The 57,671-nt window shown below is 33.3% G+C and carries 46 protein-coding genes (2 of these 46 running past the window's edge); 29 read left to right on the plus strand and 17 right to left on the minus strand.

The genetic code is table 11. The features are described 5' to 3' along the window. Both V1468_RS08295 and bshA read left to right on the plus strand, forming a co-directional pair. Positions 1-1,721: the 3' portion of a glycoside hydrolase family 3 N-terminal domain-containing protein gene (locus V1468_RS08295; RefSeq protein ID WP_331809772.1), read on the plus strand. The gene continues 1,237 nt to the left of window position 1, outside the view; 1,721 of the gene's 2,958 nt are visible here — the last part of the coding sequence; its start codon lies off the left edge, out of view; it ends in the stop codon at positions 1,719-1,721. A 138-nt stretch (positions 1,722-1,859) separates the two neighbouring features. Next, positions 1,860-2,999 (plus strand): N-acetyl-alpha-D-glucosaminyl L-malate synthase BshA, encoded by a 1,140-nt coding sequence (bshA, locus tag V1468_RS08300; protein ID WP_331809773.1) that lies wholly within the window; start codon positions 1,860-1,862, stop codon positions 2,997-2,999. Here bshA and V1468_RS08305 read toward each other — a convergent pair. The 3 genes from V1468_RS08305 to V1468_RS08315 form a co-directional block, all read right to left on the minus strand. Further along, complete coding sequence (locus V1468_RS08305) at positions 2,992-3,342, minus strand: ribose-5-phosphate isomerase (RefSeq protein ID WP_331809774.1); 351 nt, start codon at positions 3,340-3,342, stop codon at positions 2,992-2,994. The two genes, bshA and V1468_RS08305, sit on opposite strands and share 8 nt — an antisense overlap. Positions 3,343-3,359: 17 nt before the next feature. Next, positions 3,360-3,731, minus strand: coding sequence for a DUF2200 domain-containing protein (locus tag V1468_RS08310; RefSeq protein WP_331809775.1), 372 nt, complete (start codon positions 3,729-3,731; stop codon positions 3,360-3,362). A gap of 178 nt (positions 3,732-3,909) precedes the next feature. Next, entirely contained in the window at positions 3,910-4,587 is a 678-nt protein-coding gene (locus tag V1468_RS08315) for a DUF6090 family protein (RefSeq protein ID WP_331809776.1), read from the minus strand. Positions 4,588-4,794: 207 nt separating this feature from the next. Here V1468_RS08315 and V1468_RS08320 point away from each other — a divergent pair, with 207 nt between their 5' ends. Next, positions 4,795-6,174: an alanine/glycine:cation symporter family protein gene (locus V1468_RS08320; protein ID WP_331809777.1), complete on the plus strand. Its 1,380-nt coding sequence runs from the start codon at positions 4,795-4,797 to the stop codon at positions 6,172-6,174. Here the strand turns inward: V1468_RS08320 and V1468_RS08325 are convergent. Continuing rightward, positions 6,164-7,084: an AraC family transcriptional regulator gene (locus V1468_RS08325; protein WP_331809778.1), complete on the minus strand. Its 921-nt coding sequence runs from the start codon at positions 7,082-7,084 to the stop codon at positions 6,164-6,166. The two genes, V1468_RS08320 and V1468_RS08325, sit on opposite strands and share 11 nt — an antisense overlap. A gap of 172 nt (positions 7,085-7,256) precedes the next feature. On the opposite strand from V1468_RS08325, the gene V1468_RS08330 reads away from it, so the two are divergent. The 12 genes from V1468_RS08330 (at position 7,257) to V1468_RS08385 (ending at position 21,572) form a co-directional block, all read left to right on the plus strand. Then, positions 7,257-8,753, plus strand: a complete 1,497-nt coding sequence (locus V1468_RS08330; protein WP_331809779.1) for an aldehyde dehydrogenase family protein — start codon at positions 7,257-7,259, stop codon at positions 8,751-8,753. Between the two features lie 68 nt (positions 8,754-8,821). Then, positions 8,822-9,184, plus strand: coding sequence for a DUF779 domain-containing protein (locus tag V1468_RS08335; RefSeq protein ID WP_331809780.1), 363 nt, complete (start codon positions 8,822-8,824; stop codon positions 9,182-9,184). A gap of 191 nt (positions 9,185-9,375) precedes the next feature. Further along, positions 9,376-9,795, plus strand: coding sequence for an IS1/IS1595 family N-terminal zinc-binding domain-containing protein (locus V1468_RS08340; RefSeq protein WP_331809781.1), 420 nt, complete (start codon positions 9,376-9,378; stop codon positions 9,793-9,795). Positions 9,796-9,905: 110 nt separating this feature from the next. Continuing rightward, positions 9,906-11,129: a hypothetical protein gene (locus V1468_RS08345; RefSeq protein ID WP_331809782.1), complete on the plus strand. Its 1,224-nt coding sequence runs from the start codon at positions 9,906-9,908 to the stop codon at positions 11,127-11,129. A gap of 39 nt (positions 11,130-11,168) precedes the next feature. Beyond that, a complete protein-coding gene (locus V1468_RS08350; protein WP_331809783.1) occupies positions 11,169-11,429 on the plus strand; it encodes a DUF4212 domain-containing protein in 261 nt (86 codons plus the stop codon). 29 nt (positions 11,430-11,458) lie between these two features. Next, entirely contained in the window at positions 11,459-13,249 is a 1,791-nt protein-coding gene (locus V1468_RS08355) for a sodium:solute symporter family protein (protein WP_331809784.1), read from the plus strand. A 257-nt stretch (positions 13,250-13,506) separates the two neighbouring features. Continuing rightward, on the plus strand, positions 13,507-16,197 hold the full coding sequence (locus tag V1468_RS08360; RefSeq protein ID WP_331809785.1) for a sensor histidine kinase: 2,691 nt from the start codon (positions 13,507-13,509) through the stop codon (positions 16,195-16,197). Positions 16,198-16,217: 20 nt separating this feature from the next. After that, the gene (locus tag V1468_RS08365) at positions 16,218-16,580 is read left to right on the plus strand and encodes a response regulator transcription factor (protein WP_331809786.1); all 363 of its coding nucleotides are present in this window, start codon (positions 16,218-16,220) and stop codon (positions 16,578-16,580) included. Between the two features lie 68 nt (positions 16,581-16,648). Further along, positions 16,649-16,870 carry a hypothetical protein gene (locus V1468_RS08370; protein WP_331809787.1) on the plus strand — a complete coding sequence of 74 codons (222 nt, stop codon included), beginning with the start codon at positions 16,649-16,651 and terminating at the stop codon, positions 16,868-16,870. A 2-nt stretch (positions 16,871-16,872) separates the two neighbouring features. Continuing rightward, complete coding sequence (locus tag V1468_RS08375; protein ID WP_331809788.1) at positions 16,873-18,765, plus strand: acetate--CoA ligase; 1,893 nt, start codon at positions 16,873-16,875, stop codon at positions 18,763-18,765. Positions 18,766-18,907: 142 nt separating this feature from the next. Further along, complete coding sequence (acs, locus tag V1468_RS08380) at positions 18,908-20,815, plus strand: acetate--CoA ligase (RefSeq protein WP_331809789.1); 1,908 nt, start codon at positions 18,908-18,910, stop codon at positions 20,813-20,815. A gap of 103 nt (positions 20,816-20,918) precedes the next feature. Next, complete coding sequence (locus V1468_RS08385) at positions 20,919-21,572, plus strand: HAD family hydrolase (RefSeq protein ID WP_331809790.1); 654 nt, start codon at positions 20,919-20,921, stop codon at positions 21,570-21,572. A gap of 1 nt (position 21,573) precedes the next feature. Here the strand turns inward: V1468_RS08385 and V1468_RS08390 are convergent, their stop codons facing one another. Further along, entirely contained in the window at positions 21,574-23,052 is a 1,479-nt protein-coding gene (locus tag V1468_RS08390; RefSeq protein WP_331809791.1) for a helix-turn-helix domain-containing protein, read from the minus strand. Between the two features lie 119 nt (positions 23,053-23,171). Between V1468_RS08390 and aceB the strand changes: the two genes are divergently transcribed. The 4 genes from aceB (at position 23,172) to V1468_RS08410 (ending at position 30,568) form a co-directional block, all read left to right on the plus strand. Next, the gene (gene aceB / locus V1468_RS08395) at positions 23,172-24,770 is read left to right on the plus strand and encodes a malate synthase A (protein WP_331809792.1); all 1,599 of its coding nucleotides are present in this window, start codon (positions 23,172-23,174) and stop codon (positions 24,768-24,770) included. A 147-nt stretch (positions 24,771-24,917) separates the two neighbouring features. Then, positions 24,918-26,549, plus strand: a complete 1,632-nt coding sequence (locus tag V1468_RS08400) for an isocitrate lyase (RefSeq protein ID WP_331809793.1) — start codon at positions 24,918-24,920, stop codon at positions 26,547-26,549. A 281-nt stretch (positions 26,550-26,830) separates the two neighbouring features. After that, the gene (locus V1468_RS08405; RefSeq protein WP_331809794.1) at positions 26,831-27,634 is read left to right on the plus strand and encodes a tetratricopeptide repeat protein; all 804 of its coding nucleotides are present in this window, start codon (positions 26,831-26,833) and stop codon (positions 27,632-27,634) included. A gap of 6 nt (positions 27,635-27,640) precedes the next feature. Then, positions 27,641-30,568, plus strand: coding sequence for a fibronectin type III domain-containing protein (locus V1468_RS08410; RefSeq protein WP_331809795.1), 2,928 nt, complete (start codon positions 27,641-27,643; stop codon positions 30,566-30,568). Between the two features lie 68 nt (positions 30,569-30,636). On the opposite strand, the gene V1468_RS08415 is transcribed toward V1468_RS08410, so the two are convergent. The 7 genes from V1468_RS08415 to V1468_RS08445 form a co-directional block, all read right to left on the minus strand. Then, on the minus strand, positions 30,637-31,299 hold the full coding sequence (locus V1468_RS08415; RefSeq protein ID WP_331809796.1) for a 3'-5' exonuclease: 663 nt from the start codon (positions 31,297-31,299) through the stop codon (positions 30,637-30,639). 1 nt (position 31,300) lies between these two features. After that, complete coding sequence (locus V1468_RS08420) at positions 31,301-33,190, minus strand: DUF294 nucleotidyltransferase-like domain-containing protein (protein WP_331809797.1); 1,890 nt, start codon at positions 33,188-33,190, stop codon at positions 31,301-31,303. 77 nt (positions 33,191-33,267) lie between these two features. Further along, complete coding sequence (locus V1468_RS08425; protein WP_331809798.1) at positions 33,268-35,793, minus strand: outer membrane beta-barrel family protein; 2,526 nt, start codon at positions 35,791-35,793, stop codon at positions 33,268-33,270. A 127-nt stretch (positions 35,794-35,920) separates the two neighbouring features. Next, a complete protein-coding gene (locus V1468_RS08430; protein ID WP_331809799.1) occupies positions 35,921-36,382 on the minus strand; it encodes a hypothetical protein in 462 nt (153 codons plus the stop codon). A gap of 3 nt (positions 36,383-36,385) precedes the next feature. After that, on the minus strand, positions 36,386-36,727 hold the full coding sequence (gene arsC, locus V1468_RS08435; protein WP_331809800.1) for an arsenate reductase (glutaredoxin): 342 nt from the start codon (positions 36,725-36,727) through the stop codon (positions 36,386-36,388). A gap of 45 nt (positions 36,728-36,772) precedes the next feature. Beyond that, a protein-coding gene (gene prfB, locus V1468_RS08440) for a peptide chain release factor 2 (RefSeq protein WP_331809801.1) occupies positions 36,773-37,871 on the minus strand; the annotation gives its coding sequence in 2 pieces (ribosomal slippage) (positions 36,773-37,807 and positions 37,809-37,871; 1,098 coding nt in all). A gap of 145 nt (positions 37,872-38,016) precedes the next feature. After that, positions 38,017-39,210 (minus strand): hypothetical protein, encoded by a 1,194-nt coding sequence (locus V1468_RS08445; protein WP_331809802.1) that lies wholly within the window; start codon positions 39,208-39,210, stop codon positions 38,017-38,019. A 281-nt stretch (positions 39,211-39,491) separates the two neighbouring features. On the opposite strand from V1468_RS08445, the gene V1468_RS08450 reads away from it, so the two are divergent. Next, entirely contained in the window at positions 39,492-40,664 is a 1,173-nt protein-coding gene (locus V1468_RS08450; protein ID WP_331809803.1) for an ATP-grasp domain-containing protein, read from the plus strand. Between the two features lie 31 nt (positions 40,665-40,695). Continuing rightward, positions 40,696-41,715 carry a threonine aldolase family protein gene (locus V1468_RS08455; RefSeq protein WP_331809804.1) on the plus strand — a complete coding sequence of 340 codons (1,020 nt, stop codon included), beginning with the start codon at positions 40,696-40,698 and terminating at the stop codon, positions 41,713-41,715. 3 nt (positions 41,716-41,718) lie between these two features. Here V1468_RS08455 and V1468_RS08460 read toward each other — a convergent pair whose 3' ends face one another. Continuing rightward, the gene (locus V1468_RS08460; protein ID WP_331809805.1) at positions 41,719-42,042 is read right to left on the minus strand and encodes a YbaB/EbfC family nucleoid-associated protein; all 324 of its coding nucleotides are present in this window, start codon (positions 42,040-42,042) and stop codon (positions 41,719-41,721) included. Between the two features lie 78 nt (positions 42,043-42,120). On the opposite strand from V1468_RS08460, the gene V1468_RS08465 reads away from it, so the two are divergent. From V1468_RS08465 to V1468_RS08475, 3 genes are all read left to right on the plus strand, one after another. After that, entirely contained in the window at positions 42,121-44,184 is a 2,064-nt protein-coding gene (locus V1468_RS08465) for a S9 family peptidase (protein ID WP_331809806.1), read from the plus strand. Between the two features lie 68 nt (positions 44,185-44,252). Further along, the gene (locus V1468_RS08470; RefSeq protein WP_331809807.1) at positions 44,253-45,290 is read left to right on the plus strand and encodes a PLP-dependent cysteine synthase family protein; all 1,038 of its coding nucleotides are present in this window, start codon (positions 44,253-44,255) and stop codon (positions 45,288-45,290) included. A 202-nt stretch (positions 45,291-45,492) separates the two neighbouring features. Then, entirely contained in the window at positions 45,493-46,752 is a 1,260-nt protein-coding gene (locus V1468_RS08475) for an aminotransferase class I/II-fold pyridoxal phosphate-dependent enzyme (protein ID WP_331809808.1), read from the plus strand. Positions 46,753-46,806: 54 nt separating this feature from the next. Here the strand turns inward: V1468_RS08475 and V1468_RS08480 are convergent, their stop codons facing one another. Together V1468_RS08480 and V1468_RS08485 are read right to left on the minus strand one after the other, a co-directional pair. Beyond that, positions 46,807-47,925 (minus strand): GTP cyclohydrolase, encoded by a 1,119-nt coding sequence (locus V1468_RS08480; protein WP_331809809.1) that lies wholly within the window; start codon positions 47,923-47,925, stop codon positions 46,807-46,809. 8 nt (positions 47,926-47,933) lie between these two features. After that, a complete protein-coding gene (locus V1468_RS08485) occupies positions 47,934-48,902 on the minus strand; it encodes a transporter (RefSeq protein ID WP_331809810.1) in 969 nt (322 codons plus the stop codon). 104 nt (positions 48,903-49,006) lie between these two features. On the opposite strand from V1468_RS08485, the gene V1468_RS08490 reads away from it, so the two are divergent. The 4 genes from V1468_RS08490 to V1468_RS08505 all read left to right on the plus strand — a co-directional run bounded on the left by V1468_RS08490 (position 49,007) and on the right by V1468_RS08505 (position 54,637). Further along, positions 49,007-49,300 carry a DUF4834 family protein gene (locus tag V1468_RS08490; RefSeq protein WP_331809811.1) on the plus strand — a complete coding sequence of 98 codons (294 nt, stop codon included), beginning with the start codon at positions 49,007-49,009 and terminating at the stop codon, positions 49,298-49,300. A 75-nt stretch (positions 49,301-49,375) separates the two neighbouring features. After that, complete coding sequence (locus V1468_RS08495) at positions 49,376-51,841, plus strand: YfhO family protein (RefSeq protein ID WP_331809812.1); 2,466 nt, start codon at positions 49,376-49,378, stop codon at positions 51,839-51,841. Positions 51,842-51,853: 12 nt separating this feature from the next. Further along, a complete protein-coding gene (locus V1468_RS08500; protein ID WP_331809813.1) occupies positions 51,854-53,143 on the plus strand; it encodes a glycosyltransferase family protein in 1,290 nt (429 codons plus the stop codon). Between the two features lie 36 nt (positions 53,144-53,179). After that, on the plus strand, positions 53,180-54,637 hold the full coding sequence (locus V1468_RS08505; RefSeq protein ID WP_331809814.1) for an oligosaccharide flippase family protein: 1,458 nt from the start codon (positions 53,180-53,182) through the stop codon (positions 54,635-54,637). Positions 54,638-54,732: 95 nt separating this feature from the next. On the opposite strand, the gene V1468_RS08510 is transcribed toward V1468_RS08505, so the two are convergent. Beyond that, positions 54,733-56,004: a hypothetical protein gene (locus V1468_RS08510; RefSeq protein ID WP_331809815.1), complete on the minus strand. Its 1,272-nt coding sequence runs from the start codon at positions 56,002-56,004 to the stop codon at positions 54,733-54,735. A gap of 159 nt (positions 56,005-56,163) precedes the next feature. Then, positions 56,164-56,820 carry a hypothetical protein gene (locus V1468_RS08515; RefSeq protein ID WP_331809816.1) on the minus strand — a complete coding sequence of 219 codons (657 nt, stop codon included), beginning with the start codon at positions 56,818-56,820 and terminating at the stop codon, positions 56,164-56,166. Between the two features lie 213 nt (positions 56,821-57,033). On the opposite strand from V1468_RS08515, the gene V1468_RS08520 reads away from it, so the two are divergent. Next, positions 57,034-57,671 carry the 5' portion of a DUF3667 domain-containing protein gene (locus V1468_RS08520; RefSeq protein ID WP_331809817.1) on the plus strand. Its footprint extends 433 nt past the window's final position, so the window shows 638 of its 1,071 coding nt (coding positions 1-638); the start codon lies at positions 57,034-57,036; the stop codon falls past the right edge of the window.

The raw sequence follows: 57,671 nt of genomic DNA on the forward strand, positions 1-57,671 counted from the left end.
CTATAACAATAGTGCAAAACAAAGATGAAATACTACCTCTAAGAAATCTACAGACCAAAAATATTGCTTATGTAGAATTAGGTGATGATAGTGGTTCAACGTTTTATAATGAATTAAAAAAGTACACCAAGGTCCATCATATTAAAGGTGAAAAGCTAGATGAAATAATTACCAAATTACAGAATTATAATACAGTAGTAGTTGGTTTTCATAAATCTAATGACAACCCTTGGAAAGCTTATGAATTTTCACAAAAAGAGCTAGCATGGCTTTATGAAATAGCAAGAAACACTACAGTGATTTTAGATGTGTTTGCACGACCTTATGCGCTTAATGATTTGCGTTCAGTAGAAAACATTGAGGCCATTGTTATGAGTTATCAAAACAGTGAAATAGCCCAGAAAAAGTCGGCTCAGCTCATCTTTGGAGGTATTGACGCAAAAGGAAAGTTACCAGTCAGTGCTGGTGCGTTTTTTCCTGTAGGTACAGGTATTACATACAATTCACTTTTAAGCCTTAGCTACGGTTTGCCAGAACGTGTTGGTATGGACTCAGAGCGTTTAAGTAGAATAGACTCTGTAGCCAACTATGCTGTTAATAATAGAATGACGCCTGGTATTCAACTTTTGGTAGCCAGACGTGGAAAGGTGATTTACAATAAGAATTTTGGATATCATACCTATTCTAAAAAGAATAAAGTAGATTTTGACGATGTGTATGATGTAGCATCTTTAACTAAAATATTAGCTACACTTCCTGTCCTTATGGAATTAGAGCAACAAGGCTCAGTATCTTTAGAGTCTAAATTAGGAGATTTGCTTCCGGAATACAAAAATTCGAATAAGAAAAACATCACCTTAAAAAAGATGTTATCACATTATGCGCAGTTAAAGCCATGGATTCCTTTTTATTATGCAACACTAGATTCAGTAACTAAAAAACCAGATCCAAAGTATTATAAAACAAAGCCTTCTGGCGATTTTAATGTTGAAGTTACCAATACGCTTTACATGCGTAGTGACTATCAAGATTCAATTCAAAAAATAATAAAAGAAAGTGATTTGTTATCAAGGTTGCGTTACCGTTACAGTGATTTGCCATATTATATTTTGAAGAATTATCTTGAAGGTTTCTATGATAAATCTCTGCACGAAATCACTCAAGATCGTTTTTACAAATCACTTGGAGCAAATTATACCACATATAACCCAAGGCAAACATTTAGCCTAAAGGATATTGTACCTACTGAAGTTGATAACTATTACAGGTACAAAAAAGTGCATGGTTATGTGCACGACATGGGAGCTGCGATGCAAGGAGGTATTGGTGGCCATGCCGGAATTTTTAGTAATGCCAATGATGTTGCCAAAATTATGCAGATGTATCTACAAAAAGGATTTTATGGAGGTAAACGCTACTTTAAATCCGAAACCATAGATAAGTTTAACACTTGTTATTATTGCGAAAGTGATAATAGGAGAGGTATAGGTTTCGATAAGCCACAACTTGGCGAAGAAGGACCAACTTGTGGATGCATTTCTATGACCAGTTTTGGACATTCAGGATTTACAGGTACTTATGCTTGGGCAGATCCGGAAGAAGAAATTGTTTATGTATTTTTAGCTAACAGAACATATCCAGAGGCTGGTAAAAACCTTTTACTCAGAGAAAATATAAGAACAGAGATACAGCGACTGATCTATGAAGCAATTATAGACTAATGTTATAAGTTAAAAAGTGCTAAAAGTTAGGGTGCTCAACTTCAAATCTGCTAACTTTAACACATGTAATAAAGTTGTAAGGTTTTAGATTAACTAGAGACTTTATAGTTGTTAACTCTAATCATTCAAAAGTTTTAGATGAAAATAGGAATCGTTTGTTACCCAACATTTGGAGGTAGTGGAGTAGTAGCCACAGAATTAGGTTTAGAACTTTCTAAGCGAGGACACGAAATACACTTCATAACCTACAGCCAACCAGTACGTTTAGAATTGTTGAGTAACAATGTGCATTTTCACGAAGTACATGTGCCTGAGTATCCTTTATTTCATTATCAACCGTATGAATTAGCATTGTCTAGTAAGTTGGTAGATATGGTACAGCTTTATGGTATAGAGCTTTTACACGTACATTACGCAATTCCTCATGCTTATGCAGCTTACATGGCGCAGCAAATGCTGTTAGAAAAGGGAATTCTAATACCAATTGTTACTACGCTGCATGGTACCGATATTACTTTAGTTGGTAGTCATCCGTTTTATAAGCCAGCAGTAACTTTTAGTATTAATAAATCTGATGCAGTGACTTCTGTTTCAGAAAGTTTAAAGAAAGATACCATGCGTCTTTTTGATATTAAAAAAGACATTCATGTAGTTCCTAATTTCATTGATTTAAATAAGCATGTTAATGAGTTTACCGATTGTCAGCGAGGTATGATGGCTGGTGACGATGAGTCTATTATTACACACATTAGTAACATGCGCGAGGTAAAACAAATACCAGATGTTGTAAAGATTTTTTATAATATCCAGAAGGAATTACCAGCAAAACTCATGATGGTCGGAGAAGGACCTGAAAAAGAGGTTGCTGAAAATTTAGTTGAGGAATTAGGTATTAGCGACAAAGTTATTTTCTTCGGAAATAGTAATGAAATAGATCGTATTCTATGTTTTAGTGACTTGTTTTTACTACCATCACAAACTGAAAGTTTTGGTTTAGCTGCACTGGAAGCCATGGCAAGCGGAGTGCCAGTAATATCTACCAATACAGGTGGATTGCCAGAAGTAAATATCGATGGTTATTCAGGCTACCTAAGTGATGTTAATGCCGTTGCAGATATGTCAGCCAATGCGATTAAGATCTTAAAGGATACAGAAACATTAAAGACATTTAAAGCGAATGCGAAGTCGCAGTCCAAAAAGTTTGATATTCATAATATAGTACCTCAGTACGAAGCCATCTACGAAGAAACTTTGGATAAGTTGTTAGTATCTAATTAAACCAAACAGCATAGCGTTCTCTGCGTAACTCTAGAGCGATTTCTTTTTCTGCAATAAGGGCTTCTTTTCTTGTTAAAAAAGGATCTATATGATTGTAAAGACTTGGTCTAAGATACAAGCCGTATTTTTCTACAATATTAGACGATAGTTTATGACCTTTTTTATTCCTGTAACCTGTTTTATGCTGTTCAAAGCGCTCTTTAGGACTTTTACTCGTCATACCAACATACAAACACTCTAACACACCATTGTATTGTGGATTAGCATTTCTGAATTTTGCATTTTCAGTAAACACACGTTTAGAAAGTTCTACAACATAAATGCGATATAGCGTTTTAGACATGTTTTAAAACGGAAAATTTAAGGTTGACGCAGAATTTTTTCCATTTTTCTACCTTTTGCTAATTCATCTACTAGTTTGTCTAAATATCTACATTGACGGGTAGTGTCGTTGGTGATTTCTTCAACTCTGTAGCCACATATAACACCTTTTATAAGATGTGCATTTTCATTAAGGTTAGCACTTTCAAAAAAGTCTTTAAAATTAACTTTCTGCTCAATGAGTTCATTGAGTTTGTTTTCATCATAGCCAGTAAGCCATTCAATGACTTGGTGCAATTCTTCTTTGGTTCTGCCTTTCTTTTCTACTTTGGTGACGTAATGAGGATATACAGAAGCAAAACTCATATTAGCGATACGCTCATCGTGGTGGCTGGTGTCAGATTTACTCATTTTAATTTTATTTGTAAAAAAAGGTAGTTTTATAGAAGTTACGCTTATCGGTCTCGGCTATGAGTAGTTGCGTGGTTTAGCACTTAACTTTGCAAGTACACACCAAACTGAAAATCCGCAAGGATTTTCAGAGGTAGACGAGAACAAGCAATTACTTATAGCCATTGTTGTGCTTTCGTTATTCTTTCAATGTTTTTTCCAAAATCTTTTCTAGTTTATCAATACTATTGATTGCTGTAATCACTCGGTTTAAACCTCCTCTATAATTGTCTTTATTCAATGTTAAAATATTTCTAGCAGTTGATGGTTGACTAAAAATTTTTGGGTCAGATACAATTACGTAATCTTGAAATTTGAAATCAACTATAATTTCTTTCATAATAGGTATCCAATCGTTATTAAAAGAATACTCAACATCTCCAACTGATTTTATGACGTGATTAATTTCATCATCATAATAAGCTCCTAGTAACATTCGTAGTTCTTTATTCGAAACTTTGTCAAGTCCTTTTGATTTTAATGTTTCATACGAATTAGTAATTGGTTGGAATCTCTCAAATTGAATAATATCGGCAAGCCAATATTTTAAACTATCTAAATTTTCCTCCGACCTTTTAAGTTCCAATATTTTATTAGAAGAAGAAATTGCATTATTAAAAATGATTTTTATGTTATTTAATGCTTTCTTATCGTTTGCTAAATTTTCTTGAATTTGAGCGAGCATTTCATTCTCAAAATCATTATCCTTTTTCTTTTCATTCCAATTATTAATGCTCAACGCAATCAAAATTCCAATTACCACAAGTATAATTTCCCCAATAGCGTATTTAAAATACTTTCCAGTTTTATTTTCCATAAGCAAGTTTTGCCGAATTTTTCTAAAGAATTTTATCATTGGTTAGGTTGATTTTAATGAAGCACAACGTTAAGATATAGTTCCGTTTCAATGAACTATATCGATTGATAAGCGAAGTTAGCTTTTTAATTTTTGAAAATCAATGGTTTAGATTTTATACTTTCAGTTTGTTATTAACACAACTAAGGATTCCTTATTTTTAGCCTCATGAAAACTCTAGAAGATTTTACAGCAGTATTTTCGTCCTTTGCTTGGGGATTACCACTACTTATTCTGTTAGTTGGTGGAGGATTGTATTTATTAATACGTTCTCAATTTCTACCATTTAGGTATTTAGGGCATGCGATTAGTGTGTTGAGAGGTAAGTATGATAATCCGGATGATGAAGGTGAGATTTCTCACTTTAAAGCCTTAACCACAGCCTTATCTTCTACAATTGGCATGGGCAACATTGCAGGTGTAGCTTTAGCAATTTCAGTTGGTGGTCCAGGTGCTATGTTTTGGATGTGGGTAAGTGCCATTGTTGGGATGAGTACCAAATACTTTACATCGACATTGGCTATTTTATACAGAGGGAAAGACAGTGATGGAAATATACAAGGTGGACCAATGTATTTTATTACAGAAGGTCTTGGTAAAAACTGGAAATTCTTAGCGGTTTTGTTTAGCGCGTTTGGGATGTTGGGAGCATTACCAGTGGTAAATGTTAATCAGTTAAAACAAGCCGTTAACGATATTATTCTAATACCAAATGGAGTAGAAGTATCCTTTGGTAGCAATCTAATTATTGCTATTGTTTTGGTCATCGTAACAAGTTTTGTAATTCTTGGTGGTATACAACGCATTAGTCGTTGGGCTTCTAAAATGGTGCCTACTATGGTAGTGCTATACTTTGTGTTGGTATTGATTATTCTAGGTGTTTACATAGAAGAAGTACCAAAATATTTATCCTTGATTGTTACAGATGCTTTTGCAGCAGATTATTTCCCTGAAGACAAGCCTTTTTTAGGTGGTGTTTTAGGAGCGTTAATATTACACGGTATAAAGCGAGGAGCATTTTCTAATGAGGCTGGTTTGGGTACAGCACCAATGGCACATGGAGCAGCAAAAACTGACGAGCCAGTTAGAGAAGGTTTAGTGGCAATGTTGGGGCCTGTAATAGATACTTTAATTGTTTGTACACTAACAGCGCTAGCAATTTTGGTAACAGGTGTTTGGCAAACCACAACGGATAATGGTGTTAGTCTTACAGCTTCTGCCTTTGAGCAAGCCTTGCCTTATGGTCAGTATTTATTAATGATTTGCGTGTTTTTTTTTAGCGTGTCCTCCTTGTTTAGTTATTCGTATTATGGCACCAAATGCTTGTCTTTTTTAATAGGTGCAGACAAAAAGCACTATTACAACTATTTTTATATTCTGAGTATTATTCTTGCTGCAACGACGTCTTTTGATGCCATGATTAACTTCATAGATGGTGTGTTTGCGTTTATGGCATTTCCAACTATGATTGCCACAATTCTATTAGCACCAAAAGTGCTTAAGGAATCTAAACGTTACTTTACGAGTTTAAAGAAGTCTAAGAATTAGCAATGGAAGATTTAAATTGAGCAGGAGTCATCATTTCCATTTTTTTGAATTGTCTGTTAAAGTAACTCGTATTATTAAAGCCAGATTTAAAAGCAATCTCGGACATTCTCACATCTTTAGATTCTTTAATCAGCTTCTTTGCGAATTTTATTTTTTCAGAATTGATATAATCAATAGGAGACACACCAAGCGTGTTTTTAAATTGCTTATGAAAGTGAGAGGTGCTCATATAAGCCTTCTTCGCTAACTGATCTACAGTAATATCCTTATTGGTTAGATTGTCTTTAATGAATTTTATAACTGTGCCAATACGTGTATCGTTAAAGATATTGTTGGTGTCATTAATTATTAATGATTTTGCTTTAGTTTGTAGTAATCGCACAATCAATTCCTGAATCATTAAATCTAATAAGACATCCTTAGACTTATTGTTGTTGGTAAATGTGTAAGTTAGACGTTCAATGAGGTGGTTAACATCTAAATTATTAATAAGGTGTGACGCTGTATGGTCTAAATCCCAATTGTTGTTTTCGTTTTCAATAGCCACATTTTGATTGAATTTTTGAACTACTTCTTCAATCTTAAAAGCATCAATACCCAAAGCTAAGCATTGTGTTGGTTTTTCCTCAGTAGCAAGAGGGAAGTCTATGACCATTTCTTTATTAGTTGGCATTACAACAGATTCACCAGGAAAAAAATCAAAAGATTCAAAACCGTCAATGTGCATTATTTTCTTTCCGGTCAGCATGCTTGCAATAATAGGAAACCCAAAAGTTAGTGAGACTTTTTCTGCATAAGCATGTGTTTCATAGATGTTTAGTTCAGCATATTCGGCATTATAAGTGGTTCTGTTCTCTACCAAAGTAGTGAGTTTTCTGTTGCTTCTATGTTGATTTAATAAAGATGTCATACTCAATAATACAAAAAATATATGCTAAAAAATCTTAATAAGAGATATGTTCAAAAATATGATAAATATGTTCAATTATTTTAGAATATGACAAAATAACTTAGCAAAAAGTAAAAAATAGTCAATTTTTTGACTAAAAAAATCAAGAACTAATAAATAATCTAAATTTAAGATGAGTTATTCTAAACCACAATTTAAAGCATCCTATGACAATTTTATCAATGGTAAGTTTGTCGCACCAATAGGAGGTGAGTATTTTGAAAATACATCGCCAATAGACAAATCATTAATTGCAAAATACCCAAGATCACAAAAAGAAGATGTAGAGTTAGCCCTAGATGCGGCAAATGCAGCTAAAGAATCCTGGGAAAATACTTCGGCAACAGAACGAGCAAATTTACTTAATAAAGTAGCAGATATCATTGAAGCTAACTTAGAAGAGTTCGCTTTGGTAGAAACATGCGACAACGGAAAACCAATCCGTGAAACATTAAATGCGGATGTACCATTATCGGTAGATCACTGGAGATACTTCGCATCTTGTATTAGAGCAGAGGAAGGTAGCGCAACAGAATTGGATGCCAATACCTTATCAATGAATATTAAAGAACCACTTGGTGTGGTTGGGCAAATTATTCCATGGAACTTTCCATTATTAATGTTGTCTTGGAAATTACCACCAGCTTTAGCAACAGGAAACTGTGTGGTGTTAAAACCAGCTGAGCAAACACCTTCTTCAGCAACCTTATTAATGGAAAAGATTGCTGATGTTTTTCCTCCAGGAGTTATTAATATAATACATGGTTTCGGACCAGAAGCAGGTAAACCTTTGGCGTCGAGCTCTCGTGTAGATAAAGTAGCATTTACAGGGGAAACTACAACAGGGCAGTTAATTATGCAATATGCATCAAAGAATCTAAATCCTGTAACTATGGAATTGGGTGGTAAGTCGCCAAATATTTTCTTTAATTCTGTTATGGATGAAGATGATGCGTTTTTAGATAAAGCTATAGAAGGAGCAGTATTATTTGCCTTTAATCAAGGTGAAGTATGTACGTGTCCATCTCGTATTTTGGTACAAGAGGATATTTACGATAAGTTTATGGAGCGTGTAATTGAGCGCACAAAAGCTATTGTGCAAACAAGTCCGTATGATTCTAGTTGTATGGTAGGTGCGCAAGCCTCTAATGACCAATATGAAAAAATACAGTCTTACATAAAAATAGGTAAAGATGAAGGAGCAAAAGTACTTTGTGGTGGTGATGCTAATAAAGATGGAGATTTAGGTAACGGATTCTTTATTCAGCCAACAATTTTAGAAGGTCATAACAAAATGCGAGTATTCCAAGAAGAGATTTTTGGCCCAGTAGTCTGTGTCACCAAATTTAAAGATGAAGCTGAAGCTCTAGAAATTGCTAACGATACACTTTATGGACTTGGAGCAGGTGTTTGGACGCGAGATGCGCACCAACTATACCAAATTCCGAGAGCAATAAAAGCAGGTCGTGTTTGGGTTAATTGTTATCACGCTTATCCTGCACATGCACCATTTGGTGGATATAAAAAATCAGGTTTTGGTAGAGAAAATCATCAAATGATGATGAGTCATTACCGACAAACCAAAAACATGTTAATATCTTACGATAAAAACAAGCTAGGATTCTTTTAGAGATATTTGATTAATAGCTTTAAAGGCTGAATGGTTAGGGATTCAGCCTTTTTTAATATATTATAGTTATGAAACGCGTAGAGATTACAGAGAAAGCCAAAAAAGTTGTGAGGCAACTAAAGGAAAAGCATGGCGATTTGATTTTTCATCAAAGTGGAGGTTGTTGTGATGGTTCTGCACCAATGATTTTTGAAAAAGATGATATGTATTTAGATGAAAGTGATATTTTTCTTGGTGAAGTAGAAGGTGTTCCGTTTTACATGAACCAGAATCAATTTGAATATTGGAAACACACACATCTTACCATAGATACAACAGAAGGAAGAGGAGCGAGTTTTTCTTTAGAAATTCCATTAGGATTACGATTTATTATTCATTCCAGAATATTAACAGAAGATGAGGATGCGTATTTTAATCCTAAAATGACTTAGAAAAGTCAACATTGTGTATAATAAACCCTGAAAATATGATTTTTCAGGGTTTTATTATTTGTGCAATTATTAGTTTGAATTAATATAAATTTCTTAAAATATTAATAGTTATAATTCGTAATTATCAAATAAATTGAGTTTAAATTGCATGTATATTGCTAAATTAATATATTTATGCTAAATTAATATATATGAAAATAAACCTTTGTCCAAATTGTGGTTCTAACAGTTATGTAAAAAGTGGTATTGTTAACGATAGACAACGTTACAAGTGTAAATCTTGCAATTATTATTTTACGGTAAACAAGCTAGGAAAAAAAATTGATGATTACTATGTTAATAAAGCGTTACAACTGTATTTGGAAGGGCTAACTTATCGTGAAATTGAACGAATCTTAGGAATATCACATGTCAGTATTATGAACTGGGTTAAGAAGTATAATATTAAACGCCCTTACAATTCAAAATACCATCCAACCTATAAGATTCTTAATGCAGAGGAGCTTTCGTTGTTCTTTTCAAATGCTAAAAATTTATCTGGAGCAGGAGCGTTGGTAACTGAGCTTGGTGATAAATTTATGGTCATAAAATGGGAGCGTTTTAGAGATTAGGTATATAAAATTACCACAAATATATATTAACTTTTTTTTTAGAGATTGTTTTTTCGAGTTTAGTAGTGCACACAAAACCAATGTTTAACTAACTAAACAACTAATCTTTTATGAAAAAACTTAATTGTATCATAGTGGTTCTTTCACTATGTTTTTTTTCTGGATTTTCTCAGTCTGAAACCGAGTCTGGTTATGGGAAAGGTTACAGAATTAATTTTAACGACGATGGTACCAAGTACATGAGATTTATTTCTTGGGGACAATTCTGGGCTCAGTATAATGACGATGCACCAGATGGTACCGAAAAACTTGCACTTAGTGTAAGAAGAGCTAGAATACTAAGCTGGATTAAATTTAGCGATAGATTTTCAATGGTTGCCCATTTTGGACTTAATAGTCTTAATGGCAATAACACAGGACCAGTAGGTAAAGATCCAAGTGCTCAGTTATTTTTCCATGATTTTTGGGGAGAATATAAAGTAACAAAAGACTTTTATGTTGGAGCAGGACTTCATTATTGGAATGGTATTTCTCGTCTCAATAACCAAAGTACATTAAACATGTTAACGCTAGATAATAATAGGTCTTCTTGGTCTACTATTGGACTTTCAGATCAGTTTGCGCGTCATATAGGTGTATATGTAAAAGGTAAATTTAACAAACTTCAGTATAGATTTGCTTTAAATGAAGCAAATACAAACACCTTAGATAATGACGGTACACCTAGAGATGTAGGTTCTGCCACAGTGTATAGAGGTAGAGAAGTTTTAGGTTCTGAAGAAGCAGGTAAAGTCATTCAAGGTTATGTAGATTATAACTTTTTAGACCAAGAATCTAATGCTTTACCTTACAAAGTTGGTACGTATATGGGGAGTAAAAAAGTATTCAATGTTGGAGCGGGTTTCTTTAGTCACCCAAGTGGTGTTGTATTGCCAAATGGAGAAGGTGATGACGTTTTCTTATTTGCGGCAGATGCCTTCTATGATGCGCCTTTAGGAGATAACGGTTCAGCTATTACAGCATATGCAACATATCAAAATAATGATTATGGCGAAGATTTTTTCTTGGGACCTTATGCAACAGGTAATATGATTTACGGTCACGTAGGTTATGTGCTTCCAGGTGATAAAACAAAAACTAGATTTCAACCTTATTTAGCATACTCTACAAGAAGTATTGATGCGATTGATGATAATGCTAATCAGTTTAAGCTAGGAGCCAATATCTTCTTTACAGGTCACCATTCTAAACTAAGTTTTGATTATACAAATGACAAAGTTGGTGATGGAGATGCAACAGGAGTATTTACTGTTCAGGCTATGATCTTTTTATAAAATCCTGATTTTAACTATAACTAAATAAACAAATCAATTATGTCAGAAAAACAAAAAAATGCATCTGCGTATTGGAAGGAAAATGTAAAGTACCTTTCTATACTTCTAATCATTTGGTTCATTGTTTCCTATGGTTGCGGTATTCTTTTTAAAGACGCTTTAAATGAAATAAAGCTTGGTGGGTTTAAACTAGGGTTCTGGTTTGCTCAGCAAGGCTCTATTTACGTATTCGTAATTCTCATATTCGTATACGTTAGAATAATGAATAAACTAGATAAAAAATATGGTTACGACGAATAGTCTTAACTAATAACCAAAAAATAAAAATTATGAGTGTACAAACTTGGACATGGATATTAGTAGGCGTTACGTTCGCACTATATTTCGGAATTGCAATTTGGGCCAGAGCAGGCTCTACAAAAGAATTTTATGTTGCTGGTGGTGGCGTTTCTCCACTTGCAAATGGTATGGCAACAGCAGCAGACTGGATGTCAGCTGCATCATTTATCTCAATGGCAGGTATTATTTCATTTACAGGCTATGATGGATCGGTTTACCTTATGGGTTGGACAGGTGGCTATGTTTTACTTGCCTTGCTACTCGCACCTTACTTAAGGAAATTTGGGAAATTTACAGTGCCAGATTTTATTGGAGACAGATATTACTCTAACACAGCAAGAACTGTAGCTGTAATATGTGCATTATTAGTGTCCTTTACTTATGTGGCAGGACAAATGCGTGGAGTAGGAGTTGTGTTTTCTCAATTTTTACAAGTTGATATAAACATAGGTGTTGTTATCGGTATGGCTATTGTACTTGTGTTTGCATTTTTAGGAGGAATGAAGGGAATTACCTATACGCAAGTTGCGCAATACTGTGTTTTAATTTTTGCATTTATGGTACCTGCATTCTTCATTTCTATGCAGATGACAGGAAATATTATTCCACAAATAGGAATGGGAGGTGAGATTGAAAATGGAACACCTCTTTTAGAACATCTTGATCAATTGCATACAAAACTAGGGTTTAAAGAATATACAAGTGGAACAAAATCGACTTGGGATGTATTTGCAATTACACTAGCTCTTATGGTTGGTACTGCTGGTTTACCACACGTAATTGTGCGTTTCTTTACAGTACCTAAAGTAAAAGATGCGCGTAAATCGGCAGGTTTAGCATTGTTATTTATTGCTATACTTTATACAACAGCACCTGCAATTGCAGTATTTGCAAGAACAAACTTAATTGAAACTGTAAGTAATACTGAATATACTCAACTTCCGGATTGGTTTAAGAATTGGGAGGACACAGGTTTAATTGCTTGGTCAGATAAAAATGGAGATGGAAAAATTCAGTATGTCGCAGGTAATGCTTTAGATGGAAAACCTGCATATACAGGTGAAGCGAATGATTCAAGCGCAAGAGGAGCACATGGTGAACGATTGGTTTCAAATGCCAATGCTGATGCAAATGAACTTTATGTAGATAGAGATATTATGGTGTTGGCAAATCCTGAAATTGCTAAACTTCCTAATTGGGTAATTGCTCTAGTTGCAGCTGGTGGACTAGCTGCAGCATTATCTACAGCGGCTGGACTGTTGCTGGTAATTTCTACATCCATATCTCATGATTTGATAAAGAAGCAAATAAAACCAGATATTTCAGATAAAGGTGAGCTGATGTGGGCAAGAATATCTATTGTATTTGCAGTTGTAATTGCAGGTCTTGCAGGTATAAAACCGCCTGGTTTTGTCGCCGCGGTCGTCGCCTTGGCCTTTGGATTAGCAGCGGCTTCATTCTTCCCAGCAATTATATTAGGAATATTTGATAAACGCATGAATAAACAAGGAGCCATAGCTGGTATGGTAGTTGGTATTTCGTTAATGTTGTTCTACATGATTAGATACAAGACAGGATTAATTGGTGTAATGGATGCAAGACCGTCAAGCGAATGGTGGTTTGGTACTTCTCCAGAAGGTTTTGGTACCATAGCTATGCTTGTAAATGTTGTCGTCTCTGTAGTTGTCTCTCGTATGACTCCAGCACCACCACAGCATGTACAAGATATTGTGGAAAACATAAGAATTCCATCTGGCGCAGGAGAAGCGCATAGTCATTAATTGACAAAGTTTTATTAGTTAAAAAAACAGTGTTGTATTTGCAACACTGTTTTTTGTATTTTAGTTATCTATGAAAAAAAGGCATGAACAAAAGTTAGTTATACTTTCAATTACAACTTTGGCGATACTAAATGTTCCATTTTTACTGATATTTAATCATAATGGTCATGTGTTTGGTATTCCTACATTTTATTTTTCCATTTTTTCCATTTGGTTGATGGTTATAGTGGTGTCTTACGTTGTTTTAAAACGTCATTATGAGTAATTACGTTTTATTTACAATAATCGTTATCTATTTAGCTGCATTATTTTTTATTGCTTATGTGGCAGAGAAGAATTCTAAAAGTAAATGGGTAAATAATTCTGTAGTATATACATTGTCTTTGGCGGTATATTGTACGGCTTGGACCTATTATGGTAGTATTGGTATTGCAGCTAACTCTGGTGTTAATTTTCTTCCTATTTATTTGGGGCCAGTGATTGCAGCACCACTTTGGATTGTGTTAATGAGAAAAATTGTAAGAATCTCAAAGCAACACAAGATTAGCTCTATAGCAGATTTTATTTCACTGCGCTATGGTAATAATAGATTTTTAGGCGCTTTAGTTACCATTGTCTGTTTAATGGCTATTGTGCCTTATATTTCTTTGCAGTTAAAAGCAGTTTCAGAAACCTTTCAAATTCTTTCAGACGATACCAGTTATGTAGCGACTTCGGTGTATGATGATTCAACGTTCTATATAGCATTGTTACTAGCGGTTTTTGCAACGTTTTTTGGAACGCAAACTACAGATGCCTCAGAAAAGCACAAGGGAATTGTAATGTCTGTTGCTTTTGAGTCTGTATTAAAACTTGTCTTCTTCTTATTTGTTGGTATATATGTAACCTATATTTTATTTGATGGTACAGAAGATATTTACACAAAAATGTCTGCTGCTGAAAATTTTGAGTCATTAATTACTATCAATGGTTTTGAAGGAGGGTTTAACTGGTTATATACAATAATGTTGTCTTTTATGGCAATATTTTTATTACCGAGACAATTTCAGGTTTCTGTGGTTGAAAACGTTAGAGAAAAGCATTTAAAAAATGCTATCTGGATGTTTCCTTTATACCTTCTATTGTTTAATGTTTTCGTCATCTTTATTGCTTGGGCTGGTAACTTAACCATTGGTAATACAGTTCAGGCAGAATACTATGCGTTGTTATTGCCATTGCAAAACGGAAACACTTTTTTGTCTGTATTAGTATTTTTAGGCGGTTTTTCAGCGGTAATTTCTATGGTTGTAGTTGCAACATTAGCGTTATCTACTATGGTGAGTAATAATTTGGTAATACCTTATGGTTTTCTAGATTATTTTATAAAAAGTCACCCAGAGAGAAATGCTAAATACATAAAGAATATAAGGCGTATTTCAATTTTTCTAATCATCATTAGCGCTTATGCGTTTTATGTAAATTTCTCTTTTGAGTTGTCCTTGTACTCTATTGGTTTAATGGCGTTTGTAATTATAGCTCAGCTAGCTCCTTCTTTTTTTATCGGTTTGTTTTGGAACAGAGGCTCGTCTAAGGCAACAATAGCCGGAATCATTTCAGGTATAGCTGTAGTTTTTTATACGTTAATACTTCCATTTTCTATTCATGCTTTAAATGGTTCTGACGATTTAGTGCAATATGGTTTTGCAGGTATAGAGATTTTAAAACCACATGCTTTATTCGGAATTGATTTTTTAAGTCCTCCTGCACATGCGTTTTTTTGGAGTCTACTCGTTAATTTATTTTGTTATATGACATTTTCTGTGATAAAAAAGGGAAATTATAGAGAACGTAATTATGCAGAAATGTTTGTGGATAGTAAAAATTATACCGACTTACAAGATGGAGCGCTGGTTTGGAAAGGTGAGGCATACGTTGCAGATATTAAGAAGGTTCTGGTTAAATTTTTAGGAGAGACTAGGACAGAGCGTGCTTTAAATTTGTTTTTTAGAAAATACGACCTGCCACTAGATACTCAAATGGCAGATGCAAGATTGATTAACTTCTCTGAAAAATTACTAACAGGAAGTATCGGTAGCGCTTCAGCTAAAATATTAATTGCTAGTGTAGTTAAAGAAGATGAGGTAAGTCTGGTTGAGGTACTTAAGATACTAGAAGAGTCAAAGGAAACAATTGCTAGAAATAAACTGCTAAGAGAAAAATCGAATGAGCTTACAAAGCTTACAAATCAATTAAAAGATGCTAACGAAGAGTTAATTGAAAAAGACAAACAAAAGGATGAATTCCTAGATACAGTGGCTCATGAGTTAAAAACACCTATTACAGGTATTAGGGCAACAACAGAGCTTTTGATGGACGATGACGACGATATGCCTTTAGAAATAAAAACACAATTTCTAAAAAATATGCTTCAAGATAGTGACAGACTTTCTAGGTTAATTCATAATATTTTAGATTTCGAAAAGCTTTCAAAAGGTCGTACGCAGTTAAATATTAAGAGCTATAATATTAGAAATACTATTCAGAAAACGGTAGATAGCTTAAAGCACATTGCAGATAAAAAACAAGTTGAAATTATCATTATAAATCAAGGTGATCTTACAGTAGAGTATGATGAAGATCGTATAGTGCAGGTATTAACTAACCTAATATCTAACGCTATTAAATTTTGTGATGTTAAAAAAGGTGTAATTATAGTAGATTATAAATTTGATTTAGGATATTTGGAAGTAAGTATAATGGATAACGGTAAGGGAGTCCCAGAGCAAGATTTACCTTTTATTTTTGATAAATTTTACCAGTCAAAAAATCAAAATATCCAAAAACCCGAAGGGAGTGGTTTGGGATTAGCAATTTGCAAACAAATTGTAGAAAATCACAACGGAAATATATGGGTTAAAAACAATGAAAAAAGTGGTGCAACCTTTGGTTTTAAGCTACCTTTTAAGTAAATTGTCAACGTGTTCGAAGAATGAAGAAAATTGTTATCGTCGATGACGAACCAAATATAGTAATGACATTAGAATACACTTTTAAAAAGCATGATTTTGAAGTGTATATTGCAAGAGATGGAAGCGAAGCTTTAGAGATTTTGCAAAGTGTAATTCCTGATGTTATTATGTTAGATGTTATGATGCCGAATGTTGATGGTTATCAAACACTTAAATCTATAAAAGAGAATGATCAGTTAAAAGATACTAAAGTGGTGTTTTTAACTGCAAAGAATAAAGCTTCAGATATTGAAAAAGGCTTAAAACTTGGAGCAGATAAATATTTAACAAAGCCCTTTTCAGTAAAAAAAATAGTTTCAGAAATTAATGAGCTTATAGCTTAATAGTTTCACTTAGTTAAACTTTGGTTTTGTGTGCAAAAAGAAACAATGTTTAATTAAAGTAAAACAAGATGAAACGCATACGTATCAATGCTTTAGCGTCTGATATTATTATTAGTATTTACGTTATAGTAACTTTATATTTCCGTTTTAAACTAGAGAGTAAAACCACCACAAGCCCTTTTGAATCTGTTATAATGGGTGTTTGTTTTGTAGTAATAATTTGGGCTTTGATAAAGTTAAAAGTACTTAACCCTAATTGGTTTGGTTTATTTAATTCCAAAAAAGGTTAATTATGAATTATCAAGAATTTTATCAGGAAAGCATTGTTAGTCCAGAGAATTTTTGGAAAAAGCAAGCTCAACAATTAGAATGGTTTAAATATCCAAAAACAATTTTATCTAAAGATAATCACGATTACTATCAGTGGTTTGAAGATGGGCAACTTAACCTAAGTTATCTATGTATAGATAAACATATCAAAGATGGATTTGGTGAGCAGAATGCAATTATTTACGATTCTCCGGTTACTAATACAAAACAGTATATTACGTTTAATGAACTTCATAAAGAAGTTTCTAAATTAGCAGGCGGACTGCAAGAATTAGGCCTTTCAAAAGGTGATACATGTATTATATACATGCCAATGATTCCGCAAGCACTGTATGCAATGTTGGCATGTGTAAGAATCGGTGTAATTCATTCTGTAGTTTTTGGAGGTTTCGCACCTCATGAGTTGGCAATTCGTATTGATGATTGTAAGTCTAAAGCAGTGATTACAGCGTCTCACGGTATAGAGATTAGTCGAATTATTCCTTATAAGCCTTTTGTAGATGAAGCTATTAATCAGGCCGAACATAAACCAAGTCGAGTTATTGTTTTTGACAGAGAACAGAATGTGGAAATTCCCGTAAAGGACTACGACGTAGATTATAAAAATCTTGTAAAAAACGCACCTTCTATAGATGCAATAGCACTGCCAGCAAATCATCCATCATATATTCTGTATACTTCAGGAACCACAGGAAAACCAAAAGGTATTATTAGAGATACAGGTGGATATGCTACCGCTTTAAAATTCTCTATGAAATATGTTTATGGAGTTGCAGAAGGCGAAACGTATTGGGCAGCAAGTGATGTTGGTTGGGTTGTTGGTCATAGTTATATCGTTTATGGTCCTTTGTTAAATAGAAATACAACTATTCTTTTTGAAGGTAAACCAATAAAAACACCAGACGCCTCAACGTTTTGGAGAGTCATTAGTGAGCATAAAGTAAAAGTGATGTTTACAGCGCCAACAGCTATAAGAGCCATAAAAAAAGAAGATCCTGAAGGCGATTTTATAAAAAAATATGATTTATCCTGTTTAAAGTATCAATTTTTAGCAGGCGAACGTTGTGATGTTGCAACATTGCGTTGGACAGAGCAACATTTACGTGTTCCGGTAGTAGATCATTGGTGGCAAACCGAAAGCGGTTGGCCAATGCTTGCAAACATGGTTGGTGTTCAGTTACAAGAGGTTAAACCAGGTTCAGCAAGTTTACCCGTTTGCGGCTATGATATTCAAATTTTAAATGAAGAAGGACACGAAGTAGAAGCTGGAGTAGAAGGATTGGTAACTGCAAAATTGCCATTACCACCAGGAACTTTAATGAATCTTTGGGGAAACCCACAGCGTTTTAAATCGGGTTATTTAGATAAATTTCCTGGGTATTATTTCTCAGGAGATGGTGGTTACAAGGACGAAGATGGCTACATATTTATAACAGGTCGCGTTGATGATATTATAAATGTTGCAGGGCATAGATTATCTACTGCTGAAATGGAAGAGGTTGTAGCCTCCAATAAATCTGTTGCAGAATGTGCTGTTTTTGGAGTGCATTGTGATATTAAAGGTCAAAAACCATTAGGTTTAGTAGTTTTAAAATCTGGTATCAATACTAATTATACTGCAATTCAAAAAGAAATTATTCAAGATGTTCGTAAAGAAATAGGCGCTGTAGCTTCGTTTAAAGATGTACTAGTTGTTAACCGATTACCAAAAACCCGAAGTGGTAAAATTCTTCGGAAATTATTACGAAATATAGCAGACGAGCAGCAATATAATATACCATCAACTATTGACGATGTTACGATTATAGATGAAATAAAATCTATTTATGAAACGCATCATATTGGGATTCATTAATTCTCAATTCAATATTCTTTAGCTTATTTCTCAAACAGACTAAAAATATCAAATTGAGTGATTTGTAAAGTAAGAATAAGTTGTACCGAGATGAATTTAAAAAGAAAAAAATAAATTTAAAGTAAAATAACATATATCAATTATGAGTAATTATCATATAAAACACTTAGAGGAATATTACCAAGTTTATCGCAAATCCGTAAGAAATCCTGAGGTTTTTTGGGAAGAAATAGCTGAAGAACATTTTTTATGGCGAAAAAAATGGGACAATGTTTTAAGTTGGGACTTTACCAAACCAGAAGTAAAATGGTTTGAAGGAGCACAACTAAACATTACCGAAAACTGTATAGATAGACATTTATACACAAGAGGAGATAAAACAGCAATTATTTTTGAACCTAACGATCCAACAGAAAAAGCTGAAAATATCACCTACCGTCAATTACATGAGCGTGTTTGTCGTATGGCAAATGTGTTAAAAGATAAAGGCATTGGTAAAGGTGATCGTGTTTGTATTTATTTACCAATGATTCCAGAATTAGCCATTTCTGTATTGGCTTGTGCACGTATTGGTGCAATACATTCTGTGGTCTTTGCAGGATTTTCATCTACAGCATTAGCAACGCGTATCAATGATTCAGAATGTAAAATGGTCATCACTAGCGACGGTTCTTATCGTGGTGCAAAAACCATAGACTTAAAAGGCATTGTAGATGAAGCATTAGAAGAGTGTGATTGTATAGATAGTGTTTTGGTTGCAAAACGTATCAATAGTGAAATAAATATGAAAGATGGTCGCGATCATTGGCTAAAACCCTTGCTTGATGAGGCTTACCATGACTGTGTACCAGAAATAATGAATGCTGAAGATCCGTTATTTATCTTATATACTTCAGGCTCTACAGGAAAACCAAAAGGTATGGTACACACTACAGCAGGATATATGGTCTATACAGCATACACGTTTAAAAATGTGTTTCAATATCGCGAAAAAGATGTGTATTGGTGTACAGCAGATATAGGTTGGATTACAGGACACAGTTATATCGTTTACGGACCATTATGTAATGGTGCAACAACAGTTATGTTTGAAGGAGTACCAAGTTATCCAGACTTTGGTCGTTTTTGGGATATTGTAGAAAAACATAAAGTCAATCAATTTTATACAGCTCCAACAGCCATTCGTGCATTAGCAAAAGAAGGTGTAGACCATTTAGAAAAGCACGATTTATCATCTTTAAAAGTGTTAGGAACTGTTGGAGAACCAATAAATGAAGAAGCTTGGCATTGGTACGATGATAACGTAGGAAAGAAAAAAGCACCAATTGTGGATACTTGGTGGCAAACCGAAACAGGCGGAATTATGATTACACCAATAGCATTTGCGACTCCAACAAAACCAACCTATGCAACGCTTCCTTTTATTGGTATTCAACCAGCCTTAATGGATGAAAACGGACAAGAAATTAAAGGGAATCAAGTAGATGGTAGACTTTGTATAAAATATCCTTGGCCTAGTATGGCGCGAACTATTTGGGGAAATCATCAGCGTTATAAAGACACGTATTTCTCTGCTTATGATAATAAATATTTTACTGGTGATGGCGCATTAAGAGATGAGGTGGGTTATTACCGTATTACAGGACGTGTGGATGATGTGATAATCGTATCTGGTCATAATCTTGGTACTGCACCAATAGAAGATGCTATTAATGAGCATCCAGCAGTAGCAGAATCTGCTATAGTTGGATTCCCTCACGATATTAAAGGAAATGCATTATATGGTTATGTAACCTTGAAAGAAACAGGCGAAAGTCGTAATCATGATAACTTACGTAAAGAGATTAACCAATTAATTACAGAACAAATAGGACCTATTGCTAAGTTAGATAAAATTCAGTTTACTGCAGGACTACCAAAAACACGAAGCGGAAAAATTATGCGTCGTATTTTACGTAAAATAGCAGGTAAAGACACTAGTAATCTAGGTGATACAAGTACTTTGCTAAATCCAGAAGTAGTACAAGATATTATGGATAATGCATTGTAAATTATTTAAAAATTAAGAATTCATAAAAAGCATCGAGACATTCAGTTTTGATGCTTTTTTATTTCAACACTTTGTTATCTTCGCTCTAAATAAAAACTATTTTATGCTTAAAGCAGTGTTATTCGATATGGATGGTGTTATTGTAGATACAGAACCTTTGCACCGAAAATCCTATCATAAAATGTTTGACGATATTAATATTAATGTAGGTGAAGATTTATATGCGTCTTTTACAGGACAGTCCACCATTAATATCTGCAAGCGTTTGGTAGACCATTTTAATTTGAATGAAACACCAGAGCATTTAGTCAGTTTGAAGCGTAAACACTATAAAATATTTTTTGAAAACGATGATTTAGATCTTATTGATGGTGTTTTAGAAAGAATACAAGATTATTATAATAATGGTGTGAAATTGGTAGTAGCGTCTTCGGCTTCAATGCCTGGAATAAAGCAAATTTTTGAACGTTTTGACCTCAATCAATATTTCAGCGCTAAGTTTAGTGGTGCAGATTTAAAAAAGTCAAAACCACATCCTGAAATCTTTCTAAAAGCAGCAGAATCTACAGGCTTCGACAAGTCAGAGTGTATGGTTATTGAAGATTCTACAAATGGAATAAAGGCAGCGCATTCTGCAGGAATTTATTGTGTAGGTTTTAAAAGTCCACACTCAAGTCATCAGGATTATAATTTAGCGAATAAGGTTATAACTAACTTTTCTGAGATAAGTTATTCTAAAATGGTTGATGTTTGGTAGCTTATTTGCTGTATTTTTTCTGTAATTCATCTACAACACTCGCAATTTTATCATCCATTTGTTTTGAAAGAATTACCGTTGGCTTAGCTTGTCTAACTTCGCAATTAGAAATAGCACAGCGCTCGCACGTAACACCAACATCCGTCTTTTTAATGGACTTACTTTCTGCAAAAGCTACTTTTCGTTTAAACTGATTGTTAATCTGTATACCCACGCAAACACTTCTATATTGGTCAGCAACAAAAGGATCTGCTGTTGCAGACGATAGTATTAAATAACTTTTGTCTTCACTTGGGTAGTTTGAGATTTGAATATCAAATTCGTGAGCATTTCCGGAATTACTAATTTCTTTTAAAACCCTCAAGGATGCCCAGCGTCTGCAATAATGTTCATCAGATTCATTCGCGTGAGGCGATTGTTGTTTAGACAAGTGAAGTTCTTTATTTAATACAAAATCGTCAGTTCCTTTTTGATGAGAAAATCTTAGAAAAAATAGACTTTTAAGATTAAATTCTTTAGGAAGAATATTTGTTAATCTATGATAAACAGATTCTGGCGAAGCATTGTAATTGTTTATTATACGCTCAAAATCTTTAGATTTAAAAGATTTTTTAGAAAATAAATCTTTTAAGTCATCCATCAGTCTTGCTTTAGGAATAACCAAAGCACCAGCAAAGTATGATGCGTAAAAGTTATTTAGGACTTGATCAAAATTTTCAAATTTTATCCAAGAAAATGTGTAAAGACGTTCTTTTATTTTTAAATAATTATACGCTATTTCCTTGGCATATATAAAGGATTTTTGTGCATCATCTATATGTTTGGCAAGAAGAAGCGTTTTAGTTTTTGGAACAAAAACCGAACGCAAATTCTTTAATTCTGTATGTGATTCTAATTCGGTAGAATTGATGCTATAACCATATTCCTCAACCAGTATTTCCTCTAGGTCTTCAGATTTTACAGGTGCCTTAAGATTAACTTGATAGGTTTTGGCAAAACTTAAAACGGCATTTTCTAAGTCATCAAAATAATTATTGTTGGCTTCTTGAAACGATCGAACAGAAGCCAAATAAAAACTTTCTTTACTAAAATTGTAATTCTTGGCAATATCAATAATTGTACTAATAAAAGCGGTAACCTTAGATGGTGCATTAGATATAATATCTATCATCGTACTCTCTTGTATGCCGAACAATTCCAAAGGAATTTCTTTTAATATTTTAGATTGAAGGATTTCGCCAATAGGAGCAAGGTTTTTATCTAATTTAAGAGATACCATTTCGTCATAAGGTACCTCTAGCTTTTCTGAAAGCTGAGCAATCTTGTCGGGTTTTGGATATTTTTTTCCTTTTTCAATTTCGTTTAAATATGATTTTGAAAGCCCTGTAAGTTTTGATAGACCAAATAAGGATAGCTCTTTATCTGTACGGATTTGCTTAAGTTTTAATCCAAAAATTAATTTGATATAATCTTGTTCCATATTGCAAATATACTATAATCTGCGAATTTTGCATTTTGGCGAAAAAATATAAAATAGCGAACGTTCGCTTGTTTTTTTCAAAAATTGATTGTAACATTGTTTCATCAAAACAAAATGATATGGAAACTTCAATTACAACAGATCAAAAAATTAAGTTCAGTGATAGTGTAAAAAATTATTATCCAGAAATTTTAACAGATGATGCTTTGGTTTTTCTTTCAGCTTTGCATGAAAAGTTTAACGCGTCACGATTAGAATTACTGCAGCGTAGAGAAAAACAGCAGTCGGTTTTCGATAGTGGAAAGTTTCCATCGTTTCCAATTGAAACAAAAGACATTAGAGATTCAGACTGGATCGCAGCACCAATACCTGAAGATCTACAAGACAGACGTGTGGAAATCACTGGTCCTGTTGACCGTAAAATGGTTATAAATGCACTCAATTCTGGTGCTAAAACTTTTATGGCAGATTTTGAGGATAGTAATGCGCCAAGTTGGACAAACAATATGGATGGTCAAATCAATCTTAGAGATGCCAACACTAAAACTATTGAGCTTGTTGATGAGGCTAGAGGTAAGCACTACAAGTTAAATGAGGAAACAGCAGTACTCTTAGTAAGGCCAAGAGGTTTACATCTTAACGAGCGTCATTTATTGGTAAACAATAAAGAGATGTCTGGTAGTTTGGTAGATTTTGGATTGTATGTGTTTCATAATACTAAAACCTTGATGGAAAATGGTTCTGCACCATATTTTTATCTGCCAAAATTAGAGCACTATTTAGAAGCACGTTGGTGGAATGCCGTTTTTGAATTTGCACAGGCTTATCTCGGTGTGCCACAAGGAACCTTTAAGGCAACCTTACTTGTAGAAACAATTACGGCAAGTTTTCAGTTAGATGAATTTATTTACGAATTAAAAGACCATATCGTTGGGTTAAACTGTGGCCGTTGGGACTATATCTTTTCATACATCAAAAAGTTTAGAAATCACGATGGTTTTGTGGTGCCAAACAGAGACCAAGTAACAATGACAACGCCTTTTATGGCTGCGTATTCTAATTTGGTAATTCAACGTTGCCATAAAAGAGGCATTCACGCAATGGGCGGAATGGCAGCACAAATTCCGATTAAAAATAATCCTGAAGCCAATAAAGCAGCACTAGAAAAAGTACGGTTAGACAAAGAACGTGAAGCAAAAAATGGTCACGATGGTACTTGGGTAGCGCATCCAGCTTTGGTTGAGGTAGCAATGAAAGAATTCGATAAGTATATGCCAACGCCAAATCAAATCTTCAAAAAACGTGAAGACATTACAGTAACCGAAGCTGATTTGGTAGAGTTGCCACAAGGCACAATTACCGAAGCTGGCGTTAGAAAAAATATCAATGTTGGTATACTTTATATGGAAGCTTGGCTACGAGGTTATGGTGCAGTTGCGCTTTACAATTTAATGGAAGATGCAGCCACTGCAGAAATATCCAGAACCCAAGTATGGCAATGGTTAAAGAACGAAGCGTTTTTGGAAGATGGACGTCAATTTACTAAAGCCTTATTCGATGAAATTTTTGATGATGAAGTTGAAAAAATCATAAGAGAAGTAGGCGAGGGCAAGATAAAAAACACAAAGTTCTGTGATGCTATCAACCTTTTCAAAAAACTAGTAACACAAGAAAAGTTTGAAGAGTTTTTAACGCTTTCAGCCTACAGACAAATCTAAATTTAACGTCACATCGAGTGTCCTGACCGTAAGTCAGGATGTATCGAGATGCATTCAAACTAATAACAAAAAAATAATCCCGCTAATGCGGCAACATTAAACGGGATTCATATTAAATCTAATATATCATTAATACATTTCAAAATTATGAAAAATTTACCACAAAGTAACTATGCTTCTGCTTTGGAAACTGTAAAGGATTTAAAAGCAAAATTTGGTAACAATTGGGCAGCAATTAATCCAGAAAATGCTGCAAGAATGGCAACTCAAAATCGTTTTAAAACAGGTTTGGATATTGCAAAATATACAGCAGCCATAATGCGTCAGGATATGGCAGACTACGATGCTGATTCGTCAAACTATACACAATCATTAGGTTGCTGGCACGGTTTTGTGGCGCAACAGAAAATGATTGCAGTAAAGAAACACCACAAAACAACGAGCAAACGCTACTTATACTTATCTGGTTGGATGGTTGCAGCATTACGTTCAGAATTTGGACCATTACCAGATCAATCTATGCACGAAAAAACGGCTGTACCAGCATTAATTGCTGAGATTTACGATTTCTTGCGTCAAGCAGATGCTATTGAACTTAATGATTTATTCAGAAGACAAGCCAATGGCGAAGATGTTCAAAACGAGATAGATAATTTTGAAACACATATTGTACCAATCATAGCAGATATCGATGCTGGTTTTGGTAATGAAGAAGCGACGTATTTATTGGCGAAAAAGATGATTCAAGCGGGTGCTTGTGCTATTCAGATCGAAAACCAGGTTTCTGATGCTAAACAATGTGGTCATCAAGATGGAAAGGTAACCGTTCCGCATGAAGATTTTATAGCTAAGTTGAATGCTGTGCGTTATGCATTTTTAGAATTAGGTGTAGATGATGGTGTTATTGTGGCTCGTACAGATTCGGAAGGTGCAGGATTAACACAAAAACTGCCTGTAAGTAAAGAGCCAGGCGATTTGGCTTCAAAATATTTAGCTTTTGTAGATGCTGAAGAGGTTACAATGGATGAGGTAAAAGAAGATGAAGTGTTATTGAAGCGTGATGGCAAACTCGTAAGACCAATTAGATTGCCAAATGGGTTGTATAAATTCAAAAATGGTTCTAACATCGATAGAGTAGTGCTAGATTGTATTACAAGCTTACAAAATGGTGCAGATTTATTGTGGATTGAAACACCAACACCAAACGTAAAGCAAATTGCACATATGGTAAATCGCGTTCGTGAAGTGGTACCAAGTGCTAAGTTGGTTTATAATAATTCGCCATCATTCAACTGGACGTTGAATTTCCGTAAGCAGGTATTTGAAGAAATGTTAGCAGAAGGCGAAAATATGACAGCTTACGACAGAAATAACCTTATGAATGCTGAATATGATGGTACAGAATTATGCCACAGAGCCGATGAAAAGATTAAGACATTCCAGATAGATGCTGCTAGAGAAGCTGGTATTTTCCATCACTTAATCACGTTGCCTACATACCATACCACAGCATTGCATATGAATGATTTAACCGAAGGTTATTTTGGTAAAGATGGGATGTTGGCTTACGTAAGAGATGTGCAGCGTCAAGAAATAAGAAAAGGTGTGTCTTGTGTAAAACACCAAAGAATGGCTGGCTCTGACCTTGGTGATGACCACAAAACATTCTTTGCTGGAGATAAAGCTTTAAAAGCAGGAGGAGCTAAAAACACCTCTAATCAGTTTGAAGCTAAAGGCAATGAAGTTAAGACAAAAAAGAAATTAGGTATAGTGGCTTAATAAGCTTGATAATACAGTTAGTTTTACAATAATCAATTGTTTTATTAATTTAGTTAGGAGAAAACACATCCGTTATTGGATGTGTTTTTTTATTTTAACATTTTGAAGATTAGCGATTTAATTTGCTTTTAGACGTTTGTTTTTTAAGTTCTAGGTATTTAAACAAGTAATATTACACTTAGTCTAAATTATTAATATTCTGTTTAAATTTTGATTTCTTTTGATATGCTATTAATTACCCCAAACAATTATAAACTTTGCGATTTAAATTTCTCTATATATTGTTTTTTGTATTATCGAATCCAGTTCTTAATGCGCATGGTGATTTACACAAACGAATATTAAACGTTACTGAAGAGATTCAGAAAAATCCTGATAGCGCTAATCTATATTTTAAAAGGGGTAAGCTTTACTACCAACATAATAACTATACTAATAGCTTAAAAGATTTTAAGTATTCAAAAGAATTGGGACTAGAGTCCGTAGCGCAGGATTTCTACATAGCTAAAAGTAATTATCATCTTGAAAATTATTTTGATTGTAAAAAAAACATCAAAAAGATATTGAGAGAAGATTCGAATAACAGCAGTGCTTTGAAATTACTAGCTGATATTTACTTTAAGAAAGGGAAATATAAAAAATCTGCAAAACTATATGACGAAGTAATACGAAACTCTGAGGTTACTTATCCTGAGCAATATTTATATGCTTCAAAGGCTTGGTATGCTACAAACAATAAGCGAGGAAGAGAGCGTTCACAATCTATACTAATTGAAGGAATTGAAAAATTGGGTGATATTGTTGTCTTGTATGATAAGTTGGTTTCAAATTATGTAGATATAAAAGATTTTAATTCAGCAGTAAAATTTCAAAATAAAGTAATTCAAATAAGCAATAGAAAGGAACGTGCTTATTTAGAACTTGCTAACATACAAATTCAACAAGGAAAACTTAAGGAAGCAGAACTCTCAATTATAAAAGCAGAAGAAAACTATAAGAAACTGCCTTATAGAATTAGAAATACAATATTTATGAGGGAATTTTATTCAGAATTAAAGACTAAAAAAATCGAGCTTAAAAACTAAAAATAGATGAAAAAGAGTTACACATTTTTACTTTTATTACTTATGGTATTGCCTCTTTTTGGGCAAACAATAATAAGGTTACCGTATCTTCAAAAGGGTACTGAAACTGGTGTTACCATCAAATGGAGAACTGATGTAGATGATACCTCTGTAGTTGAATATAGCACAGATGTAACATTTGCAACGTATTCAACATTGAGTGATGCGACTTTAAAAACAGATCATGAAATAGATATTACAGGTTTAGTACCGGGAACAGTGTACTATTATAGAATAGGGACAGGAGGTAGTTTATTGTCAAGTTCTGCAGATATTTATTTTAAAACGCATCCTACCTTAGGTTCAACAGATCCTTATACTTTTTGGATTCTTGGGGGCATTGGGAAAGCTCGCTTTAGCTCCAATGCAGCCGTAACTGCAGAAGTGAGGGATGCATTTTATTCTTATATAGGAAATAATAAATTAGATGGTATTATGTTAACAGGTGATAATGCCGATTCTCATGGTACAGATATACAATATCAACAAAGTTTATTTGATACGTATTCTGATAAAGTTCAGAATTCTATAGTATGGTCGACAATAGGTAACATAGATGGTAAGTATATAAATTCAGGATCGAGTATAGTAGGTGCATACTATGATATTTTTTCTTTTCCAACAGCAGGCGAATCAGGAGGTGTAGCATCAGGAACAGAATCTTATTATTCTTTTGATTATGGAAATATTCACTTTATTGTTTTAAACTCTTTTGAGGAAGATAGATCTGTAGGTGCAGCAATGTATAATTGGGCTTTAAATGATATTCAAAATACAACTCAGCAATGGATTATTGGATTATGGCATCATCCTCCATATTCTAAAGGTTGGCATACTTCTGAGGGATTACAATATGCTGGTGATCCTGCTGAAATTGAGCTAATAGAAATGCGTGAAAATATTATACCAATGCTAGAGGCGAATGGAATAGATTTGGTAATAGCAGGTCATAGTGAATCTTATGAAAGGTCATATTTTATAAATGGTCATTATGGAGAATCAGCATCTTTCGATTTTGCTACACATGCAGTTGGCCCTAATGGAGACGGAGATGGTAAGCCAAATGGTGATGGTGCATATAGTAAAAGTAGTGTAGGTGAAAACGCTGGATTAGGAACAGTATATTCTGTAAATGCAACTGCATCTCGTATTGCTAATGGTACTTTTGATCATAATGCAATGTATTATGGTGTAAAACAATATGGGACAGGTGTGTTAGAAATTGATGGAAACAACCTTTCAATGAAATTTTTAAATAGATATGGTGTTATTGAAGATAGTTTTGCTATCCATAAAGGACCAGACTATGTATATGATAATGGTTGGCAAGATGGTAACGATCCTAATGGAGTAGCTACAGATTTAGAAGATTTAGTTGTAGTTTCTGGAGATGCAAACATATCAGCAAGTACGACATTTAATACAGTTACCGTAAATCCAGAAGGAAATCTAATTGTAGATCCTAGTGTAACTTTAACGGCTAAGAGTATTATTCTAGAGTCAGATTCTGATTCTTATTCAAGTTTATTACCTTCTTCTACAAGTTCTATCGTGGGTAGAGCGAGATATAAAAGGTTTGTAAACCAAATAGGTACAGCCGCTGGTAGTGGTAATGATCTTGTATCCTCTCCATTAACTGAAGGAACAATGGAGGTTTTTAGTGATTTTGCTGACTGGAATAAAAATATTGCAGCACTAAATAATATCAGGGCTTTTGCACCATATAATAATGTTTCAGGAAATTATGAAAACTATGATATAGTAGTGAATGAAACTACACCACTTGAAGCAGGTAAAGGTTATAGAGCAGCGACAGTAGACGGAAGTCCTGTTGTTTTTACAGGTGCTGTTAATGTAGGAAATGTGAATACGACGATATCTGCAGGATCTGCTAGTTCATGGAATTTAGTGGGTAATCCTTACACAAGCTACATCGATGCTCAAACATTTATTAGTGAAAATGGTTCGTCTGGTAATGATGTTTTAGATTCTAATTATAATGCTATTTATGGTTATAATGCAGGTACAGATGGTTCGGGTATATGGACAATTATAAACAATGTTCAAAATGTAGGAAAAAATATTGCACCTGGCCAAGGGTTTTACGTTTTCTCAAACGGAACAGGTGGTGTGGATAATTTGTCTTTTACGCCTGCTATGAGAACAACTGTAGGTAATGATGATTTTATTTTAGGTAGAAATAATTCAATTTCTCATATGAGTTTGAGAATTCAAAATTCAGCTAATAATTACGATACTGATTTTTATTTTTCAGATAATTGCTCTTCTGGTTTAGATATTGGCTATGATGCAGGATCTTTTGATGCCAGTGATGCTGAATTCTCATTATTTTCTCATTTAGTTACTGATAATGTTGGAGTAGATCTAGCCATTCAATGTTTGTCTTTTGATGATATAGAAAATATTGTAGTGCCTTTAGGTATGAATGCTTCTACAGGAGATACTATTAGTGTTAATATACAAGAGAGTGATTTATCAGAGGATATTAATATTTATCTAGAAGATAACTTAGATAATACTTTTACTTTACTAAATTCCAATACCTATAGTTTTACTGCGATAGAGGATTTAGAAGGTACAGGTAGATTCTTTTTACATTTTTCACCTTCAACCTTATCTATTGATGATAATGTGGTTAATGGATTGGAAATTTTTACAAGTACTAATCCTAACTACTTAAATATTAAGGGTAAATTGAATGGACCTTCACAATTAGATCTTTATGATGTGCAAGGTAGATTGGTGTTAACCAAAACATTGGAAAGTGGAAGCAATACAAACTCTATAAGTGTTGATTCTTTGCATGCTGGTGTTTATGTTGTGAAACTTAGCGTTTCTGGCGTTGTAAGAACGGAAAAAGTGATCATTAAATAATAAATTAATTAACCAATCAAAAAAAACACATCTATTTAGATGTGTTTTTTTGTTTCTGCGAACTACAGTTATATTAATCCAATACGATTGTTAGGTTTTTTGAGTGCTTTAAAATTTAGCTTAGAGTTTGTGTTTAATTTTGAAATAAGTTTTAGAAACAATAAAGCGGTGATATAAGCGTCACCAGAAGCTGTATGTCTGTCGTGCATAGGAATTTTAAAAAGGTTAGAAAGTTCGTCTAGTCCAAAATGTGTTTTGCTTTTATCTAGCTCTGTTTTCTTAAAAATAGAACCAGTATCTAGTACTCTGTTTTTTAGTTTTGGTAATTCTAATCTTGAAAGAGCAGCATTAATCATGGCAACATCAAAAGCAGCATGATGAGCAACCAAAACAGCATTTTCTATATATTTCAAAAAGAGTTTTATTGCTTCAGTTTCTTCAACCTTAATAAGTTTACCTTCTTTTAATAAACCATGTATTTTTACAGTATCTGCATTAAATTTATCTTGTTTTAGATACAACTCTAGTTGGTCAGATACTTTAATTTTTAAGTCTTTTATAGCTACACAGCCTATTGATAAAATCCTGTCATTTTTAGTATCTAAACCAGTGGTTTCAGTATCAAAAACAACAAATCTAATGTCTTTTAGGTTTTGCTCTTCAGTTCTTTGGAAAGTGTTCAGATACGTTTTCCAAAATTCAGGATACGATTTTCGTTTAAACCAATTCATTTTAAAGTATTTGAGATAATTTAAAACGGAGTTTAATAAGCTCCTGAACTTCTTTAATGGCTTTAAAACTTCGTTTTAGTTGCAAGCGATTTCCTTTATCTAAGGATTCTAAATCTATAAATCTACCTGAATCATTATGTCTTAGACCTTGTTCTGTTCTAAAGGTTAAAAGGTTTTTATAAGCTTCTATACAAAACAAATAAGTGTCTTTGTTTTGTGGTTCTAATTCTACGAGTTTTTCAAAGCGTTCTATAGTGTTATTTACAGCTTTTATATTGTGAGAAAGAATTAATAATCGTGCTGCATCTACCAGCGGCATCATAGCACGAGCTTTTATATCAAACTGGTCTTTATGTTCGCCGTCATCTTCTACTAGGAACTGTCTAAAAAAGCTTAATGGTGGTGGATTTTGCATCGCATTTCTTCCTAAATACGTTAAAAAGATGTCATAACTATCAATACTCATAAAGATGCTTTCAGATAGTTGATTTACAAGTTCTATATCGCCATAAACATGTTCATAATCAAAGAAAATAGTGCAGAGCATAAGGTTATCTTGGTCTGGAGTAGTAATCCAACTATTGAATTGTTGAGACCATTCTGAAACCGATTTGCACCACTTTGGGTTATTGGCCATCATCTTTGCTGGGCATAATTCAAAACCAACTGTTTCTAACCCTTTGTTTATGTAATCTGATAATGTTAGAAAGTATGATTTTACACTGTTATAACTTTTCTCATCTATATTTTCAAATACAAGTGCATTATCTTGGTCTGTCATTAGTAATTGTTCTTGCCGACCTTGGCTACCAATAGCTAACCATGCGAATTTAGCAGGTGGTTTACCATTCATTTTTGCAATAGAAAACTCAATGATTTTTTGAGTTATGGCATCATTTATTGCAGATACCAACCTTGAAATAAAGTCTATAGGAATATCTTGTTCTAAATAACGTGTTAATAGTTTTTCTGTACGTTGTCTTATATCTCTGAGTTGCTCTGCAGAACGACTTCTTTTAATTTCTTTTATTAATGCTGAAGCATTATTCTCTCTGAGAACAATTATGTCATGTTCAGAAAGTATTCCTGTTAGCTCTGAATCGTTTGTACCATCTTTAGTAATGCATAAATGTGTAATTTTATGTTTTAGCATTGCTATTTGAGCTTCTGCAACAGTAATGGTTTCAGGATAAGTGATTACAGGTGAAGACATTATGCTAGAAACCGAATCTTCTATAGAATGTTTGCCAGTTGCGATTTTTGTTCTTAAATCTTTGTCTGTAATAATTCCAATAGGCTTCTTGTTGTTTACAATAACAATAGAACCTACGTGCTTTTCAGTCATAATACTTGCAGCTTCACTTATTTTGGTGTCAATTCCACACACAATAGGGTTTTTAGAGTAATCCGCAGTTTGTAAGTATGTATATTCAGATGAGTTTTGAAGTGTTTTTAAAAAATCGTCATCATCAGGATTTTTTCCTCGAGTGTTAGAAACAAAACTGGCCATTAGAAACTGACTTGCATCTACATTGGCAGTAATATATGTTTCTAGGTTTTCAAGAGAAATACTGTATATAACGCTCTCTTCAATTGCTTTAGCATTAAGTTTGTATTTTCCTTTGCGGAGTAGTGCTCTAAGACCAAAAATATCGCCTTCGTCGCATTTATCTACTAGATTATTATTTGCTCTGTAAAGACCTATTGCGCCATCTCTAACTACATAAAAGTTATTAGCTATAGGTTGTTCAATCTCAAAAAGAAGTTGATCATTCTCTAAATAAATAACATCAACTGATTTTGAAACAGATAAAAGTTGTTCTTTGGTTAGTAAACTAAAAGGAGGAAAACCTTTTAAATAGTCATAAATGCGCTCTGCAATGGTATTCATGTAAGCAATTTAACTAAAAAATGACCTTTCGTATATGAGAAAGGTCATTTTTGTTGCTAAAATACTATAGGTATTTGTTATCCTTCAAAATCAAAATCTTCATCTCCGCCATTACCTCTGTCTGATCGATTTCGTTTGTTGTTTTGTTGATTAAATCTATAAATAAAAGAAAGGTTTATTTGACGCTGTCTCCATTGAGATTCATTATATCTTGTAAAAAAGTCTGTTGTGGTGGTTGATTGTCTTTTTCTAGAATTTAACAAGTCTCTCACATTTAAAGATAATGTTCCTTTATTTTTAAGAATTTCTTTACTGAAGGCTAAATCAATAGATAATATACCATCTGTATCGGATTGCGCATCTTGTCTGGCACCTCTATATCTTGCGTTTGTTTGCCAATCTATACTCCATGGTAAAGTAACCTTAGAGCTAAATCTGGCAAACCAACTTGTGTTTTTTGCACTATAATCTACACCATTAAAATCCCCTTCGGTTTCAAATTGAAAGAAATTAAAACTAGAGTTTAAACGTAACCATTTTGCTGGATTGTATAGAAATCCTAATTCTGCACCAGTTCTTTTATTAGTTGAAAGGTTAATAGGAATAGTTCTAATGATATCTATACCATCAGTCGTTTGCTGTCCGGTGTTTTCTTGAATACGCTCAAAAGAATCATCTTCATGTTGATAATATACAGATGTTGTTAAGGTGAACTTCTCCCAACGCTTTAGGTATCCTAAATCAAAAGTGTTAGAAAATGCAGGTTCTAAATTAGGATTACCTTGAAATACATTAGTTCTACTAGATCTTGAAGGAAAAGGATTGATAAACCAACCTCTTGGTCTGTTAATTCTTCTGTTGTAGCCTAGAGTGATACTTTCTTCATTATCAGAATCTGAACCATTAAGATTGTAAATTAAGTTTAAAGTAGGGAAGAGGCCTAAATAATTATTATCAAAATCTGTATCTATTGGGAAGCCAAATGCTTCAACCAGTTCTTCATCTGTTAATCTAGAATCTATTTTTCCTTTTAGTTGTGTGTGCTCTAAACGAAGTCCAAACAAGAAAGAAAATTTACCAAATTTAGAGCCGTATTGGCTATAAATAGCATTGACATTCTGGTCGTAATCAAAAACATTTGTGTAAATATCATTAATTTCTAAACTACCATTATCTAAGTTTTCTTGTTCTAAAGTATAATCGGTAACTTCATTCTGAAGAGTGCTTCTAAAACCAGCTTCAAATCTAGAACCTTCGCCTAATGGTAATACATAATCTGCTTGTAAAAGATATTCATTCTGGTCTTCTGTTGTTGTTTCTTGTTCAATCTGAAAAGCCTCTGGGTCTGTTTGATCTGTAAAAAGGTATCTTTCATTTAGGAATGTAAAACCTTCTTCAGATGAATTTTCAAACTGAAAATCTGCAGTTAATTTATGATCGCTATCATCACCAAATTGTTTCACATAGTTTAATGAGATTTGGTATCTGTTATCTTTTTCGGTTTCCTTTTCGCGTCTAAGCGTTTCTTCTACAATTGTATTGTCATTAAAACGTTCACTATTATTTAATGATATATCTGCATCACTTCCTAATCTGTAAAATAAACTACCTGTTAATGAAGACGTGTCATCTAAAAAGTATTCCATACCAATGTTGGCATTATAATTTCTGTTGAGACGTTCTACTTCTTGGTCTTCTCTAATTCTTCTGAATTCGGGTTCCTCAACAACACCATCTTCAATTTGGTCAAAATAAGTAATGTCATTAAAGCTGTTTCTTGGAGCATCAAAATAGCGCCAGCCTATGTTAGAAAATATGTTGAATTTCTCTGTACGAAAATTTAGAGCGGCAGAAACTCCTACATTGTCTGGGTTACCTAGTGTAAAGTTTAAGGAGCCATTAAAACCAAGAGTTTCTTTTTGACGAAGTATAATATTTAAAATACCTGCAGTTCCTTCGGCATCGTACCTTGCTGAAGGAGAGGTGATAACTTCTACACGCTCAATAGCTTCTGCAGGAAGCTGGCTTAAAATGTTACTATCTCCAAAGCCTGCCATAGCAGAGGGTTTTCCATTAATCAGTATTCTTACATTTTCGTTTCCACGAAGGCTTATAGCGCCTTCGACATCTACTGCTACGGAAGGTACATTATTTAAGGCGTCACTAACCGTACCGCCTGCAGTGGTTAAGTCTTTACCAATATTGTAGACTTTTTTATCTAATTTAATTTCTACAGTAGTTTTTTCGGCTACTATTGTAACTTCATCTAAAGAAGCGACGTCTAGTGCTAGACTTACTGTACCTAAATCTATTGATTCTGATAGAGTTTTGTTAAGGTATTCTTTTGTAACATACGAAATGTATTCTACATAAATATTATACGTTCCAGGTGAGACTTCTACAGTGAATTTTCCTTCTGTATCAGTTATTCCGCCAGTTACAACCTTGTTGTCTTCAGTTGATTTTAGTGTTATTGTGGCATATTCTAACGGAATATTTGTGCCTTCTTCGAGAACTTTTCCCTGAATTTTAATGTCTTTTTGAGCAAAAGACAGGGATATGTTAAATAATAAGATTAAAAATAGAGGTAAATTTAGTTTCATTACAAGTTGTTAGTGTTTTGCTTATTTAGATGAGCAAAAATACTTTTACTTGTGGTGCATTTGGTTAATCTTATGTTAAAGGAAAATAGAGATATTTTAATTTTAGAAAGCTATTATCTTAATTCTATTAGCCTTCATCTTTCTTTTTCTTTTTTCGTTTTTTCTTCTTTTTCTTTTTTACTTCTTTTTCATTAAAATCCCCTTTTATTAAGTCTTTTATCTTGTTCATATCGTTTTTAGATATTAACTCTTCTAGATCTTTAAAATGAGATTCATCTAGTTTTTTTATAGCATCTTTTCTGTCTAAATTATGCTCATACTTAGCTCTGATTAGTTCGCTTTTAGCGTCATAATACGAATTTAGATATTGTTTTATAATTTCTTTTTGAAAATCATCAGCTTCAAGGGTAGTTAAAAAATTGGCTATATACTCGTCTTTTCGTTCTTCAACCTTTTGCTCATATTTAGCAATTTCTTCTTTTGTTGGTTCTCTATTTATTACTGGGTTTCCCATGCGATCTCTGCGACCTTGGGCAAAGGTGTTTAATCCCAAGATTAGAGCAAAGGTTAATAATGCTATTCTTTTCATAACTTAAATTATATCTAAGATTAGTTCTTTAGGTCGTCCTATTACGGCTTTATTGTTATTAACAACTATTGGTCGTTCTATGAGCTTAGGATACTTAACCATGGCTTTAATAGTTTGTTGATCTGTCAGTTTTTTGCCTTTGTATTCTGATTTCCAGATAGATTCATTTGTTCTTATCAAATCTATAGGTTTTATTCCTAATTTAGAAATAATTGTATTTAACTCCTTTTCATTTATTGGTTCTTCAAGATATTTTACTATCTCAAATTTTTCTCCTGATTCTTCTAAAAGCGCAAGACCTTCTCTAGATTTTCTACATCTTGGATTGTGGTAAATTGTTATCATGATGTTTTATTATTCAATTTTTATACCAATAGTTTTATATAATTCTTAGTCATCACTCTTTTGTCCCATCATCATAAGATATGCTTTTAAGAAAGGCTCTAAATCACCATCCATAACAGCATCTACATTACCTGTTTCGTGTGCTGTGCGTACATCTTTAACAAGTTTATATGGGTGCATCACATAATTTCGGATTTGGCTTCCCCATTCAATTTTCATTTTACTTGCTTCAATATCTTCGCGTTGCGCCATTTGTTTCTGAAGCTCAATCTCATATAATTGCGACTTCAACATTTGCATGGCTCTAGCTCTATTATCGTGTTGAGAACGCGTTTCGGAACACTGAATTTGAATACCAGTTGGTTTGTGTAGTAGTTGCACTTTAGTTTCTACTTTGTTCACATTTTGTCCTCCTGCACCACTGGAGCGAGCTGTTGTAATTTCTATATCTGCTGGATTTATCTCTATTTCAATAGAATCGTCTACCAAAGGATATACATATACAGAAGCAAAACTAGTATGCCGTTTGGCATTACTGTCAAAAGGTGAAATTCTTACTAAGCGATGGACTCCATTTTCTCCTTTTAACCAACCAAAGGCATAGTCTCCTTCAATTTCTAAAGTTACAGTTTTTATACCAGCAACATCACCTTCTTGATGGTTAAGTTCTTTTACTTTAAACCCACTTTTTTCGGCATACATTAAATACATTCGCATTAGCATACTGGCCCAATCACAAGATTCAGTTCCTCCTGCACCAGCTGTAATTTGTAAAACAGCACTAAGGCTGTCTCCTTCTTCAGAAAGCATATTTTTAAATTCTAGCTTTTCTATAGCATTTATAGCTTTTTCAAATCTAGATTCTACATCATCTAAAGAGGCCTCATCTTCTTTGTAAAATTCATAGAGGACTTCTAAATCTTCACAAAGTACTTTTGCATTTTCGTAATCGTTGACCCAGCTCTTTTTTTCTCTGAGAGAACGCATCACTTGTTCTGCTTTTTTTGAGTCATTCCAAAAGTTAGGGTCGAAAGTTTGCTCTTCTTCGTTAGCAATCTCTATAAGTTTGGTATCTAAGTCAAAGATACTGTCTAAGTATGTCTAGACGGGAATTAAGATCTTTTATTTGATCTGATGTTATCATATTAAATTGAAATTTTCACAAATATAATAGGCATATGTAAGGTGCCATAATTTTGCATTGATTTTTTCATTTCTAAAAAGAAACAAAAAAACCGTCTAAAATTTTTAGACGGTTTTTGAGATTTTTTATTTGGTATCACCTGTGATTACCACCACCAACACCAGTTGTATGACGGTTCGTAGTCACATAATTCTCCACCGGCAGTACTTGTACCACTAACTACCTCTACAACACCACGTTTGTAACCAGGACCAATGTTTAAGTCACAGTTAACTTTAAATTTAGTGTAGTAGCAGTTACCTACGTAAACATATATGTACTTACCAAACGTACCATCAGCATTTGTACCGCTAACAGACATTTCATCATTAAGACCTACAACACTATCAAATATTTTAACCGCATAGCATGTGTTTTCGTAGCGTTGGTATAATCTCACTCTGTAATCGTTGTGCCAATCCCACTTAAATGTAATTTGGTTTACATCTCCAATACAATCGTTACATTCTGCTTCTGGTAAATCTTTAGTTATTAAAATAGCTTGAACATTATCATAATCAGCAGGAATAAGCAGAAGACCCAATTTGTCACCGCATCCAGGAGTATATCCTTCACCATTTGCAACAGCTTCATCGTAAATAGCATCACCTTTAGCATTATCAACTGAAGGGCTCCAGTCACCAGGAACAGGTGTTAAAAAGTCAGTAAAGTCATTAATAAAAGGACCTTCTATAAGTTTCCAGATAGCATATTGAACATGACCATAAGTATACTCGGATCCCTCACTGATATCAATATTGTTTAAGATCCAGTTTACTTTGTCAAAGTTTTGTGGGTTTGTGTAAACACTTTCAAACTCACCACCAGCCAAAATAGCCTCATCATAACTAGAGATTACAGTAAAATCTATAAAATCGTCATCAGCTCCCAAGCTTGGTAATCTATCAGAGCAATATGCTTGAATAACATCAGCACCATCAATAGATACATCAAAGTAACCATTTGTGCCAGGTTTGTTTACAACCTCTACATTTACAGTAGTGTCATAACCAGTTTCAAGTAAATCTGCAGTACAATCTGTGTAGTCATTACCACCATTGTTATGACCTCCATAATTACCCCAAGTTTTTGCAGTAGTCAAAGTTGGTGTAGCAAGGTTCTCACTTCTTTCATTAAAAGTAAGTTCCATATCTTCTTCTCCATCAGATACAACCATGCCTTTTTCATCAAATCTTAATGCGGCTTGTTGCTGATTTTCAATTTCTTGTGTGCTCTCGTTTTGACATGATGCAAAAACTACAAGAGCCACAAGCAATACTAATTTAGTAATGTGTTTCATAATTGATAAATAAAAGTTAATAGCATTATTAAAGTTGTAAAAGTATTTGTTAAAATTGTTAACACGTTAAAAAGTTGACGAAATAATAGATTTATTAGTTAAATAGTTGAATGTCAAATTTAATCGATAAAACAACAGATTTTTTACACAACAGAAGAAGTGTTCAATTTATCGAAGAAAATTTTAAGTGGTTCTTAAATGCTTAATTTTGAACAACATTTTTTATTAAATATGAATGTAAATTCAATTTATAAACAAGTAAACGCCTCTAGATCTATTAAATGAAAAATAGTCATAATACTTTTTCAATTTTAATCCCAGATGGAGAAACCACTTTGCTTTCTAATGTAGTTTATAGCTTATCATTAGTTAGAGATGTAAAAATTTATGTACTGTCTTCTCATAAGAGAAAGTACTTTAGATATTCAATAGATAATAGTTGTTTTAAGTATTCTCGTTTTATAGAAAAGTTTATTTATTACGAGAACACTTCTATTGAAGATTGGATTTATAAAATAGATACTACCGCAGAAACTTATGGCATAGATCTTATAATGCCTATTTTTGATGTTAGTACTAAGAAGATTTTAGAGCATTTAAAATTACTTAAAAACAAATCTAAACTTTGTAATCTAACTAGTTTAACTAATTATGAAACTGCACTTCGGAAGGATTTTCTTTATCTTTTCTTAAAATCGAATAAGTTACCTTGTCCAGATAGTATCATAGTAGATTCAAAATTTGATTTTAACATTCAAAAAATAGATTTTCCACTTGTTGCTAAACCAACTTATGGCTTTAATGGAGGAATGGGAGTGAAGCTAGTAAAAAATGAAGAAGGGCTGAGAAAATATATAGGTGCAATTAGTACTGATAAGCCAATATTGCTTCAAAAATTTATAGAGGGATTTGATGTAACATGTAATGTATTGTGTGAAAATGGAGAAATAAAAGCCTATACGATGCAAAAGGGAGTTTTGGTAAAAGATGTAAAAGTAACTCCTCAGTATGAGTTTAGCTTTTTCCATGATGAAGTTTTATTGTTATTAATGAAAAATTTAATGAAAGCTTTAAATTGGTCTGGTGTGGCCAACATTGATTTTAGATTCGATAAAACCGATTCAACCTATAAGGTTATTGAAATTAATCCAAGATTTTGGCTTAATACAGAGGCTTCTGCATTAGCGGGAGTTAATTTTCCATATTTATACTGCTTATCTTCTTTAAATAAAAAAATAGATTTTACACCTGTTAAATCAGGAGTGTTTTTACATCTCAAATCTTTAATTAAAAGATTTCAAAGGAATCCATTATTAGTTTTTAAAATTAACTTCCTGCTCAACAATACACCTTTTAGATTTATAATAAAGGATCCTCTAGTTTTATGGTGTAAGTTTATATGGCGGACCAATAATGTAATATCTTCAAAAATTCTTAAAAGGAAAACCTTATAGAGTATTATCTTTACCTCATAGATTTTAATTTATGATAATAGATTTAAGAAGCGATACGGTTACAAAGCCAACGAGTGATATGCTAAAGGCTATGATGTCTGCCGATGTTGGTGATGATGTTTATAAAGAGGACCCTACAGTGAATGCTCTTGAGCAGCGATTAACTGAAATGTTTGGTATGGACGATGCTTTGTTCTTTCCAACAGGTACAATGGCAAATCAAACAGCACTAAAACTACATACCAATCCTGGTGAGCAGGTTGTTTGCGATAAATATGCACATATATATAATTATGAAGGTGGTGGAGCTTCATTCAATAGTGGAATATCATGTCATTTAATAGATGGACACAGAGGTATGTTTACAGCAGAACAAGCAGAAGCTGCTATAAATCCACCAGAGTTTTATCATAGTCCACTAACAGCATTGATAGAGATTGAAAATACTACCAATAAAGGTGGTGGTGCATGTTGGGATTTTGAAGAATTAAAAAAGATTAGAGAAGTAGCTGATAAGCATAGTTTAGGATTCCATTTAGATGGAGCAAGACTGTGGAATGCTCTGGTTGCCAGGCAAGAAAGTGCTAAGCAATATGGGGAATTATTCGATACCATATCTGTCTGTTTAAGTAAAGGGTTAGGGTGCCCTATAGGCTCTGTACTAATAGGGAAAAAAGAGTCTATGAAAGGTGCGTTGCGTGTTAGGAAAATTCTTGGTGGTGGTATGCGTCAAGTAGGCTATTTAGCGGCAGCAGGTTTGTATGCTTTAGATAATCATATTGAACGTCTAGAGGAAGATCATCAAAAAGCTAAAGAAATTGGTGAAGTTTTACATGGGTTATCTTTTATCAAAAAAGTAGAGCCAATAGAAACGAATATCGTCATTTTTGAAGTAAATGATACAATAAGCGAAGTAGACTTTTTAAATAAACTAAAGAAAAAAAACATACATATTATTGGTATGGGAAGCAATAAACTGCGTATAGTTACGCATTTAGATTACACCAACAATATGCATGAAGTAGTTTTGAAAACGCTTAAGAGTTTATAAAAACTATTTAAACATATCCATACCAGGAATGTTTGGCATGCCTTCTTTAGCAACTGCAGCGATTTCAGTTTCGTTTACATTTGTTGCGTTTTCAATAGCTTTATTTAGAGTTAGAATAAGATAATCTTCAAGCATCTCTTTGTCTTGAAGTAACTCATCATCAATCGAAATAGATTTAATTGTTCTATTTGCAGTAATTGTTACTTGTAACTTGTTATCACTACTAGCCTCATCAATTAAAACTGTATTTAAACGCTCCTTAGTTTCCTCAACTTTTTTCTGAGCTTCTTTTAATTTGCTCATCATTCCCATCATATCTCCAAACATATCTTTATCTTTTAAAATTACGATGCAAAATTACTAAATTGCGCCACTTTTTTAGATTAAAATTTTCTTAAAAACAATATGAGCAAGAACTCTGTAGTAAATCCGCCAATAGCCAAAAAGATTCCACACGAATTAGAAAAACATGGTGATGTTAGAGTTGATAATTATTTCTGGATGAAAGATAGAGAGCATCCAGAAGTTATAGACTACTTAAAAGCTGAAAATGCCTATTGTGATGCTCAAATGGCACATACCAAAGCATTTCAAAAGGATTTATTTGAGGAAATGAAAGCCCGAATAAAAGAGGACGATTCTTCTGTGCCCTACAAATACAATGGGTATTGGTATATTACCAGATATGAAAAAGGCAAGGATTATCCTATATATGCAAGAAAAAAAGAATCTTTAGATAATCCTGAAGAATTGCTTTTTGATTGTAATAAAATGGCTGAAGGACAAAGCTATTTTAAGCTTGTAGGTATAAGTATTAGTCCAGATAACAAAAAGGTATCTTACGGTGTTGATACAACAGGTAGAAGGCAATACACCATTCGAGTTAAAGACATAGCAACTCACAAAGTTTTTAACGATAGTATTGAAAATACAACAGGCTCCTCTACATGGGCAAATGATAACGAGACTTTATTCTATACACAAAAAGATCCGGTAACTTTAAGAGCATATCAGATTTTTAGACATAAGTTAGGGTCAAATTCTGAGGATGAGTTAATATTTCAGGAAGGAGATGAGACTTTTGGAACAGCAATTTATAAATCAAAGTCTAGAAAGTATATCATCATAGCATGCTACAGTACTTTAACTAATGAATATCATATACTCAATGCAGATAATCCTAATGGAAAGTTTGAAGTTTTTCAGCCACGTGTAAGAGGTTTAGAGTATAGTATTTCGCACTACGATGGTCATTTTTATATTCTTACAAACAAAGATAAAGCCACAAATTTTAAACTTATGAAATGCTCTGAAACAGATAGAGCATTAGATAAGTGGCAAGAAGTTGTTCCACATAGAAACGAAGTGCTTTTAGAGAGCATAGATATTTTTAAAAATTACCTCGTAATAAGTGAGCGCGACAATGGACTCAACAAAATAAGGATAAAGCGTTGGGACGACACAGAAGATTATTACCTTCCTTTTGATAACGAAACCTACACAGCCTATACAACAACAAATGTAGAGTTCGATACAGAAACATTACGTTATGCCTACAATGCCTTAACAACACCAGCTTCGGTTTTAGAGTTTAATATGAAAACTAAAACTAAAACAGTACTAAAAGAGCAAGAAGTTTTAGGAGGAAAATTCAATAAAGACAACTACACCTCAGAGCGTATTTGGGCAACTGCAGAAGATGGAACAAAAATACCAATGTCTTTAGTGTACAAAAAAGGTATAAAAAAAGATGGGAGTAATCCCTTATTGCAATATGCATATGGTAGTTATGGTTCTACTGTAGACCCTTATTTTTCAACAATTCGCTTAAGTTTACTAGACAGAGGCTTTATTTATGTAATAGCTCATATAAGGGGTGGAGAATATCTAGGAAGACAATGGTACGAAGATGGTAAACTTCTAAAAAAGAAGAATACTTTTTCAGATTTTGTGGCTTGTTCTATTCATTTAATTAAAGAACGATATACATCATCAAAGCATTTGTATGCAATGGGAGGAAGTGCAGGTGGCTTGTTAATGGGTGCAATAATCAATATGGCTCCTGAGTTGTATAACGGTATTATTGCAGCAGTACCTTTTGTAGATGTAGTTACTACTATGTTAGACGACTCCATACCACTTACAACAGGTGAATATGACGAATGGGGAAATCCTAATGATAAATTATACTATGAGTATATGAAATCATATTCACCATACGATAATATTGAGACTAAGGAATATCCTAATATGTTGATAACAGCAGGACTACACGATTCCCAGGTACAATACTGGGAACCTGCCAAATGGGTTGCTAAGCTTAGAGATATGAAAACCGACAATAATAGATTATACCTTAAAACCAATATGGATGCAGGTCATGGTGGTGCTTCAGGGCGCTTTGAAAGTATCAAGGAAGATGCAGAAGAATATGCTTTTCTATTAGATTTAGAAGGTATTTCGAGTTGATTTAAAAAAAAAGTATTAGTTTTGCGAGGTTTTAAAGTGTATTTATTGCACTTGATTAAATAGCATTTATGGACAAAAACAAAAATGTATTTGATAACGTATTACAACTCATAGGTAGTACTCCACTTATCAAGTTAAACAGAATGACCGCAGACTACGACGGCGAGTTTTATGCTAAAGTAGAAGCTTTCAATCCAGGTCATTCTTCTAAGGACAGAATTGCATTACATATTATTGAAGAAGCTGAGCGTCAAGGCATTTTAACACCTGGTGATACAATTATAGAAACTACTTCTGGTAATACTGGTTTTAGTATAGCTATGGTTAGCATTATAAAAGGTTATGAATGTATACTGGCTGTGAGCTCAAAGTCTTCTGCAGACAAAATAGACATGTTAAGGTCTATGGGAGCAAAGGTTTATGTTTGCCCAGCTCATGTTAATGCAGATGACCCAAGGTCATACTATCAGGTAGCAAAACGTTTGCATGAAGAGATTAAAGGTTCTATTTATATTAATCAATATTTTAATCAATTAAATATTGATGCTCATTATAACTCTACAGGTCCAGAAATTTGGAATCAAACAAATGGTGAAATCACACATTTAGTAGCTTGTAGTGGTACAGGAGGAACTATCTCTGGGATTGCAAAATATTTAAAAGAGCAAAACCCTAATGTGAAAATTATAGGTGTTGATGCTTACGGATCAGTACTACAAAAATATCATGAAACTAGAGAGTTTGATGAAAAGGAAATTTATCCATATAGAATCGAAGGACTAGGTAAGAATTTAATTCCTACAGCAACAGATTTTGATGCTATTGATGAATTTATCAAAGTAACTGATGAAGAAAGTGCACACACAGCTAGAGAGATTTCAAATACAGAAGGTTTGTTTGTAGGGTATACAAGTGGTGCAGCAATGCAAGCTATAAAACAATTAAATGAGAGAGGTGAATTTCAACCAACAGATAAAATTGTAGTAGTTTTTCCAGATCATGGATCGCGTTACATGAGTAAAGTCTATAGCGACAAATGGATGGAAGATCAAGGATTTTTTGATAGCAAAAATGAAGTTGCTACAACGATTCAATATATAAAGTAAAATTACTTTAAAATACACATAGCCTACCTTTTTTGGGTAGGCTTTTTTATGTTTAAAACTTAGTGAATAGTTAGGTTAAAATATATTATGCATTAATGATAATATTACCTAATTTTGCTGATACTAATAAAACTAAATTAAATTAAAATCTAATCTATAATGTATTGAGATTATAGATAAAGATTAATGGCAATTGCAACGTATGAAGGATTTATTTGAAAAGATTTATCGAGATAAGGGACCTTTAGGAAAGTGGGCAGCACAAGCGGAAGGTTATTTTGTATTTCCAAAATTAGAAGGAGAAATTTCGAATAGAATGAAGTTTCAAGGAAAAGAGGTGATTACTTGGAGTATTAATGACTACTTAGGCTTAGCAAATCATCCAGAAGTTAGAAAAGTTGATGCTGAAGCTGCTGCTAAATATGGTTCTGCTTACCCAATGGGTGCTCGCATGATGTCTGGTCACACAGAGTTGCATGAGCAGCTGCAAAATGAATTAGCAGAATTTGTTAATAAAGAAGCAGCTTATTTGTTAAATTTTGGATATCAGGGAATGGTATCTACAATTGATGCCTTAGTCTCAAAAGATGATATTATTGTTTATGATGTAGATGCACATGCTTGTATTATAGATGGTGTTCGTTTACACATGGGAAAACGTTTTACATACAAGCATAATGATGTAGAAAGTTTAGAAAAAAATCTTGAGAGAGCTACTAAAATGGCAGAGCAGACAGGAGGAGGTATTTTAGTAATCTCTGAAGGTGTATTTGGTATGCGTGGTGAGCAAGGTCGTTTAAAAGAAATCGTTGAGCTAAAGAAAAAATTTAATTTTAGATTGTTTGTAGATGATGCACATGGTTTTGGTACATTAGGTGCTACTGGAGCTGGAGCAGGTGAGGAGCAAGGTGTTCAAGATGATATTGATGTGTATTTTGCTACATTCGCAAAATCTATGGCAAGTACAGGTGCGTTTATTGCTGGTGATAAAGAAATTATAGATTATTTAAAATATAATTTACGTTCGCAGATGTTTGCTAAATCTCTACAAATGCAACTTGTAGTTGGTGCATTAAAACGATTAGATATGCTGCGTACTATGCCAGAGTTAAAACAAAATCTTTGGACAATTGTAAATGCGTTACAATCTGGCTTAAAAGAGCGTGGTTTTGATATCGGAACAACACAGAGTTGTGTTACTCCAGTATACTTAAAAGGAAGTATTCCTGAAGCCATGGCTTTAGTAAAAGACCTTCGTGAAAATCACGGAATATTCTGTTCTATAGTAGTTTATCCTGTAATACCTAAAGGATTAATTCTATTAAGAATGATTCCTACAGCAACACATACATTACAAGATGTAAAGGAAACCTTAGATGCTTTTGATGCTATTAGAGAGCGTTTAGAAAATGGTACTTATAAAAGAATGTCTGCAGCATTAACTGCTGCAATGGGAGAATAATTCTTCTAATTTAACAATAAAAAAGGCTCTGTTTAATTACAGAGCCTTTTTCTTTTATAAATCTTTTCGGAATGTTTTTCGTCGCTTATAAACAACAGGGTCAAAGTGTTTCCATATTTTATGAATTGCTTCATTGTCCTCTAATTCTGGTGTTCTGTAGCAAGTTTCAATACCTTTTTGTGTAAAGGTTTCATAGTATTCGTTAAAAATTACAGCATGAACACCTTTATTTTGATAGTCTGGATGTATTCCTATTAAATAAAAAATTACATCCTTACTATTTTTCTTGGCTTTTAAAATATGTCTAAAACCAAATGGGAATAGTTTACCTTTTGCCTTTTGAAGAGCCTCGGCAAATTTAGGCATTACAATAGCAAAACCAATTAATTTATCGTTTTCATCTACAACAAACTTTATGTATTCCGGATTAACAAAGCTTATAAATTTCTTTTTAAAATATTCTTTCTGAATATCAGTAATTTCAACAAATGAAGATAAAGATGCATAACTTTCATTAAATAAATCGAACATCTTGTCTGCATAAGGCATTACTTCTTCAGTCTTTGTGAACTTTAAAGCTCTTAGTTTATATCTGCGTTTAATAAGTTCTTGAGCCTTTTTAAAAGTTTCTGGTTTTACATTTTTAAAAGGAAATTTACTCTCAGAATATTCTTTTTCAATACTATAACCGTGATTCTTGTAATGATTTACATAATACGGATGGTTGTACCATGTAATCATTGGAGCTATACTGTCAAAACCTTCTGTCATTACTCCAACTTTATCTAAGTTTGAAAATCCAACAGGTCCTTCTGCATATTCAAGCTTATGATTGCGCCCTATATTTTCAATGGTTTTTAGCAAGGCTTTACTCACCTCAAAGTCATCAATAAAATCAAACCAACCGAAACGCATCTTTTTTATTTGTTGCTTATCAACTTCTAGCCAATTTACAATAGCAGCAATTCTACCCACGACTTCCTTTCCTTTATACGCAAGAAAAAAACGTGCTTCGGCATCTTTAAATATTGGATTTTTATCTTTATTAAAAGTTTCTAATTCTTGCTTTATAATAGGAGGTACCCAATATTTTGAGTCTTTATAGAGGGAAAACGGAAACTTTACAAAGGTTGTTAGGCCTTTCTTAGTTGTAACTTCTTTAACTGTAATCATGTATTAATTTAATTACCTTCTGAGTCAGAATCGTCTTTTTTCTTCTTTTTCTTTTTACGCTTTTTCTTAAACTTACCAGTGTTGCCATTACCATTATCAATTTTCTTGTCTTTATGAAAATCTAAACGGTAAGAGGCACCAAATGCAATATTAAAAACAGAAGGCGTGTCTTTGGTATTAAATGCGATATTAGCATCTAGTTGAAAATCTTTTGTCCATAAATAAGCGCCACCAACTCTAAAAATATTATCAGCATAAAAATCACTATTAATACCTTGAGCTTCACCAAACACAACCCATTGAGGAGTAAAAGAGTGTGTTAAAGTAAGGATATACTGAAAATCAGAGTAATCAGACCCAATTCTATCTTTTATTAAGTTCATTACAAATACCCAACCACCATTAAAGTTGTTTTGAGTAGCAATCATAACTTTAGGGCTAAAACCTTCAACATCTGGAGCAGTGTAAGGATTGTTTTTAGTGTCAAAATTAGCACCTACGTAAACAGAAACAGCAGGAATTAAAGATTTCCACTGAAATTTTCTATTGGCATGATAACTATACAAATTAGGCTTAGCTTCTTCGGCATTTTTGTAAGGATCATAAATAAGGTATTTTGCTCCTAGTGTAAAATTTTTGAAATTAGAACGTTTGTCTTTAGTAGAAACTGAAGCATTATTGTATGTTATGTTGTCGTTTTGATATACACCATCTAACGAAAGTTCGAGCTCTTCAAATAATAATCCATATCGCAATGAGAAGTCTAGTCCAAATCCCGAGACTTCATATTGTAATGGTGTGTGCTCTTCGTTTACTGTAAATGCACCAAATTCTCCTTGTGCAACACCAGTACCAACAGAAAAAGCACTTTTAGATACACCAGGACGGTTAGAGTTAATGACTTCTGTGTACTGTGCATTTGCTGAGTTGTAGGTTAATGCTAAAAGAATAATAAAAAGTGATTTGAGAACTCTCATGGTTTCTTGGTTTAGGTTCAAATATATAGATTTTATAGTTTTTTTAAGGAAATATAACGGAATATAAGTAAGTATAATTGTATTTTTGGACATTACTTTTCTTTATGATACAAGAAGCTTCAATGACAGGGTTTTTAAGAACAATACTAATTATTCTTTTAGTATGGTATGGATTAAAGATTTTAGCAAGACTTTTTGCTCCTTTCCTTATGAAATATGTTGCTAAGAAGGCTGAAGAACGTTTTGGACAGCAATTTGGTGGATTTCAAAATCAGTCACAACAACGTAACAAACAGAAACGTAGAGAAGGTGAAACTATCATAGACAAGATGCCAGAGCGTCATAAATCTTCTAATGACGAAGTAGGTGAGTATATTGATTACGAAGAAATAGATTGATTTTAATGGTCTCAAATTTGAGATTGTCATTAAATTTTAAGTACTTTTCAATCTGAATTATTTAGATACTTTTTCATGTCATTTTCATTCAAACGAATTTTACCGCATATCCTTGTTCTTTTAGGGTTTGTAATATTATCATTAGCTTATTTTAATCCGGTTTTACAGGGTAAAAAAATATTTCAAAGTGATATAATGCACTACATTGGTATGGCGCAACAGCAAAAAGATTTTGCGCAATCTACTGGTGAAGAAACGTATTGGACTAACAGTGCATTTGGTGGTATGCCAACATATCAACTGGGAGCTAAGTATCCGCACAATTACATCAAAAAACTAGATTTAACATTACGATTTTTACCAAGACCAGCAGATTATCTGTTTCTCTATTTTATAGGATTTTATATTTTACTCTTATCCCTTAAAGTAGACTTTAAACTTTCAGCGCTTGGTGCTTTAGCTTTTGGTTTTTCAACCTATCTCATTATAATTTTAGGTGTAGGACATAATGCTAAGGCTCATGCAATTGCATATATGCCGATGGTTTTGGCTGGTATTATTCTCACTTTTAGAAAAAGATATATTCTCGGTTTTTTACTCACTGTTATTTCTTTAGGTTTAGAGATAGTTGCCAATCACTTTCAGATGACCTACTATTTATTGTTCTTAGTGATAATATTGGGTATAGTTTATTTAATAGATGCTTACAAAAAGAACCTTTTACCTCATTATTTTAAATCGGTTGGATTATTGACAATTGCTGCTCTGTTGGCTGTAGGGCTTAATGCAACTAATTTAATGGCAACGCAAGAATATGCTAAAGAAAGTACACGAGGTAAAAGTGAATTAACCATAAATCCCGATGGTTCACCAAAAGAAGCTACTTCTGGTTTAGATAAGGATTACATTACAGAATATAGTTATGGTCTCGTAGAAACATTCAATTTGTTCATTCCTCGTTTTATGGGAGGAGGAAATACAGAAGATATAGGTAAAAACTCTGAAACCTATAAAACTTATATTACTATGGGTGCATCTCCAATTGAGGCATTAGAACTTTCTAAAAATGCACCTATGTATTGGGGAAATCAACCTATTGTAGAAGCACCAGCGTATGTGGGTGCTGTAATTTTATTCTTGTTTGTTCTTGGCTTGTTCTTAGTAAAAGGCAGGTTAAAATGGTGGTTAGTTGCAGGTTCAATCTTCTCGTTGTTGTTGTCCTACGGAAAAACAGAGCCATTTAGCTTTATTACAAACTTTTTTATAGATAATGTGCCACTTTATGATAAATTTAGAGCTGTAACGTCTATACAAGTATTACTAGAATTATGTGTGCCTGTACTTGGTATTTTTGCTTTAGTTAGATTGTTTAATGATTTTGAAAAGGAAGAGCAAAAAGTAAAAGCGCTAAAATATACAGTTGCAATTACTGGTGGTTTGTGCCTTATATTCTTGCTGTTTAAATCTGTATTTTTTGATTTTGAAAGTTTCAGAGATCAAGGTATTCCAGAAATGTTGGTAGATGCTTTAATTGAAGACAGAAAAGCATTGTTTAATACTGATACGATAAGATCTTTAGTTTTAGTGTTATTATCTGCAGGAACCATTTATTTCTTTTTGAAGAAAAAACTATCTCAAAATATAGTAGTTGTTGTTTTCGCTGTTTTAATTCTTTTTGACTTGGTGTCATTTAACAGAAACTATGTTAATAATGATGATTTCGTTTCAGCGTTAAAAGTAGATAGACCTTATCAGCCAAATGCAGCAGATAAAGAAATATTAAAGGATAAAGGCCATTACAGAGTGCTAGATATGTCTACTCAAGGACAACGCCAACCAGCAAGAGCTGCTTATTTTCATAACTCTTTATTTGGTTATCATGCCGCTAAATTAGGACGCTATAATGATTTAATGGAATTTCATATTTACAATAACAATATGAATGTCCTAAATATGCTTAATACCAAGTATATTATAGCAGAGGACCAAGGGCAGATATTTCCGTATGATAATCCTGATGCTAATGGTAATGCATGGTTTGTTAGTGAGCTAGAAGAATTACCAAGTGCCAACGAAGAAATAAAAGCTTTGGGTAGTCTTGACACGAAGAATAAGGCTGTTTTGACATATAGTTCTAATGAGGTTTTTGATAATTCACTTCAAACTACACCAACAAAAGTTATAGGTAAATTAAAATTTAAAGTTGACTCTACGGCTTCAATTAAGCTTAAAGAACATAAGCCAAATTATCTTAAATACGAAGCTAATAATGCAAACAATGGTTTTGCAGTTTTCTCTGAAATCTATTATAAGGATGGTTGGAATGCTTATATCGATGGTGATTTAAAACCACATATTAGAGTTAATTATGTTTTAAGAGGTATGGAGATCCCAGCAGGTAAACACACTATTGAGTTTAAGTTTGAGCCACAGGTTATAGCTTCTGGAAGTAAAATAGCACTTGCAAGTTCTGCTATTTTTGGTGTTTTATTGTTGTTAGGTGTATTTTTTCAGTTTAAGAAAGAAAAAGAAGTTGTGTAGCTCTTCTAAATTATGAATTCTAAAAAAGTACTCATAATTGCTTACTATTGGCCTCCAGCAGGAGGACCAGGTGTACAGCGTTGGTTAAAGTTTGTAAAGTATTTACCTGAATTTGATATAGAGCCCATTGTATATTGTCCGGAAAATCCTAATTATCCTATAGTTGATGAGAGTCTGTTAAATGAAATTCCAAAGGACGTTACAATAATTAAACAGCCCATTAAAGAGCCATACCAATTGGCAAGTTTCTTATCTAAAAAGAGCTCTAAAAAAATTAGTTCTGGTGTTATTCCTAAGGCTAAAAAACAATCTCTAACAGAAAAAATGATGCTGTATGTGCGTGGTAATTTCTTTATTCCAGATGCGCGTAAAAATTGGATTAATCCTTCAGTTGCGTTTCTTTCAAATTATATTAAAGAAAACCATATTGAAACAGTAGTGAGTACTGGACCACCTCATAGTATGCATGTTATTGGTTCAAAATTAAAGCAAAGCTTAAATATAAAATGGTTGGCAGATTTTAGAGATCCATGGACTACGATAGGTTATCACAAAGCATTGAAACTTACAAAATCATCACAGCAAAAGCATATTGAATTAGAAACAGAAGTTTTAAATTCTGCTGATGAAATTATCGTTACCAGCAACCATACTAGAAACGAGTTTGAAACAAAAACTAACAAGCCTATTTCAGTTATAACTAATGGTTACGATACTCATTCCGTTAGAGTGGAAGAGAAGGACGCAAAATTCACTTTGTCTCATATTGGATCCTTGTTATCAGATCGAAATCCAAAAGTTTTGTGGGAGGTTTTGTCTGAACTCATCTCTGAAAACGAATCGTTTTCAAAAGCGTTTCAATTAAACCTTATTGGTGTTGTGAGTGATGATGTGGTAGAATCTATTCATAATACTGGATTAAAAAATCATACGAATGTTGTAGGTTATGTTAGTCATGATGATGCTATCAAGTTTCAGCTGTCATCACGATTATTGTTATTAATTGAAATAGACTCAGAGGACACTAAAGCCATTATTCCTGGTAAATTATTTGAATATTTAATTTCTGAAACACCAATACTTGCCATTGGTCCAGACGACTCTGATGTCCAACAGATTATAACCAAAACGAATACTGGAATATATTTTAATTATAATCAGAAAGAAAAATTAAAATCTCAAATAGTATCGTATTTTGAAGCCTATCAAAAAAATAGCCTCAATGTTAATGCTATTGGTCTTCAGCCATACAGTAGAAAAGCCCTAACAGAACGTTTGAGTGCTATTATAAAAGCGATGTAATCTTCAAGTTAATATCTTAAGTTGTATTTTGCGGTAATGGGAATCGTATTAAATCAATCATTTAAAAACACAATAAGCACTTACATTGGTTTTGGTATTGGTGCTATAAATACGCTTTTTCTTTACACTAATTTTTTGACCGATGAGTATTATGGTTTAGTTGCGTTTTTGCTATCTGCAGCCAATATTATGATGCCTTTTATGGCTTTTGGTGTACACAATGCCATCATTAAATACTATTCTACTTTCAAAACGAAAAATAGCTTAAACAGCTTTTTAACGCTAATGTTGTTCTTGCCTTTTGTTTTTATAATTCCGGCTATAATTATTGGTTGGTTGTCTTATGAAGGTCTTTCAGGTCTACTTTCAAGAGAAAATAATATTGCAGGAAATTACCTTTGGCATATTTTCATATTGGCTGTAGCCATGGCTTATTTCGAGATATTCTTTGCATGGTCAAAGGTTCAACTAAAAACTGTTTTTGGTAATGTGATGAAAGAAATTTTTCATCGCGTAGCAATAATGCTTTTACTGATTTCTGTGTTTCTAGAATGTTTAACAGCAGATCAATTCATATTAGCTTTAGTTGTCGTTTATGTTTTGCGTATGATGATTATGAAGTTATATGCTTATACAGTACGATTTCCAAAGCTAAAGTTTCAAAAAATTAAAGGTATTTCTTCAATCATAAAGTATTCACTTTTAATGATTGTAGCTGGCTCTGTAGCCATGCTTATATTAGATATAGACAAATTTATGATTGGTCTAATGTTAGAAAACATTGAAGAAGTGGCCTATTACAGCGTTGCAATCTTTATTGCGACGGTAATTGCTGTACCACAACGGTCTATGCACCAGATAATGATGCCTCTAACGGCAAAGTATCTGAACGAAAAAGATATGGGTTCGCTTGAAAATCTTTATAAGCGCAGCTCTATTAGCTTATTAGTAGTAAGCGGATTTATATTTCTTTTAATTATTCTGAATATCAACGAGCTCTATAAAATTCTTCCAGATGAGTTCACAGGCGGACTATTTGTGGTGCTCCTTGTGAGTCTTGCCAAGCTATATGACAATAGTTTAGGAAATAACAATGCTATTTTATTTAATAGCGATTATTATAAGATGGTTCTGTTGTTTGGTGTTTTATTAGCGGTTTTGGCTATAGTTCTCAATTTTATTTTTATTCCTGTATATGGAATAGAAGGCTCTGCGTTTGCAACATTTTTAGCTGTTGTGATTTACAATACAATTAAGCTTCTTTTTGTAAAACAAAAACTTAATGTTCAGCCGTTTTCTAGAGCTACATTGAAGATTGGTTTGTTACTCTTAGTTATAGCTCTGGCAATGTATTTTTGGGAATTTCCATTTCATCCTGTTGTAAATATCGCACTGAAGTCTACAGTAATATTGATAGTATATTTTGTATTAATACTTAAGCTAAATATATCGGAAGACATATCTATACAAATAAAAAAGTACCTAAAACTTTAGGTACTTTTTATAAAATGAGAAATCCCGTAAGGTGCTCTGAGGCATACATCATACGGGACTTCTACTAACCAACCAAAAAAATCATGTTTTATCTTTTATCCTCTAGTTCTTCTTGATCTTGACCTGGTAGAACTTTGGTTACTTTTTCTACTTGTTTTAGATCTTGCAGAAACTGAAGATGACTTTCTTTTGTTTTGAACTGTACTTCGTTGTCTGTTACTTTGAGAACTGCTTCTACTATATGTACGAGAATTAGTGCTCTTTGGTTTTGATATCGAAGTATTTTTTGTTCTCTTCACTTTATTAGACACAGAACTATTACCTCTAGTCACATTTTTTCTAGAATTTGTACTTCTAGAGATACTATTAGAGCGTGTAGACCTTGTAGGAGTTGATACCTTATTACTAGATCGACTAGTTCTAATGCTTCTGCTATTGTTATTGTTTCTTACATTTGGCTTAGAAACTCTATTTGTTGATCGTGTTTCAGATGCTTTATTATCTCTGGTAATTTTTCTAGAAGTTCCTGCTTCAGAATTACGTGATGATGTGCTTCGAGATGAACGTATTGTAGATTGCTCAGCTAAACGTGTTGAGCGCGTTCTTGTAATTTCAGCATTTCTTCTGCTAACCGTTCTTTGTATTGTACGCTCGCTTCTGTTTCTAGGTGTTTGCGCATAACTATCACTACTGTTTCGTCTTATAACCTGAGTGTTTCCTCGTCTTCCTACATTTACATTATAGTATCTAACATTGTTTCTGTAAGGTCTGTACCATATATGTCTTACTGGTGAATAAAACTGTCTGTACGGATTTACATTTATCACACAATAGTTAACTGGCGGAACAATATAGAATCTGTGCCAAGGTCTGTAGATATAAGATCTGTTATATACATTGATAAACCCATCATATCTCCAGTATACATTATTTCTGTAGTACACATTTAATCCACCAATTCTACTAATCCTGTTAAAACTATTATATGTTATGAAGATGTCTCCAATTTGGTTCACTCTTCCGTAAAAATCATAGTAGATAGGTGTATTTTCAATTTGAATGATAGCACCAAAACGATCGTACTGCACATAAGGGTTGTAGTCGTATCCAGAATTAAAACTAAGTGAAAAACCTGGTGCATCTATATTAACATTTACATCTGGTCCATAATCTGGAATATAAAAGTCGAACTGACCATCTCTATACACAGAAAACTCAATACCTCCTTCTGTAAATATGAAAGAATTGCTATAACCTCTCACGTAATTATTTGTTGAAGCATCTGCTTCTGATGTTGTTGTGGTGGTTGCGAATGAAGCTGTGGAAAAAGCCACTAAACTTGCAAATAAAAATAGAATCCGTTTCATAATAAAGGGTTTTAAATTAAACTCATTATCTATAAAACAAACAGCGTGCCAAAAAACTTAATGTATTGAAAATTAAATATTTATTAAAAATATAAAACCCTGAATTATTTGGGGAAATATTCAGGGTTTAGAAACCATTAGATTAATTGTAATGGTTTGTTATGCTTTAATCTTTTTTTGCTTTTTTACCTTGCCATTCTTTCGGTAATAGTAAAAATCATTATCATTCCAATTATCGTCCCAATCATCTTCATAACTATATGGGTAATGGTTATCTGATTCATATATACCGTTTCCAATATTATTGTGATTTACAAAACCTCTGGTTCCGATAACCATTCCATATCTGTTGTAAAGAATTCTTAGTCCACCAACTTGTTTCAGTTGTCCGCGTCTATAAGTCATATACACTGTGCCTGCACGTTTTATTCTTCCTTGCCTGTCATAGTTAATAAACACGTTACCAATTCGTCTTACTCTGCCTAATCGATTATGTCTAACTATAACACCTCTGCCAGTATGGTATTGACTTGTGTTTGGAGCACCATAGGTTCGATTTGTACTACGTCTATTACGTCTGTAATAGAAATCATCATTACCAGGATTAGTGGTAAACACTTCGGTATTAAAATCAAAGCTTCCATCCGGAAAGATTAAAAATTCTACACCTCGCTCTACAAAAGATATTGGCTGTGTAAAACCAAAACGATTAGTTTTTAAATCTTCCCCATTCGAAACAGCATCTCCTGCTGTTGTTGCTGTGGCAGATGTTAGTCCTACTAACACCATTGCCAGAAAAAGTAATTTACTTTTCATAATGTATAGGTTTTTAAGATTTACCCAATTCTAGCTTGTCTAGAATTTTAAGGTCTAATAGTTTAGAATTTCCAATTAACGTGCCAAGTTTTCAAAAGTTTGTTGTTCAGTGTTTTAGGTGTTTCTTAATTATGGTTTTTCTTAATTAAATGGAAATGATAGAAGGATGTTATTATAAAAAATGATTACTTTTAGTGAAGCTAACCAACAATTATGAGTGCCAACCTCGATACTTGTCAAAATTGTGAACAGGAATATGAAAAGGGGTTTAAGTTTTGTCCGCATTGTGGACAAAAAACTAATGACGAACTTACCCTTGGAGTACTGTTTTATAACACAATAAGTAATTACTTTTCTTTTGATGCTCGGTTTTTAAAAAGTTTTATTCCTCTTATGTTTAGACCAGGTTATTTGGCTAAAGAATTTATAAAGGGGAAACGTTTATTGTATCTACATCCTGCACAGATGTATCTGTTTATTGCTGTAATCTTCTTTTTTGTTTTTAGTTTTTATGCCAGAGATGGTAGAGAGGAGCTTGATAAAAATATGCAACGTGTATTAGAAAGCAGATCTGAAAAAGTGTTTTCAAAAGATAGTATTGATATTCAAGACTCTTTGGATGTAAAGGCTTTAACAGACCCTATAAAAAATAATGGTAGCACAATAGGCCTAAATGAAGAGGAGATTAAAACTTTAGACTCGTTATCTAATATTAAAATACCCAAAAAAGACATGGCTATGACTTTTAGTTTCGATCAGGAAAAGATAGATTCTTTATTAGCTGTAGGCGCTTCGGATAAAGAGTTGTATAGAGCTATGGGAATGTCTGATGATGCAGGTTATTTTACTCG

Source organism: Winogradskyella poriferorum, assembly GCF_036553625.1.
In the GTDB taxonomy this organism is placed as follows: domain Bacteria; phylum Bacteroidota; class Bacteroidia; order Flavobacteriales; family Flavobacteriaceae; genus Winogradskyella; species Winogradskyella poriferorum.

Excerpts from the sequence above, each read along its gene's own strand:
- bshA (WP_331809773.1), top strand. The coding sequence starts at position 1,860 with ATGAAAATAGGAATCGTTTGTTACCCAACATTTGGAGGTAGTGGAGTA.
- V1468_RS08305 (WP_331809774.1), bottom strand. The coding sequence starts at position 3,342 with ATGTCTAAAACGCTATATCGCATTTATGTTGTAGAACTTTCTAAACGT.
- V1468_RS08310 (WP_331809775.1), bottom strand. The coding sequence starts at position 3,731 with ATGAGTAAATCTGACACCAGCCACCACGATGAGCGTATCGCTAATATG.
- V1468_RS08315 (WP_331809776.1), bottom strand. The coding sequence starts at position 4,587 with ATGGAAAATAAAACTGGAAAGTATTTTAAATACGCTATTGGGGAAATT.
- V1468_RS08320 (WP_331809777.1), top strand. The coding sequence starts at position 4,795 with ATGAAAACTCTAGAAGATTTTACAGCAGTATTTTCGTCCTTTGCTTGG.
- V1468_RS08325 (WP_331809778.1), bottom strand. The coding sequence starts at position 7,084 with ATGACATCTTTATTAAATCAACATAGAAGCAACAGAAAACTCACTACT.
- V1468_RS08330 (WP_331809779.1), top strand. The coding sequence starts at position 7,257 with ATGAGTTATTCTAAACCACAATTTAAAGCATCCTATGACAATTTTATC.
- V1468_RS08335 (WP_331809780.1), top strand. The coding sequence starts at position 8,822 with ATGAAACGCGTAGAGATTACAGAGAAAGCCAAAAAAGTTGTGAGGCAA.
- V1468_RS08340 (WP_331809781.1), top strand. The coding sequence starts at position 9,376 with ATGAAAATAAACCTTTGTCCAAATTGTGGTTCTAACAGTTATGTAAAA.
- V1468_RS08345 (WP_331809782.1), top strand. The coding sequence starts at position 9,906 with ATGAAAAAACTTAATTGTATCATAGTGGTTCTTTCACTATGTTTTTTT.
- V1468_RS08350 (WP_331809783.1), top strand. The coding sequence starts at position 11,169 with ATGTCAGAAAAACAAAAAAATGCATCTGCGTATTGGAAGGAAAATGTA.
- V1468_RS08355 (WP_331809784.1), top strand. The coding sequence starts at position 11,459 with ATGAGTGTACAAACTTGGACATGGATATTAGTAGGCGTTACGTTCGCA.
- V1468_RS08360 (WP_331809785.1), top strand. The coding sequence starts at position 13,507 with ATGAGTAATTACGTTTTATTTACAATAATCGTTATCTATTTAGCTGCA.
- V1468_RS08365 (WP_331809786.1), top strand. The coding sequence starts at position 16,218 with ATGAAGAAAATTGTTATCGTCGATGACGAACCAAATATAGTAATGACA.
- V1468_RS08370 (WP_331809787.1), top strand. The coding sequence starts at position 16,649 with ATGAAACGCATACGTATCAATGCTTTAGCGTCTGATATTATTATTAGT.
- V1468_RS08375 (WP_331809788.1), top strand. The coding sequence starts at position 16,873 with ATGAATTATCAAGAATTTTATCAGGAAAGCATTGTTAGTCCAGAGAAT.
- acs (WP_331809789.1), top strand. The coding sequence starts at position 18,908 with ATGAGTAATTATCATATAAAACACTTAGAGGAATATTACCAAGTTTAT.
- V1468_RS08385 (WP_331809790.1), top strand. The coding sequence starts at position 20,919 with ATGCTTAAAGCAGTGTTATTCGATATGGATGGTGTTATTGTAGATACA.
- V1468_RS08390 (WP_331809791.1), bottom strand. The coding sequence starts at position 23,052 with ATGGAACAAGATTATATCAAATTAATTTTTGGATTAAAACTTAAGCAA.
- aceB (WP_331809792.1), top strand. The coding sequence starts at position 23,172 with ATGGAAACTTCAATTACAACAGATCAAAAAATTAAGTTCAGTGATAGT.
- V1468_RS08400 (WP_331809793.1), top strand. The coding sequence starts at position 24,918 with ATGAAAAATTTACCACAAAGTAACTATGCTTCTGCTTTGGAAACTGTA.
- V1468_RS08410 (WP_331809795.1), top strand. The coding sequence starts at position 27,641 with ATGAAAAAGAGTTACACATTTTTACTTTTATTACTTATGGTATTGCCT.
- V1468_RS08415 (WP_331809796.1), bottom strand. The coding sequence starts at position 31,299 with ATGAATTGGTTTAAACGAAAATCGTATCCTGAATTTTGGAAAACGTAT.
- V1468_RS08420 (WP_331809797.1), bottom strand. The coding sequence starts at position 33,190 with ATGAATACCATTGCAGAGCGCATTTATGACTATTTAAAAGGTTTTCCT.
- V1468_RS08425 (WP_331809798.1), bottom strand. The coding sequence starts at position 35,793 with ATGAAACTAAATTTACCTCTATTTTTAATCTTATTATTTAACATATCC.
- V1468_RS08430 (WP_331809799.1), bottom strand. The coding sequence starts at position 36,382 with ATGAAAAGAATAGCATTATTAACCTTTGCTCTAATCTTGGGATTAAAC.
- arsC (WP_331809800.1), bottom strand. The coding sequence starts at position 36,727 with ATGATAACAATTTACCACAATCCAAGATGTAGAAAATCTAGAGAAGGT.
- V1468_RS08445 (WP_331809802.1), bottom strand. The coding sequence starts at position 39,210 with ATGAAACACATTACTAAATTAGTATTGCTTGTGGCTCTTGTAGTTTTT.
- V1468_RS08450 (WP_331809803.1), top strand. The coding sequence starts at position 39,492 with ATGAAAAATAGTCATAATACTTTTTCAATTTTAATCCCAGATGGAGAA.
- V1468_RS08455 (WP_331809804.1), top strand. The coding sequence starts at position 40,696 with ATGATAATAGATTTAAGAAGCGATACGGTTACAAAGCCAACGAGTGAT.
- V1468_RS08460 (WP_331809805.1), bottom strand. The coding sequence starts at position 42,042 with ATGTTTGGAGATATGATGGGAATGATGAGCAAATTAAAAGAAGCTCAG.
- V1468_RS08465 (WP_331809806.1), top strand. The coding sequence starts at position 42,121 with ATGAGCAAGAACTCTGTAGTAAATCCGCCAATAGCCAAAAAGATTCCA.
- V1468_RS08470 (WP_331809807.1), top strand. The coding sequence starts at position 44,253 with ATGGACAAAAACAAAAATGTATTTGATAACGTATTACAACTCATAGGT.
- V1468_RS08475 (WP_331809808.1), top strand. The coding sequence starts at position 45,493 with ATGAAGGATTTATTTGAAAAGATTTATCGAGATAAGGGACCTTTAGGA.
- V1468_RS08480 (WP_331809809.1), bottom strand. The coding sequence starts at position 47,925 with ATGATTACAGTTAAAGAAGTTACAACTAAGAAAGGCCTAACAACCTTT.
- V1468_RS08485 (WP_331809810.1), bottom strand. The coding sequence starts at position 48,902 with ATGAGAGTTCTCAAATCACTTTTTATTATTCTTTTAGCATTAACCTAC.
- V1468_RS08490 (WP_331809811.1), top strand. The coding sequence starts at position 49,007 with ATGATACAAGAAGCTTCAATGACAGGGTTTTTAAGAACAATACTAATT.
- V1468_RS08495 (WP_331809812.1), top strand. The coding sequence starts at position 49,376 with ATGTCATTTTCATTCAAACGAATTTTACCGCATATCCTTGTTCTTTTA.
- V1468_RS08500 (WP_331809813.1), top strand. The coding sequence starts at position 51,854 with ATGAATTCTAAAAAAGTACTCATAATTGCTTACTATTGGCCTCCAGCA.
- V1468_RS08505 (WP_331809814.1), top strand. The coding sequence starts at position 53,180 with ATGGGAATCGTATTAAATCAATCATTTAAAAACACAATAAGCACTTAC.
- V1468_RS08510 (WP_331809815.1), bottom strand. The coding sequence starts at position 56,004 with ATGAAACGGATTCTATTTTTATTTGCAAGTTTAGTGGCTTTTTCCACA.
- V1468_RS08515 (WP_331809816.1), bottom strand. The coding sequence starts at position 56,820 with ATGAAAAGTAAATTACTTTTTCTGGCAATGGTGTTAGTAGGACTAACA.